60 protein-coding genes (2 of these 60 only partly in view) are annotated in these 54,986 nt (G+C 70.1%); 40 read left to right on the forward strand and 20 right to left on the reverse strand.

The window, feature by feature from the left end; all coding sequences use genetic code 11:
- The 3 genes from A3Q40_RS02570 to A3Q40_RS02580 all read left to right on the forward strand — a co-directional run.
- A protein-coding gene (locus tag A3Q40_RS02570) for a signal peptidase I (protein WP_068099663.1) crosses the window boundary here: on the forward strand, window positions 1–340 show its end. 1,148 nt of this gene lie to the left of the window's left edge; 340 of the gene's 1,488 nt are visible here — the last part of the coding sequence; its start codon lies off the left edge, out of view; it ends in the stop codon at window positions 338–340.
- Between the two features lie 77 nt (window positions 341–417).
- Window positions 418–924, forward strand: coding sequence for a mycothiol transferase (locus tag A3Q40_RS02575; RefSeq protein ID WP_201132920.1), 507 nt, complete (start codon window positions 418–420; stop codon window positions 922–924).
- An 83-nt stretch (window positions 925–1,007) separates the two neighbouring features.
- Window positions 1,008–1,523 (forward strand): hypothetical protein, encoded by a 516-nt coding sequence (locus A3Q40_RS02580; RefSeq protein WP_068099665.1) that lies wholly within the window; start codon window positions 1,008–1,010, stop codon window positions 1,521–1,523.
- A gap of 41 nt (window positions 1,524–1,564) precedes the next feature.
- Here the strand turns inward: A3Q40_RS02580 and A3Q40_RS02585 are convergent, their stop codons facing one another.
- Together A3Q40_RS02585 and A3Q40_RS02590 are read right to left on the reverse strand one after the other, a co-directional pair.
- Entirely contained in the window at window positions 1,565–2,593 is a 1,029-nt protein-coding gene (locus A3Q40_RS02585; protein WP_068104966.1) for an NADPH:quinone reductase, read from the reverse strand.
- A gap of 48 nt (window positions 2,594–2,641) precedes the next feature.
- On the reverse strand, window positions 2,642–3,265 hold the full coding sequence (locus A3Q40_RS02590) for a hypothetical protein (protein WP_069973003.1): 624 nt from the start codon (window positions 3,263–3,265) through the stop codon (window positions 2,642–2,644).
- Between the two features lie 174 nt (window positions 3,266–3,439).
- Between A3Q40_RS02590 and A3Q40_RS02595 the strand changes: the two genes are divergently transcribed.
- From A3Q40_RS02595 to A3Q40_RS02605, 3 genes are read left to right on the forward strand one after another with little or no spacing between them, the layout of a single operon-like run.
- The gene (locus A3Q40_RS02595; RefSeq protein ID WP_068099667.1) at window positions 3,440–5,074 is read left to right on the forward strand and encodes an alkaline phosphatase D family protein; all 1,635 of its coding nucleotides are present in this window, start codon (window positions 3,440–3,442) and stop codon (window positions 5,072–5,074) included.
- Window positions 5,075–5,100: 26 nt separating this feature from the next.
- A complete protein-coding gene (gene trhO, locus A3Q40_RS02600) occupies window positions 5,101–5,949 on the forward strand; it encodes an oxygen-dependent tRNA uridine(34) hydroxylase TrhO (RefSeq protein WP_068099668.1) in 849 nt (282 codons plus the stop codon).
- Window positions 5,934–6,836, forward strand: a complete 903-nt coding sequence (locus A3Q40_RS02605; RefSeq protein WP_068099669.1) for a pseudouridine synthase — start codon at window positions 5,934–5,936, stop codon at window positions 6,834–6,836. Before trhO ends, A3Q40_RS02605 begins: the two co-directional genes overlap by 16 nt.
- Here the strand turns inward: A3Q40_RS02605 and glsA are convergent.
- On the reverse strand, window positions 6,805–8,004 hold the full coding sequence (gene glsA / locus A3Q40_RS02610; protein ID WP_068099670.1) for a glutaminase A: 1,200 nt from the start codon (window positions 8,002–8,004) through the stop codon (window positions 6,805–6,807). The two genes, A3Q40_RS02605 and glsA, sit on opposite strands and share 32 nt — an antisense overlap.
- The gene (thiM, locus tag A3Q40_RS02615; RefSeq protein WP_068099671.1) at window positions 8,001–8,828 is read right to left on the reverse strand and encodes a hydroxyethylthiazole kinase; all 828 of its coding nucleotides are present in this window, start codon (window positions 8,826–8,828) and stop codon (window positions 8,001–8,003) included. The genes glsA and thiM overlap by 4 nt, the downstream gene beginning before the upstream one ends.
- A 267-nt stretch (window positions 8,829–9,095) precedes the next feature.
- On the opposite strand from thiM, the gene A3Q40_RS02620 reads away from it, so the two are divergent.
- From A3Q40_RS02620 to A3Q40_RS02645, 6 genes are all read left to right on the forward strand, one after another.
- Window positions 9,096–9,296 carry a cold-shock protein gene (locus tag A3Q40_RS02620; RefSeq protein ID WP_068099672.1) on the forward strand — a complete coding sequence of 67 codons (201 nt, stop codon included), beginning with the start codon at window positions 9,096–9,098 and terminating at the stop codon, window positions 9,294–9,296.
- 170 nt (window positions 9,297–9,466) lie between these two features.
- Window positions 9,467–10,561, forward strand: a complete 1,095-nt coding sequence (locus A3Q40_RS02625) for a BMP family lipoprotein (protein ID WP_201132923.1) — start codon at window positions 9,467–9,469, stop codon at window positions 10,559–10,561.
- A gap of 11 nt (window positions 10,562–10,572) precedes the next feature.
- Window positions 10,573–12,141, forward strand: coding sequence for an ABC transporter ATP-binding protein (locus A3Q40_RS02630; RefSeq protein WP_068099673.1), 1,569 nt, complete (start codon window positions 10,573–10,575; stop codon window positions 12,139–12,141).
- Window positions 12,138–13,358, forward strand: a complete 1,221-nt coding sequence (locus A3Q40_RS02635) for an ABC transporter permease (protein WP_235606405.1) — start codon at window positions 12,138–12,140, stop codon at window positions 13,356–13,358. Before A3Q40_RS02630 ends, A3Q40_RS02635 begins: the two co-directional genes overlap by 4 nt.
- Window positions 13,355–14,617: an ABC transporter permease gene (locus A3Q40_RS02640; protein ID WP_068099674.1), complete on the forward strand. Its 1,263-nt coding sequence runs from the start codon at window positions 13,355–13,357 to the stop codon at window positions 14,615–14,617. The genes A3Q40_RS02635 and A3Q40_RS02640 overlap by 4 nt, the downstream gene beginning before the upstream one ends.
- A 145-nt stretch (window positions 14,618–14,762) precedes the next feature.
- Window positions 14,763–15,410: an SDR family oxidoreductase gene (locus tag A3Q40_RS02645; protein WP_068099675.1), complete on the forward strand. Its 648-nt coding sequence runs from the start codon at window positions 14,763–14,765 to the stop codon at window positions 15,408–15,410.
- 46 nt (window positions 15,411–15,456) lie between these two features.
- Here A3Q40_RS02645 and A3Q40_RS02650 read toward each other — a convergent pair whose 3' ends face one another.
- Complete coding sequence (locus A3Q40_RS02650) at window positions 15,457–16,332, reverse strand: aldo/keto reductase (RefSeq protein ID WP_068099676.1); 876 nt, start codon at window positions 16,330–16,332, stop codon at window positions 15,457–15,459.
- A gap of 25 nt (window positions 16,333–16,357) precedes the next feature.
- Here A3Q40_RS02650 and A3Q40_RS02655 point away from each other — a divergent pair, with 25 nt between their 5' ends.
- Together A3Q40_RS02655 and A3Q40_RS02660 are read left to right on the forward strand one after the other, a co-directional pair.
- Window positions 16,358–17,182 carry an HAD family hydrolase gene (locus A3Q40_RS02655; protein WP_068099677.1) on the forward strand — a complete coding sequence of 275 codons (825 nt, stop codon included), beginning with the start codon at window positions 16,358–16,360 and terminating at the stop codon, window positions 17,180–17,182.
- A 16-nt stretch (window positions 17,183–17,198) separates the two neighbouring features.
- Window positions 17,199–17,927, forward strand: a complete 729-nt coding sequence (locus A3Q40_RS02660) for a siderophore-interacting protein (protein WP_068363894.1) — start codon at window positions 17,199–17,201, stop codon at window positions 17,925–17,927.
- Between the two features lie 21 nt (window positions 17,928–17,948).
- Here the strand turns inward: A3Q40_RS02660 and A3Q40_RS02665 are convergent, their stop codons facing one another.
- The 4 genes from A3Q40_RS02665 to A3Q40_RS02680 form a co-directional block, all read right to left on the reverse strand.
- On the reverse strand, window positions 17,949–18,482 hold the full coding sequence (locus A3Q40_RS02665; protein WP_068099678.1) for a hypothetical protein: 534 nt from the start codon (window positions 18,480–18,482) through the stop codon (window positions 17,949–17,951).
- Window positions 18,483–18,520: 38 nt separating this feature from the next.
- A complete protein-coding gene (locus A3Q40_RS02670; RefSeq protein ID WP_082833718.1) occupies window positions 18,521–19,267 on the reverse strand; it encodes an ESX secretion-associated protein EspG in 747 nt (248 codons plus the stop codon).
- Window positions 19,264–20,700 carry a hypothetical protein gene (locus A3Q40_RS02675; protein ID WP_068099680.1) on the reverse strand — a complete coding sequence of 479 codons (1,437 nt, stop codon included), beginning with the start codon at window positions 20,698–20,700 and terminating at the stop codon, window positions 19,264–19,266. The genes A3Q40_RS02670 and A3Q40_RS02675 overlap by 4 nt, the downstream gene beginning before the upstream one ends.
- An 88-nt stretch (window positions 20,701–20,788) precedes the next feature.
- The gene (locus A3Q40_RS02680) at window positions 20,789–22,084 is read right to left on the reverse strand and encodes a helix-turn-helix domain-containing protein (protein ID WP_157889476.1); all 1,296 of its coding nucleotides are present in this window, start codon (window positions 22,082–22,084) and stop codon (window positions 20,789–20,791) included.
- A 150-nt stretch (window positions 22,085–22,234) separates the two neighbouring features.
- On the opposite strand from A3Q40_RS02680, the gene A3Q40_RS02685 reads away from it, so the two are divergent.
- The 5 genes from A3Q40_RS02685 to A3Q40_RS02705 all read left to right on the forward strand — a co-directional run bounded on the left by A3Q40_RS02685 (window position 22,235) and on the right by A3Q40_RS02705 (window position 27,237).
- On the forward strand, window positions 22,235–23,038 hold the full coding sequence (locus tag A3Q40_RS02685; protein WP_068099681.1) for an ABC transporter ATP-binding protein: 804 nt from the start codon (window positions 22,235–22,237) through the stop codon (window positions 23,036–23,038).
- Between the two features lie 121 nt (window positions 23,039–23,159).
- Entirely contained in the window at window positions 23,160–23,801 is a 642-nt protein-coding gene (locus A3Q40_RS02690) for an ABC transporter ATP-binding protein (protein ID WP_082834054.1), read from the forward strand.
- A gap of 64 nt (window positions 23,802–23,865) precedes the next feature.
- Window positions 23,866–24,744, forward strand: coding sequence for a branched-chain amino acid ABC transporter permease (locus tag A3Q40_RS02695; RefSeq protein WP_068099682.1), 879 nt, complete (start codon window positions 23,866–23,868; stop codon window positions 24,742–24,744).
- Window position 24,745: 1 nt separating this feature from the next.
- Complete coding sequence (locus A3Q40_RS02700) at window positions 24,746–25,882, forward strand: branched-chain amino acid ABC transporter permease (RefSeq protein WP_068099683.1); 1,137 nt, start codon at window positions 24,746–24,748, stop codon at window positions 25,880–25,882.
- Window positions 25,879–27,237: an ABC transporter substrate-binding protein gene (locus tag A3Q40_RS02705; protein WP_068099684.1), complete on the forward strand. Its 1,359-nt coding sequence runs from the start codon at window positions 25,879–25,881 to the stop codon at window positions 27,235–27,237. Before A3Q40_RS02700 ends, A3Q40_RS02705 begins: the two co-directional genes overlap by 4 nt.
- Before the next feature lie 61 nt (window positions 27,238–27,298).
- Here A3Q40_RS02705 and A3Q40_RS02710 read toward each other — a convergent pair whose 3' ends face one another.
- Entirely contained in the window at window positions 27,299–28,438 is a 1,140-nt protein-coding gene (locus A3Q40_RS02710) for a hypothetical protein (RefSeq protein ID WP_068099685.1), read from the reverse strand.
- A gap of 174 nt (window positions 28,439–28,612) precedes the next feature.
- Here A3Q40_RS02710 and A3Q40_RS02715 point away from each other — a divergent pair, with 174 nt between their 5' ends.
- The 5 genes from A3Q40_RS02715 (at window position 28,613) to A3Q40_RS02735 (ending at window position 31,627) form a co-directional block, all read left to right on the forward strand.
- Window positions 28,613–29,323, forward strand: a complete 711-nt coding sequence (locus tag A3Q40_RS02715; RefSeq protein ID WP_068099686.1) for a CsbD family protein — start codon at window positions 28,613–28,615, stop codon at window positions 29,321–29,323.
- A 219-nt stretch (window positions 29,324–29,542) separates the two neighbouring features.
- Window positions 29,543–29,836 carry a WXG100 family type VII secretion target gene (locus A3Q40_RS02720; RefSeq protein WP_068099687.1) on the forward strand — a complete coding sequence of 98 codons (294 nt, stop codon included), beginning with the start codon at window positions 29,543–29,545 and terminating at the stop codon, window positions 29,834–29,836.
- Complete coding sequence (locus A3Q40_RS02725; protein WP_068099688.1) at window positions 29,833–30,126, forward strand: WXG100 family type VII secretion target; 294 nt, start codon at window positions 29,833–29,835, stop codon at window positions 30,124–30,126. The genes A3Q40_RS02720 and A3Q40_RS02725 overlap by 4 nt, the downstream gene beginning before the upstream one ends.
- Window positions 30,126–31,391 (forward strand): WXG100-like domain-containing protein, encoded by a 1,266-nt coding sequence (locus A3Q40_RS02730; RefSeq protein WP_068099689.1) that lies wholly within the window; start codon window positions 30,126–30,128, stop codon window positions 31,389–31,391. Before A3Q40_RS02725 ends, A3Q40_RS02730 begins: the two co-directional genes overlap by 1 nt.
- Entirely contained in the window at window positions 31,388–31,627 is a 240-nt protein-coding gene (locus A3Q40_RS02735) for a hypothetical protein (RefSeq protein WP_068099690.1), read from the forward strand. Before A3Q40_RS02730 ends, A3Q40_RS02735 begins: the two co-directional genes overlap by 4 nt.
- 4 nt (window positions 31,628–31,631) lie before the next feature.
- Here A3Q40_RS02735 and A3Q40_RS02740 read toward each other — a convergent pair whose 3' ends face one another.
- Complete coding sequence (locus A3Q40_RS02740) at window positions 31,632–32,123, reverse strand: hypothetical protein (RefSeq protein WP_068099691.1); 492 nt, start codon at window positions 32,121–32,123, stop codon at window positions 31,632–31,634.
- A 95-nt stretch (window positions 32,124–32,218) separates the two neighbouring features.
- Here A3Q40_RS02740 and A3Q40_RS02745 point away from each other — a divergent pair, with 95 nt between their 5' ends.
- Window positions 32,219–32,674 carry an EVE domain-containing protein gene (locus tag A3Q40_RS02745; RefSeq protein WP_068099692.1) on the forward strand — a complete coding sequence of 152 codons (456 nt, stop codon included), beginning with the start codon at window positions 32,219–32,221 and terminating at the stop codon, window positions 32,672–32,674.
- 108 nt (window positions 32,675–32,782) lie between these two features.
- Window positions 32,783–33,895, forward strand: coding sequence for a hypothetical protein (locus A3Q40_RS02750; protein WP_139203955.1), 1,113 nt, complete (start codon window positions 32,783–32,785; stop codon window positions 33,893–33,895).
- An 87-nt stretch (window positions 33,896–33,982) separates the two neighbouring features.
- On the opposite strand, the gene A3Q40_RS20710 is transcribed toward A3Q40_RS02750, so the two are convergent.
- On the reverse strand, window positions 33,983–34,555 hold the full coding sequence (locus tag A3Q40_RS20710) for an excalibur calcium-binding domain-containing protein (protein WP_068099694.1): 573 nt from the start codon (window positions 34,553–34,555) through the stop codon (window positions 33,983–33,985).
- Window positions 34,556–34,759: 204 nt separating this feature from the next.
- A complete protein-coding gene (locus tag A3Q40_RS02760; protein WP_068099695.1) occupies window positions 34,760–36,073 on the reverse strand; it encodes an MmgE/PrpD family protein in 1,314 nt (437 codons plus the stop codon).
- A 181-nt stretch (window positions 36,074–36,254) separates the two neighbouring features.
- On the opposite strand from A3Q40_RS02760, the gene A3Q40_RS02765 reads away from it, so the two are divergent.
- Window positions 36,255–37,067, forward strand: coding sequence for a cyclase family protein (locus A3Q40_RS02765; RefSeq protein ID WP_068099696.1), 813 nt, complete (start codon window positions 36,255–36,257; stop codon window positions 37,065–37,067).
- Window positions 37,064–38,479 carry an MmgE/PrpD family protein gene (locus tag A3Q40_RS02770; protein WP_068099697.1) on the forward strand — a complete coding sequence of 472 codons (1,416 nt, stop codon included), beginning with the start codon at window positions 37,064–37,066 and terminating at the stop codon, window positions 38,477–38,479. The genes A3Q40_RS02765 and A3Q40_RS02770 overlap by 4 nt, the downstream gene beginning before the upstream one ends.
- Before the next feature lie 35 nt (window positions 38,480–38,514).
- On the opposite strand, the gene A3Q40_RS02775 is transcribed toward A3Q40_RS02770, so the two are convergent.
- Window positions 38,515–39,345, reverse strand: coding sequence for an HpcH/HpaI aldolase/citrate lyase family protein (locus A3Q40_RS02775; RefSeq protein ID WP_068099698.1), 831 nt, complete (start codon window positions 39,343–39,345; stop codon window positions 38,515–38,517).
- Window positions 39,342–40,133 carry an IclR family transcriptional regulator gene (locus A3Q40_RS02780; RefSeq protein ID WP_068104999.1) on the reverse strand — a complete coding sequence of 264 codons (792 nt, stop codon included), beginning with the start codon at window positions 40,131–40,133 and terminating at the stop codon, window positions 39,342–39,344. The genes A3Q40_RS02775 and A3Q40_RS02780 overlap by 4 nt, the downstream gene beginning before the upstream one ends.
- Window positions 40,134–40,388: 255 nt before the next feature.
- On the opposite strand from A3Q40_RS02780, the gene A3Q40_RS02785 reads away from it, so the two are divergent.
- The 11 genes from A3Q40_RS02785 (at window position 40,389) to A3Q40_RS02835 (ending at window position 51,641) form a co-directional block, all read left to right on the forward strand.
- Window positions 40,389–41,609 carry an ABC transporter substrate-binding protein gene (locus tag A3Q40_RS02785; RefSeq protein ID WP_068099699.1) on the forward strand — a complete coding sequence of 407 codons (1,221 nt, stop codon included), beginning with the start codon at window positions 40,389–40,391 and terminating at the stop codon, window positions 41,607–41,609.
- Window positions 41,606–42,595, forward strand: a complete 990-nt coding sequence (locus A3Q40_RS02790; RefSeq protein WP_068099700.1) for a branched-chain amino acid ABC transporter permease — start codon at window positions 41,606–41,608, stop codon at window positions 42,593–42,595. Before A3Q40_RS02785 ends, A3Q40_RS02790 begins: the two co-directional genes overlap by 4 nt.
- The gene (locus tag A3Q40_RS02795; RefSeq protein WP_068099701.1) at window positions 42,592–43,638 is read left to right on the forward strand and encodes a branched-chain amino acid ABC transporter permease; all 1,047 of its coding nucleotides are present in this window, start codon (window positions 42,592–42,594) and stop codon (window positions 43,636–43,638) included. The genes A3Q40_RS02790 and A3Q40_RS02795 overlap by 4 nt, the downstream gene beginning before the upstream one ends.
- A complete protein-coding gene (locus A3Q40_RS02800) occupies window positions 43,635–44,354 on the forward strand; it encodes an ABC transporter ATP-binding protein (RefSeq protein ID WP_201132926.1) in 720 nt (239 codons plus the stop codon). The genes A3Q40_RS02795 and A3Q40_RS02800 overlap by 4 nt, the downstream gene beginning before the upstream one ends.
- Window positions 44,351–45,055, forward strand: coding sequence for an ABC transporter ATP-binding protein (locus A3Q40_RS02805; RefSeq protein WP_201132928.1), 705 nt, complete (start codon window positions 44,351–44,353; stop codon window positions 45,053–45,055). The genes A3Q40_RS02800 and A3Q40_RS02805 overlap by 4 nt, the downstream gene beginning before the upstream one ends.
- Window positions 45,056–45,070: 15 nt before the next feature.
- A complete protein-coding gene (locus A3Q40_RS02810) occupies window positions 45,071–45,703 on the forward strand; it encodes a hypothetical protein (RefSeq protein WP_069972890.1) in 633 nt (210 codons plus the stop codon).
- On the forward strand, window positions 45,700–47,085 hold the full coding sequence (locus A3Q40_RS02815) for an FAD-dependent oxidoreductase (RefSeq protein WP_068099704.1): 1,386 nt from the start codon (window positions 45,700–45,702) through the stop codon (window positions 47,083–47,085). Before A3Q40_RS02810 ends, A3Q40_RS02815 begins: the two co-directional genes overlap by 4 nt.
- Entirely contained in the window at window positions 47,082–48,548 is a 1,467-nt protein-coding gene (locus A3Q40_RS02820) for a dihydroorotase (protein WP_068099705.1), read from the forward strand. Before A3Q40_RS02815 ends, A3Q40_RS02820 begins: the two co-directional genes overlap by 4 nt.
- Complete coding sequence (locus A3Q40_RS02825) at window positions 48,545–49,732, forward strand: CaiB/BaiF CoA transferase family protein (RefSeq protein ID WP_068099706.1); 1,188 nt, start codon at window positions 48,545–48,547, stop codon at window positions 49,730–49,732. The genes A3Q40_RS02820 and A3Q40_RS02825 overlap by 4 nt, the downstream gene beginning before the upstream one ends.
- Before the next feature lie 156 nt (window positions 49,733–49,888).
- Window positions 49,889–50,296: a DUF6992 family protein gene (locus tag A3Q40_RS02830; protein WP_068099707.1), complete on the forward strand. Its 408-nt coding sequence runs from the start codon at window positions 49,889–49,891 to the stop codon at window positions 50,294–50,296.
- A gap of 100 nt (window positions 50,297–50,396) precedes the next feature.
- Window positions 50,397–51,641 carry a DUF4185 domain-containing protein gene (locus A3Q40_RS02835; RefSeq protein WP_068099708.1) on the forward strand — a complete coding sequence of 415 codons (1,245 nt, stop codon included), beginning with the start codon at window positions 50,397–50,399 and terminating at the stop codon, window positions 51,639–51,641.
- On the opposite strand, the gene A3Q40_RS02840 is transcribed toward A3Q40_RS02835, so the two are convergent.
- From A3Q40_RS02840 to A3Q40_RS20715, 4 genes are all read right to left on the reverse strand, one after another.
- Window positions 51,642–51,824: a hypothetical protein gene (locus tag A3Q40_RS02840; RefSeq protein ID WP_068099709.1), complete on the reverse strand. Its 183-nt coding sequence runs from the start codon at window positions 51,822–51,824 to the stop codon at window positions 51,642–51,644. It abuts the gene before it with no gap.
- A 155-nt stretch (window positions 51,825–51,979) separates the two neighbouring features.
- Entirely contained in the window at window positions 51,980–52,474 is a 495-nt protein-coding gene (locus A3Q40_RS20045) for a hypothetical protein (protein ID WP_157889477.1), read from the reverse strand.
- Between the two features lie 11 nt (window positions 52,475–52,485).
- Window positions 52,486–52,797, reverse strand: a complete 312-nt coding sequence (locus A3Q40_RS20050; protein ID WP_139203958.1) for a hypothetical protein — start codon at window positions 52,795–52,797, stop codon at window positions 52,486–52,488.
- Between the two features lie 24 nt (window positions 52,798–52,821).
- A complete protein-coding gene (locus tag A3Q40_RS20715) occupies window positions 52,822–53,247 on the reverse strand; it encodes a hypothetical protein (protein WP_157889478.1) in 426 nt (141 codons plus the stop codon).
- A 176-nt stretch (window positions 53,248–53,423) separates the two neighbouring features.
- Here A3Q40_RS20715 and A3Q40_RS02855 point away from each other — a divergent pair, with 176 nt between their 5' ends.
- Complete coding sequence (locus A3Q40_RS02855) at window positions 53,424–54,809, forward strand: acyl-CoA dehydrogenase family protein (protein WP_068099712.1); 1,386 nt, start codon at window positions 53,424–53,426, stop codon at window positions 54,807–54,809.
- 2 nt (window positions 54,810–54,811) lie between these two features.
- Here the strand turns inward: A3Q40_RS02855 and A3Q40_RS02860 are convergent, their stop codons facing one another.
- Window positions 54,812–54,986 carry the 3' end of an alpha/beta hydrolase gene (locus tag A3Q40_RS02860; protein WP_069972891.1) on the reverse strand. 824 nt of this gene lie beyond the right edge of the window, so the window shows 175 of its 999 coding nt (coding positions 825–999); its start codon lies beyond the right edge, outside the window; it ends in the stop codon at window positions 54,812–54,814.

Genomic DNA, 54,986 nt, shown 5'->3' on the forward strand with positions numbered 1-54,986 from the left:
GACCCAGCCCACCACCACGACCCAGCCCACCACGACGACTCCACCCCCGCCGCCGGCGAGCGCCTTCGTCGCCGAGGGTGGTTCGTCGTCCAGCGGGGGCAGCACGGCCTCGGTCTCCGGCGGCACGCTGACCGTCACCGACGCGACGGGGGCGACTCTGCTCACGCGGCCCGTCACCACCAGCGCCCGCTACGGCACCGGCGTCGTGTGGTCGTCGACGGGCGATCTGTACGTGCTCGCCGACTCCGGCGTCACCCGCATCGTGGTGGGGAACGGCACGGCGAGTGCGAGCGCGGCGTCCACCGATTCGCTACCGGCCGACATTCGCGCGCTGCTGTAGCGGCGTGTGAGGCGGTGGCTCCTCGGGCACCCCGGACGGAGAACATGCGCGACCGCGCATGCGGGACGGAGGCAGCAGTGGACCACAGAGGTGTTCTGATCGACGGATTCGAGCGAGTGAAGGAGACGGTGCACGCCACGCTCGACGGACTGAGCGACGACGCCCTCACCGCGCGGCTCGACCCGGAGGCCAACACCATCGCCTGGCTGATCTGGCATCTGGCGCGCGTGCAGGACGACCACGTCGCCGGGGTCGCGGGATCCGAGCAGGTCTACACCTCCGCCGGCTTCGCCGCCCGGTTCGACCTGCCGTTCGACGACGGCGACATCGGCTACGGACAGTCGAGCGACGACGTCGCCGCAGTCACCCCGCCTGCTGATCTGTTGCTCGAGTACGTCGACGCGGTCCACGACCGCACGGTCGAGTATCTGGGCGGTGTGTCCGCCGAGGACCTCGACCGCGTCGTCGACGAGAACTGGGACCCGCCCGTGACCCTCGCGGTGCGCCTGGTCAGCGTTCTGTCCGACGATCTGCAGCACGTCGGACAGGCGGCCTACGTGCGTGGAGTGCTCGACCGCCGGTGATCCGGCCGGTGTCGGTGGGCCGTGCAAGGGTGTGGCCCTCGCGGCCCGGGTGGGCCGTCCGTCCCACCACGAAAGGACCCCTCATGACTTCCTGGCCCGCGACCTGGCCGCCCGCCGCCCACGACCTCGCCGATGCCGTGCTGCGCCTGACCGAGGCGACGGCCCGCGACGCCGAGGACGTCGAGCCCGCGATCGCGGCGTTGGTGGTGCTGCCCGTGCGGGTCGAGGACGTGGTCGCCGGGATGCTGCGGCTCCTGCTCGAGGCGGCGTTCGCGGACGGGGTGGATTCCGACGACGTCTCGGCACTGGTCCGGCAGGTGGTGCACCGCAGTCCGTCGCTCGACCCGACGGACGTCGTTGCCGTGGTGCTCGGGACGCTCGGCGTGCACCCGGAGCCGGAACGCCGGGAGAGTGACAACCAGGATCCCGACGACGTCCCCGTCGCCCTCACGGTCGAGCGGATGGCGCCGGAGGTCGCGCTGCGCGTCGGATCCGCGGTGGCGGTCGTGCTGGCCGAGCGGGTGGGCACTCCGCTCGCACCGGTGATCTCTGCCGTACTGAGCGACGTCGCGGCCGCCGAGTCCGTCGAGTGGGCCTGACCGGATCACTCGGGGTCGCTCGGCGCCGCGCCGACCTCGCCTCAGGCCGGCGAGACGTCGATGAGTACCTTGCCGGTGGCGCCGTTCTCGACGGCGGCGTGGGCGTCGGCGGTGCGGTCCAGCGGGTAACGGTGGAGCGGTAGACCGTGCTCCTCGCCGACCGGAAGTGCGCCCGCCCCAACGGCGTTCGCGACGTCGTGCTTCGCCGCCTCGAGCGCCGCGGTGCCGACGGTGTAGAGCAGCACGAACTGGTAGCGCAGGTTGCCGACCATGCTGGGGCGGATGTCGAGGGTGACCGCGTCGCCGCCGTTGTTGGCGTAGATCGCGATCGATGCCCGCGGTGCGGCGACGGCGACGTTCAGGTCGGCGTTCTGGGCGGGTGCGACCTCGACGATCAGGTCGACCCCGTCGGGGGCGATCTCGCGGATACGGCCGGCAGCGTCGTCGGTGCGGTAGTTCACCACGTGGTGGGCGCCGGCGGCGGTGGCCAGCGCACCCTTCTCGGGTCCGCTGACGGTGGTGATCACGGTGGCGCCGGACCAGCGGGCCAGCTGGATCGCGGCGTGGCCGACGGCTCCGGCGCCACCGGCGACCAAGACGGTCCTTCCGGACAGGGCGCCGGGGTGCAGCCGATCGGGGCCGTCCTCGGCGACGGTCAGCGCGCGGTGGGCGGTGACGGCCGGAACGCCGAGCGAGGCGCCGAGGTCGAAGGAGGCGTCGTCGGGAAGCCGGACCACTCGGTCGGAGGGGACCACGGTGTACTCGGCGGCGGTTCCGGTGGGGCGTTCGTGCTGGGCGAGGAGGAGCCAGACGCGGTCGCCGACGCCGAGGCCGGCCACCTCGGGGCCCACGGCGTCGACGACGCCGGCGCCGTCCTGACCGGGAACCACCTCGTCGAACGCGGGTTTCTGCCCGGGGCCGGCGCCGGTGCGGGACTTCCAGTCCGTCGGGTTGACCCCGGCGACGACGAGGCGCACGCGCACCTCGCCGGCACCGGGGTCGGTAACCGGGCGGTCGACGGTGGTCAGGACGGACGGGTCACCGGTCTCGGTGTAGACAATTGCCTTCATGTCCGGTCCCAACCACCGCACCCCGGGCCTGTGTTCCTGGCGACCCGATCAGCGGGTCGGTCGGACCGTCTCGTGGCGGGCGAGGAGAAGGCCCAGCACGGCGTACCCGGAGATCAGCTGGGCGGAGGCGACCCACAGGCCGGCGTCGCGCACGATCAGGACCACCGGAATGGAGGTGACGAACCAGGACTGCGCCCACAGGGTCGTCCACCGGATGCTGCCGGTCCAGCGGTTCGCGATCGCCACGCGGACGCCGATGCCGACCATCGTCGCCATGGACAGCGGCCAGCACAGATCGAATGCCATCCACACGGGTGTGCCGTGCAGCAGCCAGAACGTGTCGAGCACGGTCGAGACCACCGCGCCGGCGAGGAACACGCCTTGCAGGCGGTAGACGCCGCGGGCGAGGGGCCCGTCGCCCATGGCCGCGGTGCGGTACTGCAGCAGCAGGAGCCGGGCGATGCCGGCCTGGAAGAGCAGGGCGGTGGCGCCGCCGAGCAGCGACTGCCATCCGAACCCCTCGTGGTCGCCGGCGATCGCCATACCGACGGCCCAGGCGACGGTGCCGACGGCCAGCAGGGCGCCGGTGGTGCGAACGGTCGTCGCGGGTGCGGTGTCCGGACGCGTCGCGACGAGACGGGTGGAGCCGGCGGTGCGGGACGGAGCGGTCATGATCGTGTCCTTCGAGTCGGGTGAGCGTCGGGTGAGCATCGGGTGGAACCGGTCGGGGAGATCCGGTGCTGGACGTACCGTGCCGCGGCGCCCCGGGAAACCACTGGGAACCGGCTGGCAGCGAATCCACGAGTTCACTTGACCGCGAGGCGTCCGTGCCCTGAACTTGCTTGCGTGCCCGTGACCCGTCGCCGCTTCCTCGAGTCCACCGCCGTCGCCGCCGGAGTGGGAGCCGCGTCCGTGCTCACCGCGCGCGCCGCGTCGGCCGATCCCGCCGCGGTCTTCCGGCACGGAGTGGCCTCCGGCGATCCGCTTCCCGACGCCGTGATCCTCTGGACCCGCGTCACGCCGACGCCGGACGCGGTGCCGGGCTCCGGTCGCGGGCCGGCCGTCGTCGTCTCCTGGGTCGTCGCGCGCGACGCTGCCCTCACGGACGTGGTGCGGTCGGGAACCGTCACGACCTCCGCAGACGCCGACCACACCGTCAAGGTGGATGTCTCTGGTCTGTCGCCCGCGACGTCGTACCACTACGGATTCACGGCCGCGGGGCAGTCGTCGCCGACGGGGACGACGCGCACGGCGCCGGCCACGTCCGCCGAGGTGGACCGGTTGCGGTTCGGTGTGGTGTCGTGCTCGAACTGGGAATCGGGGTACTTCGGTGCCTACCGACATCTCGCGGCCCGCTCCGACCTCGACGCCATCGTGCATCTCGGCGACTACATCTACGAGTACGAGACCGGCGGCTTCGAGGGCAAGAACGGGGTGGTGCGGGTCCACGACCCGGTGCACGAGATCGTCACCCTCGCCGATTACCGAATCCGCCACGGCCAGTACAAGACCGACCCCGATCTGCAGGCCGCGCATCGCGGCGTTCCGTGGATCTGCACGTGGGACGACCACGAGTCGGCCAACGACGCCTACGATACGGGCGCGCAGAACCACCAGCCGGCCACGGAGGGCGACTGGGCCACCCGCAAGGCGAATTCCGTTCGGGCGTACTACGAATGGATGCCCGTCCGTGCGGCCGGGACTCCGGACAACCGACACCTGTACCGGCGTCTGCGGTTCGGCACCCTCATGGAACTGTCGATGCTGGATCTGCGCACCTACCGGTCGCAGCAGGTGCTGCCGTTCCAGGGCGCCGCGGTGGACTCGCCGGACCGCACGATCACCGGTGCCGGGCAGATGGCCTGGCTCACCGACTCCCTCGTGACGTCCCCGACGCGCTGGCGCGTCATCGGCAACCCGGTGATGATCACCCCCACGCTGATCCCGCCGCTCGAGCCGGAGACCACCCGCGCGGTCACGCAGCTGCTCGGCCTCCCGGCCGGTGGAGTGTCCTACAACGCCGATCCGTGGGACGGCTACACCGCCGACCGGGCGCGGCTGCTCGACGCGCTGCGCACGAACGGCGTCGACAACACCGTCTTCGTCACCGGCGACATTCACTCGTCCTGGGCGTGCGACATCCCGGTCGACGCCGCGAACTACCCCGCGGCCGGCACGGTCGCGACGGAGCTGGTGGTCACCTCGGTGACGTCGGCCAACATCGACGACTTCCTGCGGGTGCCGGAACACACCGTCGGCCGCGTCGCCGAGGGCGCGTTCCGGGGACTGAACCACCACGTGAAGTACGTCGACCTCGACACCCACGGGTTCGGTGTCCTCGAGGTCACGCCCGCGGCGGTCCAGATGGACCACTGGTACCTGGTGGACAAGGAGGATCCGAATACCGCCGCGTACGTCGGCGCGGGCTACCGGGTGTCCAGTGGAACGCAGGCCGTCACCCCGGCGGCGCCGCTCACCTGACCCCCGGGCCGGTATTCTGGCCTTCCGTGTCGACCCCCAAGATCGTGCTGTTCTACGTGTTCGCGCCGCTGCCGGACCCGGAGGCGATCCGTCTGTGGCAGTTCGCGCTGGCGTCGTCGAACGGTCTGACGGGACGCATCGTCGTCTCCCCGCACGGCATCAACGCGACCGTCGGGGGAGACGTGCGGGCGGTCAAGCGGTACGTGCGCGGCACCCGTGAGTACGCCCCGTTCGCCGGGGCCGACGTCAAGTGGTCGGACGGGCGCGGCGACGACTTTCCCAAGCTCAGCGTCAAGGTCCGCCCGGAGATCGTCACGTTCGGCGTGCCCGATCGCGTGCGGGTCACCGCGGACGGGGTGGTCGGCGGCGGTACGCCGCTCTCGCCGGACGAGGTCCACGCGTTGGTCGCCGAGCGCGGTGACGACGTCGTGTTCTTCGACGGTCGCAACGCCTTCGAGGCGGCCGTCGGCCGGTTCGACGGTGCGGTGGTGCCGGACGTGGAGACGACGCGCGACTTCGTCACCCAGCTCGACGCCGGGGTCTACGACCATCTCCGGTCGACACCCGTCGTCACGTACTGCACGGGTGGGGTGCGGTGCGAGGTGCTCTCCGCCCTCATGCGCGAGCGCGGGTTCGAGGAGGTCTACCAACTCGACGGTGGCATCGTGCGCTACGGGGAGAGATTCGGTGACGACGGGCTGTGGCAGGGATCGTTGTTCGTGTTCGACGAGCGGCGGACGGTCGCGTTCTCGCCGGACCCGGCGGTCATCGGAACCTGTTCGGGCTGTGGACATCCGACGTCGCGGTACGTCGACCTCGACGACGGTGACGGTCGCTCGCTGACGCTGCGCTGCCCCGAGTGCGCGCCGGCGTGACGCCGCTGCCGTTCCGCGACGGTCTGCCGCCGCTGCGGGTGCGGTTGCCGCACGGGGCGCACCCGCCCACCACGCTCGACTTCCTCGCTGCCCTCCAGCCGCCCGAACCCTGGGCGGATCGCATGGCGGCCGGCGAGGTGGTCGACGAGCGCGGCCGCCCCTGGGCGCCCGAGAGTGCCTATCGCCCCGGCGCCTTCGTCTGGTTCCACCGCACCCCGGCGCCCGAGGTGCCGGTGCCGTTCGAGCTCGAGATCCTCCACCGCGACGAGGCGATCGTCGTCGTCGACAAGCCGCACTTCCTCGCGACCATCCCGCGCGGGCGGCACGTCACCGAGACGGCGACGGTGCGACTGCGGCGGTTGCTGGACGATCCCGATCTCACGCCCGCGCATCGACTGGACCGGGCGACGGCCGGGGTGCTGCTCTTCACCACCGCACCGCGATTCCGGCGCGCCTACCAGGACCTCTTCGTCCCCGGCGGCGGCGCCGTCAAGGAGTACGAGGCGCTGGCGGGCTACGATCCCGCGCTCGAGTTCCCCCGCACCGTGCGGTCGCGCATCCTCAAGGAGCACGGGGTGATGACGGCCGTCGAAGTGCCGGGCGAGCCCAACAGCGAGACTCGAATGGACCTGATCGAGCGGCGGGGCGGTCACGCACTCTACCGGTTGCGTCCACGGACAGGGCGAACCCACCAACTGCGAATCCATCTGTCGTCGTTGGGCATTCCCATCGTGGGCGACCCCTACTACCCCGAGTTCGTCTCCGTGCCGGCGGACGATTTCTCCACGCCGTTGCAGCTCGTGGCCCGTCGACTGGCGTTCGACGATCCGCTCACCGGCGTCCGGCGGGAGTTCGTCAGCCGGCGTCGGCCGACCGATGCTCCATGAGCCCGTTCGGATCGTCGACGTGGACGTCGCGCCCGTCGCCCCGGAGTCGCTCGATCAGCTCGTCCAGCAGCCGGATCGCCGCCCCGTTGATCGCGCGGGCCGGTTCCAGGTCGAAGGTGACGGGGTCGCCGCCGTCCGCTGCCGATTCGGCGTCGTGCGGTTCCGTGTCGTCCAGCACCCGGTTCATGATGTTCTCGGCGCCCGCGAACCGGATGTCACCCTGCAACTCGTAGGTGGTGCCGGCGCCGTCCGTGCGTACGGCTCGCACGGCGGAGTGCCCGGACGGGGCGATGTCCATCATGTGCAGATCCATGTCGCGCGAGAGTCGTTCGAAGACCTGCACGCCCCGCACGCTGTTGCCGCGGTCGTCGAGACCCGGTGAGTGCACGGCGATGCCGAGTTGTCCGGGCAGGACCCCGATGACGGCTCCGGACACGCCGCTCTTGGCCGGGATCCCGACGGTGGCGATCCAGTCGCCCGTGCCGTCGTACATCCCGCACGTGGTCATCGTCGAGAGGACCTGGCGCATCACCGCACTCGACGCCACCCGCTCTCCGCTGTCGGGGTGCACCCCGCCGTTGGCCATCGTGGCGGCGAGCACCGCGAGGTCGACGCTGGTGACGTCGATGCTGCACTGGCGGGCGTAGCCCTCGACCACCTCGTGCGGGTCGCACGCCAGCACACCCACGGACGCGAGCATGTGCGCCAACGCGAGATTGCGGTCCGCTCCGGCCATCTCGTCGTCGACCACGCTCTCGTCGACAGCGAGCTCCCGCCCGACGAAGGACGCGTGCAACGCGAGGATTCGATCGGCGCGCTCGGTCGCGTCGGACCCGTGCACCAGCGAATGGGCCGCGATGGCACCGGCATTGATCATCGCGTTGCGCGGTCGGCCAGTCTCGGCTTCGAGCGAGATCTCGTTGAACGCATCGCCGGACGGTTCGACGTCGATCTTCTCGTGCACCGCGTCCAGCCCGTGGTCACTCAGCGCCAGCGCGTACGTCAGCGCCTTCGAGATGGACTGGATGGGGAAGGACACCTCGGTGTCACCCGCGCTGTACCGCGTGCCCTCGACGGTGACGACGGCGACCGACAGCGGCGACTCGTCGTCTTCCTCGGTGCACGCGCTCACGACGTCGCGGAGGTAGTCGGTGATCGGACTCCTCACGCGTCGTGCTCCACCCGCGCCCGGCGGCGGACGTCGTCCGGCGAGACCTCGTGCAGCGCATCGAGATACGCGACGGCGAAACTCCCGGGTGACGACGCGCGATCGGCGGCGACGTCGGCCGCCACCGTCACGTGGGTGTGGGCCGCGGCGACGGCGAGTCCGACGTCGGGCACCGCGGCGCAGTAGGCGGCCACCAGCGCCCCGAGCGAGCACCCGGTGCCGGTGACCCGCGTCAGCAGGACGGAACCGCCGGTGACGCGGGTGGTTCCGGCCGGGGACACGACGTGGTCCACGGCGCCGGAGGCGGACACGGCACCCGCCCACTCCAGGAGCCCGCGGGCGGCGGGGACGGCGTCGGCGGGGTCGTCGGAGGAGTCCACGCCGCGTCCTCCCCCGCCCTCCGCCCCGCCGGCCGTGAGGCCGTACAGCCCGATGATCTCCGACGCGTTGCCGCGCACGGCTGTCGGACGGTACTCGAGCAGGTCGCGAGCGAGGGCGCCGCGCCAGGGGAGTCCGCCGGCGCCGATCGGATCGAGCACCCACGGGGTGCCCGCGTCCTGCGCACCCCGCGCCGTCGCGTGATAGACGTCGGCGGTGTCGTGCGGGGTGCCGAGGTTGATCAGGACGGCGTCGGCGACACCGGCGAAAAGTGTTGCCTCGTCCCGGTTGTCGACCATCGCGGCGCTCGCCCCGGCGGCCAGCAGCACGTTGGCGGTGAACCCGGCGGTGACGTAGTTGGTGACGGCATGCACCAGGGGAGCGCGGTCGCGCAGCGCGGCGAGAGCGTCGGCCAGGGCGTCGGCGGTGATCGGAGCGGAACTCATGACCCCGGTGTACCCGACGCCGGGTGGCTCACGCGAGGTGGCCGAATGGCCACCACCGGCCGCGGTGCGGTAGCCTCGTCGGTAGCTGAATGGTCGTAGTTTTTGTGTGTTCGTGTATCCGCACGCTCGCTGGGAACTTGTCGTTGCGAGCGTGGTCGTCGTCCTGGAGCCTCACCCGAGGTTCTCGGAGTCTCGCCCCGCTTGAAGAGCCGGCCCGGGCATCGCACAGTGCGGTACCCGATGTACGTCAGCTGTAGGGAGCTCGTCATGACTCAGGGAACCGTCAAGTGGTTCAACGCCGAAAAGGGCTTCGGCTTCATCGCTCAGGAAGACGGCCCGGACGTCTTCGTTCACTTCTCCGAGATCCAGGGCACCGGATTCAAGAGCCTCGACGAGAACCAGCGCGTCGAGTTCGAGGTCACCACCGGACCCAAGGGCCCGCAGGCCAGCAGCGTTCGCGCTCTCTGATCTCGCATCACCCCGACGGGGCCGTCCACCGCACTGCGGTGGCCGGCCCCGTCGGTCTTTTTCGGGCAGGTGCGCGGCGGACGTCGGTGGCTCGGGTTAATGTTCCTTCACAGCCTCCCGGCGCGGGCACCATCCCGGCGCCGGCTCCCCGTCCGAAACGGAGTACTCCCGTGCCGAAGACCCTGTCCACTCTCTCCGCCCGGTCGCGGGTGCCCGCCCTGGCCGGAGTGTCCGCACTCTCGCTGCTCGCCGCCGCCTGTGGCGCGGCGCCGGAGGAGAGCGGCAACGGCGGATCCGCCTCGGGCGACTTCAAGCCCTGCATGGTGTCGGACTCCGGCGGCTTCGACGACCGGTCGTTCAACCAGCTGAGCTTCGAGGGCCTGCAGAAGGCGAGCGAGGACGCCGGCCTCGAGCCGATCACGGTGCAGTCCAACTCGCCCACCGACTACACCCCCAACCTCAACAACCTCGTCGACCAGGGCTGCGGCCTGATCGTCACGGTCGGATTCGCGCTCGCCGACGCCACCAAGCAGGCCGCGGAGCAGAACCCGGACGTGAACTTCGCCATCGTCGACGACAACTCGATCGAGCTCGACAACGTCAAGCCCCTGACGTACGACATGGCGCAGTCCGCGTTTCTCGCCGGCTACGCCGCGGCCAGCTTCAGCACCACGGGTGTCGTCGGGACCTTCGGTGGCTCGCAGTTCCCCACGGTCACCATCTTCATGGACGGCTTCGCCGACGGTGTGCAGTACTTCAACGAGCAGAAGAACCGCGACGTGCGGGTCATCGGCTGGGACGTCGCCGCGCAGAACGGCTCGTTCACCGGCGGATTCGAGGCCAACGAGGTCGCCAAGAACACCGCGCAGGGTCTCATCGACCAGAACGCCGACGTGATCTTCCCCGTCGGCGGTCCGATCTATCAGTCGGCGGCGCAGGCCATCCGCGACACCAACCGGCCCGTCGCCCTCATCGGTGCGGACGCCGACGTCTACGTCTCCGATCCGACGGTCGCCGACCTGGTGCTGACGTCGGTCACTAAGGGACTGGCCACCAGTACCGAGGAGGTCGTCACCACCGCGGCCGACGGCTCGTTCGACAACACCCCGTACGTGGGCACCCTCGAGAACGAGGGCGTGGGCATCGCGCCCTTCCACGACTTCGAGTCGCGGGTCGATCCGGCTCTGCAGGGTGAGTTGGACGCCATCCGCGCGGGCATCGTCGACGGGTCCATCGAGGTCGTCTCGCCCTCGTCGCCCAACTGACCCACCGGTCCATGACGTCTCAGCAGCCGCCCAAGCTCGAACTGCGCGGCATCACCAAGCGGTTCGGGTCGCTGGTGGCCAACGACTCCATCGATCTCACCGTGGAGGCAGGTCAGATCCACTGCCTCCTCGGAGAGAACGGTGCCGGTAAGTCGACCCTGATGAACGTCCTCTCCGGCCTGTACCGGGCGGAGGAGGGCGAGATTCTCCTCGACGGTGTTCCGCAGGCCTTCGCCGGACCGGGTGCCGCGATGACGGCCGGCATCGGCATGGTGCACCAGCACTTCATGCTGATCCCGGTGTTCAGCGTCGCCGAGAACATCGTGCTGGGCAACGAGAAGACGTCCTTCGGTGGGCGGCTCGACCTCGACGCCGCGCGCGCCCTGGTGCGTGAGGTGTCCGGTCGGTTCGGCTTCGACGTCGATCCGGACGCGATCGTGGGCGAACTGCCGGTCGGGGTGCAGCAGCGCGTCGAGATCATCAAGGCGCTCTCCCGCGACGCGGACATCCTCGTCTTCGACGAGCCCACGGCCGTCCTCACGCCGCAGGAGACCGACGAGCTGATGGTCATCATGCGTCAGCTCGCGGACGCCGGCACCGCCATCGTGTTCATCACCCACAAGCTGCGCGAGGTGCGCGCGGTCGCGGACCGCATCACGGTCATCCGGCTCGGCTCGGTGGTCGGCGAAGCGCAGCCCACCGCCACCGACGGCGAGTTGGCGTCGCTGATGGTCGGCCGCGACGTCCAGTTGCGAGTCGGCAAGCAGGACGGGCAGTTCGGTGATCCGGCGCTGGTGGTGCGCGACCTCACCGTGCTCGGATCCACTGGTCCGGTCGTCGACGCGGTGTCCTTCGAGGTCCGCTCCGGCGAGATCCTCGCCATCGCGGGCGTGCAGGGCAACGGTCAGACCGAGCTCACCGAGGCGCTGCTGGGCCTGCGACCCCCGGTCGCCGGCAGTGTCGAACTCGACGGGCGCGAGCTGGTCGGGCGATCGGTGCGCGAGGTGCTCGACGCCGGGGTCGGGTTCGTCCCCGAGGACCGCTCGCACGACGGTCTGGTCGCCGAGTTCTCCGTGGCGGAGAACCTCATGCTCGACCGGTCCCACGGGGAACCGTTCACCCGGCGGGGCGGCGTCGTGCGGTCGTTCCTGCGCCGGTTCGCCACCGAGAAGGTGACGGAGTTCGACGTCCGGACGCCCGACGTCGACACGCCGGTCGGTCGCCTGTCCGGTGGTAACCAGCAGAAGGTGGTGCTCGCGCGCGAACTCGGCCGCGAGTTGCGCCTGCTCATCGCCTCGCAGCCGACGCGCGGCATCGACGTCGGCTCCATCGAGTTCGTGCACAAGCGCATCGTCGCGACGCGCGACGCGGGCACACCCGTCGTCGTGGTGTCGTCGGAACTCGACGAGGTCGCGGCGCTCGCCGACCGCATCGCCGTGATGTATCGAGGGAGGATCGTGGGCATCGTGCCCGGCGACGCCTCCCGTGAGGAGTTGGGAATTCTCATGGCCGGTGGACCCGCCGATGCCGCCGACGGACCCGCCGATGTCGCTGCACGTCGACGGGAGACGTCGGCGTGACCACCACCGACACCGCGCCCACCGGATCGACGCCGCCCGCGGCCACCGAGACCGAATCGGTGCTCCGGCGCATCGCGACCGGCAGTGTGCTGCTCTCGTTCCTGTCCGTCGTCATGGCGTTGGTGGTCGGGGCGGTGCTCATCGCCGTCACCGATCCCGAGGTCCGCACCGCGTCGGGCTACTTCTTCTCCCGGCCGACCGACACGCTGTCGGCGGTCTGGGACGCGGTGTTCGGCGCCTACTCCTCGCTGTTCCAGGGCAGCGTCTACAACTTCCGCCGTCCGCGGTTCGTCGACGGCATCCGTCCGCTGACCGAGACCCTCACCTTCGCGACGCCGCTCATCGCGGCGGGTCTCGGTGTGGCCCTGGCCTTCCGGGTCGGCATGTTCAACATCGGCGGCCGCGGTCAGATGCTGATCGCCGCCGCGTGCGCCGGGTACGTCGGATTCACCTACGACCTGCCGCCGGTGGTCCACCTGATCGCCGCGATCGTCGCGGGTGTGGTGGGCGGCGCGCTGTGGGGCGGGATCGCCGGTCTGCTGCGCGCCCGCACCGGCGCGCACGAGGTGATCGTCACGATCATGCTCAACTACGTCGCGTTCTACCTCATCTCCTACCTGCTGCGGACTCCCGGAGCCCTGCAGGCGCCGGGGTCGAACAACCCCAAGACCCCCGCCATGGCCGACACCGCGGTCCTGCCCTCGCTGTTCGGGACGCGGTACTCGTTGCACTGGGGCTTCGTGCTGGTCGTCCTCGTCACGGCGGCCGTCTGGTGGCTCATGGAACGCTCCGCCGTCGGGTACCGGTTCCGGGTGGTCGGCGAGAACGCCGCGGCCGCGCGGGTCGCCGGAATCCGGGTCGAGCGCACCTACGTCTGGGCCATGGTGCTGTCCGGTGCTCTCGTCGGACTCGCCGGCGTCGCGCAGGTGCTCGGCACCGTGACCACCGGCTTCACCGCGGACATCGACGCCGGCATCGGCTTCGACGCGATCACCGTGGCGTTGCTGGGCCGCTCCCGGCCGTGGGGCGTGTTCGCCGCGGGCATCCTGTTCGGCGCGTTCAAGGCGGGTGGCTTCGCCATGCAGGCCGCGGAGTCCATCCCCGTCGACATCGTCCTGGTGGTGCAGTCGGTGATCGTGCTGTTCATCGCCGCCCCGCCCTTGGTGAGGGCCGTGTTCCGAGTACCCGAATCCCGATCGAAGGCGGCAGCCCGATGAGCACGGTCGTCGCCGAGCGCGCCCCCGAGGTGCGGCCGGGCGTGTCCTGGAAGCTGCCGATCGTCTTCGGCGTCGTCTCCGTGCTCGCCCTGGTGTTGTTCGGCCTGCGGGGAGAGAGCGGCACCAGCACCTTCCGCCTCGCGTCCGACGGTGACGTCGTGGCGCTGCCCGACGTCGGACTGCCCGCGCGGGCCACGTGCATCGTTCTCGTCGTGGTCCTGTTCGCGCTGACGGCCTTCGCCGCGGCGCTGAGGCGAGCGGGTCGTCACACGCCACTCGCGGTGACGGTGGTGTTCGCCGTCGCGTTCGTGCTCACCTTCCTCACGTGGTCCGCGGCAGGCGAGACCATCCCTGTGCCGGGCCTGCTCCTCGGCACCGTCGCTCTCAGCACACCGCTGATCTTCGGCGCCCTCGGCGGCGTGATCTCCGAGCGCGTCGGTGTCGTCAACATCGCGATCGAGGGTCAGCTGCTCGGCGGCGCGTTCGTCAGTGCCGTCGTCGCGTCGGTCACCGGATCGGCCTACGTCGGACTGGCGGCGGCTCTGATCGCGGGCGCCCTGGTGGGCAGCGTGCTGGCGGTGTTCGCCATCCGGTACTTCGTCGACCAGATCATCGTGGGCGTGGTGCTCAACGTGCTCGTCGTCGGCCTCACCAGCTTCCTGTACTCGAAGGTCCTGGTGCCCAGCGGAGCCACCCTGAACTCGCCGCCGCGATTCCCTCGGCTCGAGATCCCGGTGCTGTCCCAGATCCCCGTGCTGGGGCCGCTGCTGTTCCGACAGACCGTGATCGAGTACGTCATGTTCGTCGCCGTGATCGCGGTCTTTATCGGCCTGTTCAAGACCCGCTGGGGTCTGCGGCTGCGCGCCGTGGGCGAACATCCGCGGGCCGCGGACTCGGTGGGCATCGACGTGCGCCGCACCCGGTTCTGGAACGTGTGCCTCGCCGGTGCCATCGCGGGCCTGGGCGGGGCGTACTTCACGCTCGGGTCGGTCGGGGCCTTCGGCAAGGAGATGACCGCCGGTGCCGGCTACATCGCCCTCGCCGCCGTCATCTTCGGCCGGTGGGATCCGGTGCGCGCCACCCTCGCGGCCCTGCTCTTCGGCTTCGCGTCCAACCTGCAGAACGTGCTCGGCATCATCGGCTCGCCCGTACCCAGCGAATTCATGCTGATGCTGCCGTACGTGGTCACCATCCTGGCCGTCGCCGGACTGGTGGGGAAGGTGCGCGGCCCCGCCGCCGCCGGCAAGCCGTACCGCTGACGAGTGCAGATGTTTGTGGTCGCTCCCGCTCGATGTTTGTGGTCGCGCCCGCTCGATGTTTGTGGTCGCTCCCGCTCCGGGCATCCCGAGCGCTGGTAGGAGTAGGGCCCCGCGCCCCGCTCGACACGCACTCGAAGGGAACACCATGTCTCGCATCGCCATCGTCGGTGGTCACGGAAAGATCGCACTGAAGCTCGCGAAGCTCCTCACCGAGAGCGGTCACGAGGTGTCTTCCCTCATCCGCAACCCCGACCAGACGCCGGACATCGAACAGGCCGGTGCCACCGCCGTCGTCGCGGACGTCGAGAACCAGACCACGGAGCAGATCGCCGGCACCATCGCCGAGCACGACGCCGTCGTCTTCGCGGCCGGCGCGGGTGGCGGCAACCCCGACCGCACGTACGCCGTCGACCGCGACGCTGCCATCCGCACCGTCGACGCCGCCCAGTCGGCCGGGGTGTCCCGCTTTCTGCTGGTGTCGTACTTCGGCGCGGGCCCCGATCACGGTGTCGCGCCGGACAATTCGTTCTACGCGTACGCCGAGGCGAAGGCGGAGGCCGACCAGCACCTGAAGAACAGCGACCTCGACTGGACCATCGTCGCCCCGTCGAGCCTGACCGACGACGCGGGCACCGGCTCCATCCGGACGAAGGAGCAGGGCGCGACCGGGGAGAGCGTCAGCCGGGACGATGTGGCCGCCGTCCTCGCCGCAGCGCTCGACACCCCCTCGACGTCACGTCGCATGATCGAGTTCGACCAGGGCGACACCCCGATCGCCGACGCCCTGGCCTGACGCCGGGCGTGCGCCGCAGGCCTGACCCTGCGGCGCACGGGGGCCGTCAGTCGGGGGCGCCGATGTTCAGATCGTTCGGATGCGCCCCCACCCGCTCGCCGGTGTCGAGGGCGTCGATGCGCTGCAGGTCATCGTCGGACAGTTCGAAGTCGAACACGTCGATGTTCTGCGCGATCCGTTCCTCGTGCACGGACTTGGGGATGACCACCAAGCCGTTCTGCAGGTGCCACCGGATCATCACCTGCGCGGCCGACTTGCCGTAGGCGGCGCCGATGTCGGTCAGCGTCTCGTCCGTCAGCAGGGTGTTCGGCTTCGAGTCGCGCCCCCACCCCGAGTTGCTGGTGCCGCCGAGCGGGCTCCACGACTCGACGGTGATGCCGTGGTCGCCGGCGACGTGCCGAATCTCCTTCTGCGCCAACCGCGGGTGCAGCTCGACCTGGTCCACGGCGGGCAACATTCCACCGCGGTCGACCAGCAACCCCAGGTGGCGCGGCTCGAAGTTGCAGACACCCACGGCCTTCGCCCGGCCGGACTCGGAGATCTTCTCGAACGCATCCCACGTCCGCAGCAGCCGCTCGTCGTTCTGCAGCGGCCAGTGGATCAGGTACAGGTCCACGTAGTCGGTACCGAGCTTGCGCAGGCTCTCGTCGAACGCGGTTAGCGCGGAGTCGTATCCCTGGTCCGAGTTCCACAGCTTCGTCGTCACGAAGAGGTCCTCACGCGGCACCGACGACGCCGCCAGTGCCCGCCCCACCCCTTCCTCGTTGCCGTACGCCGCGGCGGTGTCGACGTGCCGGTAACCGGCCTCGTCGATCGCGTAGCGCACGGCTTTCTCGGTCTCGTCGTTCGTGGCCTGCCAGACGCCCAGTCCCAGTGCGGGGATCGACGTTCCGGAGTTCAAGGTGATCGTCGGAGTGGTCATACCCCCACGGTAGCCACCTGGAAGAGTGGTCGGTGTGAAGCTGTTCGCAACGGACCTCGACGGCACCCTCCTGCGCTCGGATCGCACCGTCTCCCCGCGCACCGCGGCCGCACTCCGGGCCGCCGGCCACGCGGGGATCGAGGTGGTGTGGGCGACGGCGCGGGCGCGGCACTCCGTGCACGAGTTCGCCGCGGCCTGCGGTTTTCGCGGAATCGCGTTGTGCGCCAACGGCGCTGTGGTGATCGACCTCGCGGACGGAACGCCGATGATTCGCAGCACCGTCGGACTGGACCCGGCGGCGGGTGCCGCTGCCGTCGACGCGGTACGACGGGCCGTGCCGGGCACGGTCTTCGCCGCCGTGGGCCCGACGACGTTCGTCGCGGAGTCCGGTTACGCCGCCCTGTGCGTGTTCTCCGACCATCATCGCGAGCCCGAGTCGATGGTCCTGGCCGACGAGCGTTTCCCGACGCTGACGGAGGACGTCGTCAAGATCGTCGCCCGGCATCCGGAGATGGCGAGCGTCGATCTCTACCGGGCGGCGGCGGACGCCGGGCTCGATCTGGCCGTGACGCATTCGGGTGCGCCCTACGTCGAGATGGCGGCTCGCGGGGTCTCCAAGGCCGCCGCTCTCGCCGCGCTCTGTCGGGAGCGGGGGATCGACGCGGTCGACGTGGCGGCCGCGGGCGATGCGCGCAACGATCTGGAGATGCTCGCGTGGGCCGGGACCGCGGTGGTTCCGAAGAACGCCATCGCCGAGGTGCGGGCCGTGGCGGATCGGCTCGTGCCCGCCAACGACGACGACGGGGTAGCCGTGTACCTGGAGGAGCTCACCCGCGCCGAGTCGACTTAGGTTACCCTCACCTCTCGTGAGCACTCAGACCAAGGGCTGGCAGGGCACCGTTCTCAAGTTGATGGGCGGCGCCGACGTCCGGTTGACCGTTCTGCACACGGACGACGTCACGCCGCACTATCGGCGCGTGCGGATGAACGCGGGTGGGCTGTTCGTCCGCAAGGCCTACCACCCGACGATGTGGCTGCGGTGCTGGTTCCCCACCGACGACGGCTCGTCGACGCTGCACCACCGCGCCTACACGGTCGTCGACCCCGATCCCGAGGCCGACGAGTTCACGGTCGAGTTCGCCCTCCACGCCGGCGCGGCATCGGACTGGGCGCGACGCGCCCGTCCCGGCGACACTCTGGACGCGACCTTCCAGGGATCGAAGTACGCCGTACCCGACCCGCTGCCCGCCGGATACCTGATCGCCGGGGACTCGGCGTCGGTGCCCGCGATCAGGTCTCTGCTCGGCGCGCTGCCGGACACGCTTCCGGTCACCCTGTGGCTCGAGACGGTCCACGAGTCGGACCACGACCTGCCGATCGCGGCCACCCCCGCGACCACCGTCCACCGCATTCCGCGACGCGACGGTGGTGCGGCCCTGGTGGAGGCCGTCCAGGCCGGGGTGTTCGACGCCCCCGATCACGCCGCCTGGATCGCGTGCGACACCGTGACCACGCGCGCTCTCGGGTCGATCTTCAAGTCCCGGTACGGGGTCGCGCGCGGGGCGCTCAAGGCCCAGGGGTACTGGATCGCCTGACGCGCGGCGCCGTGGCCGGGGCTAGGGCCGACCGTGGTACGTCTTGGCTGCGGTGGTCGACAGGAGGGCGACGATCACGAAGCCCATCAGACCGTTGACGATGGCCGCACCGATCGCTGCCGTGATCGCCCCGGCCGCGAGGAACGGGAGCACGATCACCGCCACCACGATCAGTCCCGCGATCCAGGAGAAGAACGTGTTCGGGGACGGCACGGCCTGGAACAGCAGGAGCATGAACGCGCCCGCGAGGACCGCGGCGAGCGCGCCGTAGATGCCCGCGATCCACGGGTCCGACAGCCCGTACATCCAGAAGACGCGGGTGTCGGTGCGGTTGTAGACGGCCTGCACGATCGCGGTGGCGACCCAGCCCGCGAGGAACGTCGTGATCGCGGTGGCGACCACCCCGCCCACGAAGGGGCCGACGTCGAACTTCAGGCCGGAATTCGGCTTCTGCGGCGGCGCCGAGTAGGGCTCCTGACGGCCGTAGGCGCGCGTCCGATCGTCGTACCCGCCCTGGTAGCCGCCCTGGTACTCGTCGCGGTAACGATCGCTCATCCGCTCCGTCCTCTCCTCGGTCGTGTGCCGGCCCAACCCTAGCCGCGTACCCCGCCGGGCGCGGGCGACACGGCGTCGTCCTCGCGGTCGGGGCCGGTGAGCAGGTGTCGAACCAGGGCGACCGTGGCAGCGGGGGAGGCGGGCTGCACCGTCAGGGTCGTCGCCGTCGAGGTCAGGAGGTAGCGGCCGCGTGCGGTGTCGATCCATCGGACGCTGCGGTCGGCCGCGAGGGGACCGTCCGGATCGTCACCGAGGCGGCCGACGACGACGTCCCCGATGCCGGTGCGCGGGAGGGCGAGCACCGACCGCACCCGGGTCGCAGCGTCGTCCCGATCGCGGACGGCGGAGCTGGACGCCTCGATCGCGACACGGTCGGCCGTCGCCGCGGGCAGGTCGCCCGCACGTCCACCGATCGCGCCGACGACGGCACTCGGCAGCGCGGTCGCGGACAGCTCGTCGACGGTGACGACGCCGTCCGGCTGCTGCACGACGAGTACGGCGCCGGCGCCGGTGTCGCGCACCGCGGCGCGGAGGCGGAGCCGCGTTCCGTCGACGTGGACGCCGCACACGGTGAGGTGGCGGGCAGTGGAATCCATCGTGGCCGCGGCGGTCACGACGTCCGCGGCGGCCAGAGTGCGGAGTGCGTCGCGACGACGGTCGGCCAGCGCCGCCGTGTCGGTGACGGTGTCGTCCGCGGCGGTCACGATCGGGAACGGTGGCCGCAACCGACCCACCACCCGGCTCAGGACCTCGAAGGCGAGCGGCGAGAACACTCGTGCCGTCATCCGATGACCGGCGGTGCCACCAGCGGGAGGTCGCCCACCAGCGCGTCGCCGTTGTCCGCCGTCACGAGGTAACTCGCTGGACGATGCTCGCTGTCGTCGGCGCCGCCTCGACCGGGCATCATCGCCGCCGGCCCGTACATCCCGCCCCGGCCGACTGCGGCGGCGCCGGAGGACCCCGGTGCCGGGGATGCTGCGGCACCGGTCCCGGCCGGTCCCACCACGCGCTCGCCGAGGATGCGCGAGCCGGGCCCGTCGGGGTGGGCCGCTCCGCCGCCCGAACCGACTCCGCCCCCGCCGACTCCACCCCGGCCGACTCCGGGTCCGCCGATGCCGGGACGGTCACGAGGTGCACCGGCCGAGGAGGACGATGCCGCGCGGACCGGGGCGGACTCGCTCGCTCCGAGCCGCCCCGGAAGGACGCCGCCGGGACCGCCGCCGGCTGTCGAGGTGGGTCCCGTCGACGCGCCCGCGCGATCGGCCACCCCGGGAGTCCCCGCACCGGTCCCGTCGACGGCCGCCGGGCCCGCGGACTGTCCCGCGCCGGCGGCGGCGACGGTGTCGGCGGGCCCCGACGTCGTCGATCCGACGACGCCGCCCGTTCCCGAGAGGGTCGACGTTCCGTGTTCGACACTGCCGAGGCCGACACTCTCGAGGCCGACACCGCCGAGGCCGACGCCGGCCCCGGACCCGCCGGGGGCAGGGTCGACCGGGGGCGGCAGAACGGGCGCGGCCCCGTCGGCCCGCAGCACCGTCGGCACGTACACGGTGTTCATGACCGCGACGGCGGCGGCGCGACGTTCCTCCTCCTCGGCGAACAGGGAGGTCACGCTCTGGACGGAGGCGAAGGGGTTCAGGGCCGCGGACGCCAGGGCGACCCGCGCGAAGTCCGACGGGGTGAAGGACTGCGGCGGGGGCACGTTCTCGCGGGTGGCGGCCAGCCCGTGACGAGCCACGTCCAGTTCCGCCGACACGGCGCCCATGAGATCCACCGACGCCGTCGACCGGTCGCGGTAGGTCGCCACCGCGGCCAGGGCGGCGTCGGCCGCCATGCCCTGCCAGTCGGTTCCGAGTACGGCCTCGAGGTCGTGCCAGAGCGTGGTCACGGCCGCGGCGAGGCGCTCGTGCGCCATACGCCAGGTCTCCGCCCCGGCGTCGAGCATCGCCGGTGTCAGCTCCACGGCATGGCCCCAGATCGCGGGGTGCGACATCGCCTCGAACGCCTCGGGCACCACTCCGCCGGGGGCACCCGTCGGCCCGGCGACGGTGCCGTCGAGGTCCCGGTACCGCGCGAGCGCCCGCTCCCCGGCGGCGAGGCGCTCGCTGTCGTCGCCGGTCAGCAGATCGCGCAACGCGACCCCCGCCCGGTCGATCACGTGCGCTCCGACGTCGCGGGCCGACTCCACCCATGCCCCGAGCGTGTCCATGCCGCTCATTCCGATCCCCTCCGGCCGTCCTCGGTGACGAGTCACCGATCCCCTGCGGAGGTTCGACGCAGCGAGGACCCGAACGGTTCCCCGCGGGTCAGGCCCGCGAGTCGGCGGCGCCCACCGCATCCGACCAGTGGCCCGACCGCACCAGGGCGAGGGTGAGGATCAGGCGGTCGTCGGGGTCGGCCGTACTGCGGCCGGTCAGGTCCTCCACCTGCCGCATCCGGTAGATGACGGTGTTGCGATGGCAGTAGAGCAGTTTGGCCGCGTTGGTGGGGGAACCGTCGGCCACGAGCACGTGCGCGAGCGTGCGCAGCAGCGTGTCCCGGGTGGCCGCGGGTTGGTGCACCAGGTCGCCGAAGGCGTGCCCTTCGATCAGATCGCCGATCTCGTCGTCGGCGGAGACGACGATGGCGGGTAGTCGGTCGGTGGCGACGACGGCGAGGCGGTCGCCGGTCGCGACGGTCGCGGCGGCGCGGGCCGCGGTGCGATACGCGGAGGCGAACGACGCCAACCCGTCGGCGGACGACGCGATGCCCACCGGTCCTGTCGCCCGCGGTGCGACGGCGTCGGCCACGGCGGACGTGCCACCGGGTCCGAGCCCGAGAAGACCGAACTGCACGCCGTCGCGCACGTGCCAGTACGACGACGTGGTCACGTGGTCGACCGTGTCCTCGGGTGCGGCGAGCGGCGGCTCGCCCAGGTCGGACACCGCGCCGACGGCGCAGGCGATCGCCTGAGATGTCGCGAGCCCCAGCGTCGCTCGGGCGTCGGCGGCGAACTGCGGGTCCGCGCCGCGCCCGTCGCGCAGGCCGTCGAGCACCGAGAGGATCTTCGACAGGTCGCGTTGCTGCATGCGTGCGGTCTCGCGACGGTACGCGTCCACCAGGATGGTGTTCTGGGTGTCGAGTGCTTGCCAGAGTCGTTGTCCCGCAACCAGAAGAAGACGCGCCTCGAGCAACGACGGTTTCTCGGCGACGGCCGCGGCCAGTTCCTCCCACAGCGTTCGGGACCCGAGGGTGTAGGCCTTGAGCACCAGCTCCATCGGGATGCCCTGGCGTGCGCGCTCGCGCCCCGTGCGCCGCCACACGTCCGTCGTCGCCTCGGGTGAGTCCGGCATGCCGCTCAGGCGACGGAGCCCGAGCCGGATGTGTTCGCGCGTGCTGGAGCGAACGATGGACGGGATGTCCGAGCCGGCCGCCATGTATTCCGGATCCTGCTCGAAGAGCGCCAGGGTGATCGAGTCCGCGAGGGCGTCGGACTCGGGAAGCAGGGTCGCCCAGGCACGTCGCACCGCGTCGCGTTCGTCCGGCGACAGTCGCGCGAGCACACCCGTGGCGCGGGCACGGGCGCGGCCGACGTCACCTCGTCCGTGCGTCGGCGAGCCCATGGGCAGAGCTTTGCGCACCGCGCCCGGAGAACGGGGCGAAATGACCGAAAACAGTGCCCGCGAACCCATCAGATTTGTGCGCTCCGCCCATATCCACACCTGTGCGCAGCGTCCATAGTGAGTGCCACCCGAACTGTGAGGTGGACCACTGTGCCGCTGACCGATCCATCACCCACCACGACCGATTCCGTCTTCGCCCTGACCGACGTCACCGTCGAATTCGGCGGTATCACCGCCCTGTCCGGTGTCGGACTGACGGTCGGCTCCGGCGAGATCCTCGGGGTGATCGGGCCCAACGGCGCCGGCAAGACCACGCTGTTCAACGTGGCGTGCGGGCTGGTGCGGCCGCAGGCGGGCTCGGTGGTCCGCAGCGGTGAGCCGATCGCCCGCCTTCGGCCGAAGGACCTGCCCCAACTGGGCATGAGCCGGACCCTGCAGGGCCTCGGGCTGTTCGACCGGATGTCCGTCCTGGACAACGTGATGGTCGGCGCGGACCACCTCTCCACCACGGGGGTCGTGGGTGCCCTCCTGGGCCTGCGATCGGCGGGGCGGGACACCGCGGGGCTCCGGGACCGCGCACTGGGTGTGCTCGTCGAACTCGGCATCGATCGCCATGCGTCGCGATATCCACCCAGCCTGCCGTACGCGGTCCGCAAGAAGGTCGCACTCGCTCGCGCTCTCGTGTCGGAGCCGACCCTGCTGTTGCTCGACGAACCCGCGTCGGGATTGTCCGACGCGGAGATGGACGACCTCGCCGCGACGATGCGGTCGTTGACGACGCGCATGTCGATCCTGCTGGTCGAGCACCACATGGATCTGGTCATGAGCGTCTGCGACCACCTGGTGGTGCTCGACTTCGGCAAGGTCATCGCCCGCGGAACCCCCGACCTGGTCCGTCGGGACCCCGCGGTGCTCGCCGCGTACCTGGGAGACGAGGTGGAACGTGAAGGCTGACAGGGGCAGTACTGGTGCGGGCGGGGCCGGGAGGGGCGCCGCTGCGACGGATACGGCGGCGCTGACGATCCACGATCTTACCGTTCGGTACGGCGCGGTCACGGCGTTGGACTCGGTGTCGATGACCGTGCCCGCCGGCGCCGTGACGGCGGTGCTCGGGGCCAACGGAGCCGGCAAGACCACGTTGCTGCGCACCGTGTCCGCCGTGCAGAGCCCGGTGTCCGGGAGCATCACGATGGGCGATCACGACCTGATCGGTGCCGGGGCCGAGAGCATGTCCCGCCGTGGACTGTCCCACGTCCCGGAGGGGCGCGGGGTGATCGTCGAACTCACGGTCGAGGAGAATCTCAGGCTGGGTCTGTTGGGCCGCAACACCTCTCGCCCTCGCATGGACATCGGCCGCGTCTGGGACATGTTCCCGCCGCTCGCCCAACGGCGGCAGGCAACGGCGCACACGCTCTCCGGCGGTGAGCGCCAGATGCTCGTGATCGCACGAGCGCTCCTGGCCACCCCCTCGGTCCTACTGCTGGACGAGCCGTCCCTGGGCTTGGCTCCCCGCGTGGTCGCGCAGATCTTCCGGCAACTCCGTGATGCAGTGGACACCGACGGACTCACGGTCGTGCTGGTCGAACAGAACGCCCGCAGTGCGCTGTCCATCGCCGAGCACGCGGTGGTGCTCTCGCTCGGCCGCGTCGTGCGCGAGGGCCCGGCCGCGGACCTGCAGGGCGACACGGAGCTGCGCCACGCCTATCTCGGCTTCTGATCCGCGGGAACGCATTCCGGACCTCCCGGCCACGACGGCCCTCCCGATCTCGAAAGGCCATGCGGTGCAGCAACTTCTCACCATCGTCATCAACGGCATCACCAACGGGATGATCTACGCCGCGTTCGCCCTGGCGTTGGTGCTCATCTGGCGGTCCACCCGCATCGTCAACTTCGCGCAAGCGCCGATGGCGATGATCACCACGTACGTCGCCCTGACCGTCATCGACGCCGGCTACTCGTACTGGATCGGGTTCGGCGTGGCGCTCCTGTCGGGCCTTCTCCTGGGCGCCCTGGTCGAACGGCTGATCATCCGGTACGTCGACAGTGCGTCGCACATCAATCCGGTGATTCTCACCCTCGGGTTGTTCATCGTGATCCACGCCGTCGCGGCGCTGGTGTTCGGCAACCAGTTCCGCTCGTTCCCGGCACCGTTCGGACTCGACGGGCAACGCATCGGGTCCGTCGACGTCGCGCTCACGGGGAACGACGTCTACACCGTCGTCGCGGTGCTGGTCGTGCTCGCCGCGCTGGTGGCCCTGTTCCGCTTCACCGACCTGGGCCTCACGATGCGCGCCAGCGCGTTCTCCCAGGAGGTCTCGCGCCTGTTGGGGGTGCGGGTCGGTCGCATGCTGACCCTCGGATGGGCTCTGGCCGCGGCCGTGGGATCGGTGGCGGGCCTGCTCATCGCGGGCGGGTCGCTGGTCCACCCCGGCTACATGGATTCGGTGGTGGTGTTCGGTTTCGTCGCCGCGGTGCTCGGCGGTCTCGACAGTCCCGTCGGAGCGGTCGTGGGGGGACTGCTCATGGGGGTCGGACTGTCCGCGGTGAGCGGATACGTCGGCCAGGACCTGGTGTCGTTCGCCGCCCTGGTGATCCTGATCGTCGTTCTGCTGTTGCGCCCCAACGGATTGTTCGCCGCCGCCTCGGCCAGGAGGGTCTGACATGAGCGCACCCACCCGATCCCGCCCGTCGTCGTCGCCGACGCAGACCTCGCGGTTCGGCCGCCTCGTCGCCACCCCGGTGCGGCGGCGTCTGCTCGGTGCTCTGGTGGCCGTCGTGGTGATCGTCCTCGTCCTCGAGAGCGTGAGTACCTTCCGCCAGAGTCAACTCACCTCGGTCGCGTATCTGGCGGTCGCGGCCGGGGGCCTGACCGTGCTCACCGGCCTCAACGGACAGTTGTCGCTCGGGCACGGGGCGTTCATGGCCATCGGGGCCTACACCGCCGCACTGCTGTTGCGCGCGAACGCATCCGGATGGTCCGTACCGCTGGTGCTGCTGGCGGCGACCGTCACGGCCGGCGTCGTCGGAATCGTCGTCGGTCTGGCCGCGGCGCGACTGCACGGGCCGTATCTCGCCGGCGCGACTCTCGCCCTGGCGGTGGCCGTACCCGGTCTGGCGCTGTACTTCTCGGAGTACCTGGGCGGCGAACAGGGACTGATCGTGCCCTCCCCGGACGTGCCGCGTGCGCTGGACGACATCGCGTACTTCGTCACCGGGAACGAACTCACCTCCACCAAGTTCGTCGCCTACGTGGCCTGGTTCCTCCTCGTCCTGGTGTTCTTCTTCCTCGCCAACCTCTCGGTCGGCCGCGTCGGTCGGCAGTGGCGCGCGGTGCGTGACGACGACGTCGCGGCGGAGATCGCGGGAATCGACCTCGCGCGCAGCAGGATTCTGGCGTTCGTCGTCAGCGCCGCGTGCGCCGGTGCGGCCGGGGCGGTGATGGCGATGGCGTCGAGGATCGCCGCGCCCAGTGGGTTCACGCTGGTGCTGTCGCTGACGTTGCTCTCGGCGGTGGTCATCGGTGGGTTGGGCACCCTCAGCGGTGCGTTGCTCGGCGCGGCGTTGCTGACGTACATCCCGCCCGTGGTCACCAACCTCGGCCTCGACGGCGGACTGACCAGCCTGCAGGCGGCCGAACTGGCGCCGCTGGTGACGGGCGTCTTCACCGTCCTGGTGATCCTCTTCGCTCCGCTCGGGCTGGTCGGCACCGTGCGGATGCGCTACCTGCGGTACCGGTCGACCACCGCTGCTCGGGACCTGAACGACTCGAACGATCCGGAGAAGGAAGGGACGCGATGACATACCAGACGCACTCGAGGAGAACGGGTCCGCGGCGCTTGGCTCTGCGGTCCACGGCACTCGCGGCGGCCGCGCTGCTGGCGGTGTCCTGCGGGGCCGGCGGCCGCGAGGAGGGCGAGACCTCGTCGGAGGGATCCACCGTCGGTATCACCGACACGACGGTCAAGATCGGCGCCCACTATCCGCTGACCGGTGTGGCCGCGCCGGGGTACAGCGAGATCCCCACCGGCGCCAAGGCCTACTTCGATTTCGTCAACGCCGCCGGCGGGGTGAACGGTCGACAGATCGAGTACGTGGTGCGCGACGATTCCTACGACCCCACCACGACGACGCAGGTGGTCAACGAGCTCGTTCTCCAGGACGAGGTGTTCGCGATGGTCGGCGGATTGGGCACGGCGACGCACAGCGCGGTGATCGACTTCCTCAACGAGGAGGGCGTGCCGGACCTCTTCGTCTCCTCGGGCGCGATCATGTGGGGCAACGATCCCGAGAAGTACCCCAATACCTTCGGATGGCAGCCGGATTACCAGGTGGAGGGGAAGATCATCGGGGACTGGGTCCTCGAGAATCGGCCCGACGCGAAGGTCGGCCTGTTCCTCCAGGACGACGATCTGGGCCGCGACAGCGAGGAGGCGGTTCGCCAGTACCTCGGCGATCGGATCGTCGGCGTCGCGCGCTACACGTCCGGCAACACCGACGTCGCACCGCAGATCGCGCAGTTGCAGGCGTCCGGTGCGGACCTGGTGCTCGGGTTCAACGTTCCGTCGTACACGGCCCTGAGTCAGTTGGTCTCGCGTCGACTGAACTACACGCCCGAGTGGTTCTACTCGTCGATCGGGTCCGACGTCGATCTCGTCGGCTCCCTGCTGGGCCGGTTCTCGCAGGGCGCGGTGACCGACGGCGCGTCGTCGTTGGAGAACATCCTGTCGCTGCAGTACATCGACGGCACGGACGACCAGGAGAGTCCCTGGACCCAGCTCTGGCAGCGCGTGTGGGAGCAGAACGGAACCGGGGAGCCGTTGACGAACTACCGCATCTACGGCATGAGTCACGCCTACGCGTTCGTTCAGGCGCTGCAGGCCGCCGGGGAGAACCCGACCCGCGAATCGATCGTCAGCGCCCTGCAGTCGGAGGGCAAGTCCTTCCAGGGGCCGCAGCTGGCGCCCTTCCGCTACTCGCCCGAGAGTCATCTCGGCATCTCCGGAGCCAACGTCTACCGCATCCGAGGAGGCGTGCCGGAGAACCTGACGCCGGTGCTCGTGACCGACATCGGTGACGCACCCGTCGAGGAGTACACCGGCGAGCGGGCGACGCCGCCGGAGAACGGAATTCCCGACACACCGCCGGCAGGCTGAGGCGGCGGCGGCCCGGTGACCCGACACCGGGCCGCCGCTCTCGACCAGCGGTTCGTCCAGGTTACCGGGCGGACGGGGTGTCGGTGTCGGCATCGGTGTGGGTGGCGCTGTCGCCGTTGCCGAACAGGTCCGCGTCGGCCAGACCGTCCCGGACCGCGTGGCACAGTTGCGGCGGCACCAGCACCACCTCGCCGTCGACCAGCAGCCCGTCGTCGACGAGGGATTTCAGTCGTGCCGTCACCAGTTCGGCGGTCCGCCGATCCTCGCCCTCGAGGCTCTCGTAGTCCTCGTCGAGGTTGCCTTCCGGCGGATCCGGCGTCATGGCCGCCAGCACGGTCTGGGCCACGAACGACGCGGCGACGGACGCCGAGACGTCGACCTCCGGCCCTGCGGAGAGTTGCGTGCTCACGTACCCCGCCACGGCGGCCCGCAACGCCAGGACGTCGCGCGCGGTGAAGGGGCCGGCCTGCGGTCCGGGTGCGGCCACGCCGTTCGAGGTCGTGATCAGTCCGCCGAGGAGAGCCCCGAACCAGAGATCGGCGATCTCGGGGACGTCCGCGGGTGCCTGGAACGTCGACGTCGGCACGGACACCCGCAGGGCGTTGGCGACTGTCGCCGCGTCGACCGTCTCGCCGGCGGCGGACCACGCGATCAGGGCGTCCCACCGCGCGATCATGGGCAGGTCGGCCAGGGCCGCCGCTTCCTCGTCGGCGGGTACGTCCGGCAGGGTCACGTCGTCCACCGTGAGGGTGTCCGGCATGGAGTCGACGAAGGACGTCAGGTCCTCCATGCAGTGCTCGAAATCGGCGTCGGTGCCGCTCCAGAGATCGGTCTCGTCGAGGAACGCGAGATACGTGAGGGAGGAGAACACCAGGTGCAGCGCCGCGTCGTCGGCCTCGTCCGTGTCCTGTGCCAGCACGGATTCGGCGGCGTCGAGGACGAGATGCGCGTCGTCCGGCTCCCAGCCGGTGGCGGTGAACTGCGGCCGGACGCGCGTGAGTTCGCGGAGGAGGGATTCGACGACCCGCACCGTCGCCTGCGGGTCGGTCTCGGGATCGTCGAGGCCCTCGAGCCAGTCGGAGAATCGGCCGAGCGTCTTGTCGACGGTCGACGGTGTCGGCGCGCCGGCCCGTCGGCGACGGCGAGCGGCGGACTTGGCGGCGCGCTTCTGCCCGCGGGACGACGGTCGCTGGGAACCCATGGCATCCGACCTTACGGTCCGGGGCAGGCGCGGACGACCACGCCGGGGCCCCCTGTGGAGCGTCTCCACTGTGACGTAGATCATGTGACGGCGGCGTGCGCTTCCTCGTTCTCCGTACGACTGACCTCAGACACCGAGCGCGCCCGGACCGGGCGGCGCCGAAAGGAGCGGATCATGGCCGATTTCGTCGACAAGGCACAGAGCAAGGCCGAAGAGGCCGCAGGCGCTGCGAAGAAGAAGGTCGGCGAGGCGACCGGCGACGACAGCCTGCGCACCGAGGGCGCGGCTCAGCAGAGCAAGGCCGACGGCAAGCAGGCCGCCCAGAAGGCCGGCGACGCGGCGAAGGACGCGGCCGGTGCCGCGCAGGACAAGGCCGAGGACGTTGCCGAGAAGGCCGGTGACGTCGCGAACAAGGCCGAGAAGAAGGCCGATCAGGCCGCCGGCGCGGCGCAGGACAAGGCGTCCGACGTCGCCGACAAGGCCGAGGGCGCTGCCTCCGACGCGGCCGACAAGGCCGAGGACGCCGTGTCGAATGCCGCGGACAAGGTCAAGCAGTCCGACGCTCCCGACGCCGTCAAGAAGGCCGCGGACACCGCCCAGGACGCTGCGTCGCAGGTGGCGGGCAAGGCCAAGCATGCTGCCGACGAACTCGCCGGCGCGGTGAAGAACTACGACGCCGACGCCAAGGACGTCGCCAAGGCCGGCGCGGTCAGCGCCCCGGTGATCGCCGCCGTCGTGGGTGCGGTCGTCGCGCTCGTCGTGGTCCGTCGCCGTCGCAACGATCCCCGACGCGTCGCCGAGCGTCGCCTGAAGAAGGCGCGCAAGAACGCGCAGAGCTTCGGCCACGATCTGGCCGAGACGGTGAAGCAGGCGCGCACGCGCTGATCCCGTCACCTGTCGACGCGACCGCCGACGCGGGAACCGAGAGGGCGAGGGGGCTGCGTCGGGTCGCGGAGGGAGGACAGTACGACGAGCGGGGCGGGCACATCCAACCGATGTGCCCGCCCCGCTTCGTCGTGGTCGTTCCCCTCGAGGCTGCACGGAACCGATCGCTCCCCGGCGTCGTCCAATCCCCCGACGAGCCGCAACGATCGGGGGAGCGACATGGACCACGTCGACGTCGGGGTGGAGGAACTCCGCGCCGCGAGCAGAGCGATCGCGGAGACCGCGGGCGCATGGGGGTCGGAACTGGCCGACGCAGCGGCCACCGTGCGGTCCGGGACCGTGGGGTGGCAGGGCGCCGCGGCCGCGGCCTTCGCCGCCGGGTGGGAGCAGGTGGACACCGGCGCCCGGCGGGTCGTGGTCGCTCTCGGTGAGCAGGCCCGACTGCTCGAGACCGCCGCCGGCGGCTACGAGCACGAGGACAACACGGCCGCGACGCGTCTGGCCCTGACGTGAGCGCGTTCCGGGTCGAGTTGGACCCGCTGATGGAGGTCGTGTCCCGGCTGCAGGCCGTGGCCGAGAGTGCCGACCGCCGCCTCGCCGAGGTCGACGCTCGGGTGGCCCACCTCGGCTCCGCGTGGACGGGTGAGGCCGCGGCGGCGCATCGACGAGCCCACGACGCCGCCGTAGCCGGCGCCCGCGAGATGGCCGAGGGGCTCGCCGTCATGGCGGAGGCGGCGCGGTCCGCTCATGCGGCGTACTCGGCCGCGGTCACCGCGAATCTGCGCATGTTCGGGGCTCGCTGATGGCTCCGATCGTCGTCGACCTCGCGCCGGAGGCGCTCACTGCTGCTGCCCGCGCCCTGTACGACGAGGCGCACACCGTCTCGACCGCCGTGCGTCGTCAGTGGGTCCGCTCGTCGGACTGGGCCGGGATGGCGGGCAGCGACGAGGCCGGCGAGCGCTGGGGCACGGCGTACGACGAGGACGTCGACGCCTTCTCCCGCGCCGTGCGCACGGTGGTGTCGGCGCTGTCGTCGCTCGGCCTGCTGATCGAACAGTCGGCCGTCAACCATGCGACGGCGGACTCGATCGCGGCGTCCGCGACGCCGCCGGATCCGACATCCGGTCCGCCCGCCACCCTGGAAGACCTGGCCTTTTCCAGCGCGGTCGGGGACGCCGGGCCCGGCCTGCAGGGAGCGGTCGAGATCGCCGACGCCGTGGGCGTGCCGTGCCCCAACGGCGACACCGATCGGTTGCGCGCGGCGTCGGAGGCCTGGATCACCGTCGGCCGCGAGTTGCTCGACGTCCGCACCCGACTGCTCGGGGTGGCCGACGGCCTGCGTGAGTCCACGAGCCCCGAGATCGACGCCATGCAGGACGACGTGCGCCGTGTGCTGAATGCGGTCGAAGCGGCGGCCGGGGCCTGTTCGGGTCTCGCGGCCCTGTGCCGGGACTTCGCCGATCAGCTCGCCGACACGCGGTCGCAGATCCGCGATCTGATCGAGCAGTTCGCGCTCGAGGAAGCGGCGGCCGTCGCCGTCGGAATCGGGTTGGCGTTCGTCTCGGCCGGACTGTCCGCAGCCGCGGGTGCGGCGGTGGCGGCCGGACGATTCGCCCGCACCGCGTCCCGGGTCCGCGCCGTCGTGGCCGCACTCGGGGCCTTCGCGCGGATGCGCCGGAACGAGACCGCGATGGCCACCCTCGATCGCGTCGTCGACGACGTCGAGGAGGTGACCACCCGCATCCCGGTGCGCTGGGACGACGTCGTTCCTCGGGAGACGCCGCCCGTGGCGCCGGGATGGTCGTCGTCGCGGGCGCTCGACGACCACTTCGCCCGGCACGGCGCCGACGTCGGCGCCCGGACGGCTCGGGAGTACGCCGAGCTGGCGGCCCGATTCCGCGACGACCCGTCGCATCTGGTGAAGATCGGACCCGACGGCACGGTGCGGATGTACGACCCGGCGACGAACACCTTCGCCGCCTACACTCCCGACGGCATCACCAAGACCTTCTTCCGACCGGGGTCCGGTGCCGCCTACTGGGACCGTCAACCAGGAGTTCCTCGATGAGCGCGCATCTCTGCCCGGTCTGCCGCTACCCCGAGCTCGCGGAGCCGCCCCGAACGGACGCGGGTCCGTCGTACGAGGTGTGCCCGTCGTGTGGTTTCGAGTTCGGTGTGACCGACGACGATCTCGGCATCCCCGAGAGCGAGTGGCGACGGCGGTGGCTCGCGGAGGGCGCGCGCTGGCAGTCGTCGTCCCCGGCCCCGCCGGGATGGGACGGTGCGGCGCAAGCCCTCGGGTGAGCCGTCAGGGAAGCAGGTGCGAGTAGGCCGAGCATTCGGCCGCCACACCGATGTAGACCAGGCCGTCGGACTGCGCGTCGCTCCATCCGAGGGGTGCGGTGCGTCCCGACACGTCCTCGAGCACGTCGATGCCGGCGCGCCCGACGGCGAGGTCACGGCAGATGTCGGCGGCCGTGCGATCGATGAACCCGAGAGTCGCGGGGTCGGCGGGGTAGCCGACCGAGGTAAGGACCTGCGTCAGGGTGGTGTCCGGATCCGACACCGACGCAGCCGCGGGTGCGGCGATGTCGATCGCCGACGCCGTGATCGCCGAGGGTGCGGTGGGGGTCTCGACCGGGGCGGGCCGGTCGGCGGGCGCGACGTCGCTCGCCGCCACGGCAGACTGGGTGTCGACCACCGTGGGGAGGACGGCAGCGGGCAACGCGACCGCGGTGATGCCCGCAGCGGCCCACAGAACGCGTCGACGGGTGCTGGTCGGGCGGCGGTGAGCAGGCATGTCGAGTCTTCCGTGCGAGGGTCGGACGCTGACTTATACCCAAGATCCAGTGAAATGTTACGTCGATCTCACATCATGGAACGGAGGGCGCGCCGATGGCGGCGGTATCGCGCGCGAACCTGGGCGCCTGGCTGATCACGGTGAATCCGCGCCTGACGGACGTCGTCTCGATGATCGCGGCGGGGGACCTCGGCGGCGAGTGGTGCGTGGCGCCGAACTACCGGACGGCCCTGATGCAGCCCGGTGATCCGATCGTCGTGTGGGTGTCGGCCGGTGGTGGAGTCGGTCCGGGGCGTGGGGTCTGGGGTGTGGGGGAGGTGACGGGACGGCCCGGCGAGGGCACCGATCCCGCCGATCGGCGGCTGCACGTGCCCACGCGGATCACCGCGTTGCCCCGCCCGGTCACCGCGGACGAGTGCCGCGCGTCGGCGGACCTGGCCGGCCTCGAGGTGCTGCGGTCGCCGCAACAGTCCAACCCGTTGTTCCTGACCCGGCAGGAGTGGGCAGCGCTCGCTCCGAGGACGCCGAGAATGCCCGGATTGCCGTGGTAGCCAGTACCGTTCGGTTGGTACTCTTGTTTCTGAAGTGACTCGTGTTACGGATGTGACTCCAATGTTGGTCGGGTGCCGTCGTCGCACCCGTATCGGGTGGGAGTCACCATGGTCCGTACGGTCGTCACACGAATCCTTCTTCTGCTGGCGGTGATGCTCATGACGCTGACGGTCACGCCGGCGTCCGCCGCCAGTTCCTACGTCGGGCGGCAGGGAATCGGCCTCAACGGCATCGATTTCCGAGCCTCGTCGACGGTGCAACGTGCCCAAGCAGCCCGCATCGCCGGCACCGGCGCTGCCTGGGTGCGCATCGAGATCGACTGGTGGTGGGTGCAGGACGGCGGCCCGTCGTCGTACAACTGGGCGGGGCCCGACGGCGCCGTCGCCGCGGCGCGCGCCCGCGGCCTGAAAATTCTGCTGTTGATCCAGAAGACACCGCCCTGGGCGCGTACCACCGCCGACGGCAGCACACCCCCGACGGATCCCGCCGCCTACGCGCGCTTCGCCGCCACCACCGTCGCGCGCTACGCGCCGCAGGGAATCCGGGCGTTCGAGGTCTGGAACGAGCCGAACCTCTGGATGTTCTGGGCCGATCCCGTCACCGGCAAACCCAACGTCCAGGGGTACGTCGACCTGCTCCGCGCGGCCTATCCGGCCATGAAGGCGGCCACGCCGTACGCCATCACCGTCGTCGCCGCGGGCCTGTCGCCGTGGGGCACCACCGGTCAGTCACCCGAGGGGCACGCGATCGCGCCGCTCACCTATCTCGATCAGATGTACGACCTCGGGGCGGGTGGATCCTTCGACGCCCTGGGCTGGCATCCCTACACCGCACCCGCTCTGCCGAACGACGTCGCCGACTGGAACGCGTGGTCGCAGATGAGCATCGACTTCCGGAACCCCGACGGCTCGATCTACCAGAAGAGCGCGCGCACGATCATGACCGAGAACGGTGACGCCGGGAAGCTGATCGTGATGACCGAGGCCGGTGCCGCCACCGCGGGCGACCCCAGCCTCACCGAGCAGGCGCAGGCCACCGCCTACCGCCAAGCGGTCGACCTCCGCCTCTCCTACACCTGGGCCGGCCCGATCTTCTTCTACGAGACCACCGACCGCGCCCCCCTCACCACCGTGAACCCCGACAAGGAGAACTACTTCGGGGTCTACCGCAACGACGGGTCCGCCAAGCCCGCCGTCGCGGTGCTGCAGTCCGTCCGCTGACCCCCTGCCCGGTGCGCAGCGCACCTCACCGCGCGCATGCTGGAACCTGCGCGGATCCTGGTGCGCTGCGCACCGGAGCGGCGGGGATCAGCTCTCGCAGCCCACCCCGTCGCCGTCGCGGTCGAGGTGGGAGCCGTATCCGGGATCGCCGGCGTAGACGGGCGCTGCGCCCGCGGCTCGGGCCGCCGAGCAGTTCTTGTAGTAGGCCGACTTCTCCGCCGAGGCCTGAGCGGGCGCGACGTACGGCGCGGGTGCGGGTGCCGGCGCCACGAACGGCACCGGGGCAGGCACCGGCGCGGGAACGTAGGCGCGGTCGACGTCCGGATCCACGTACGGGGTCTGCACGGTCGGCGGCGGGGCGTAGACGGTGACGGTCTCGGTGGTGGGCGGGACGGTGGTGGTCGGCGTCGTGGTGGTCGCCCGCGTGGTGGTCGGTGTCGTGGTGCGGGTGGTGGTCGGCGCGGCGGTGGTCGGCGCGACCGTGGTGGTGATGGGTGCCTCGGTGCTCGCGGACACGGGCTCGGTCTCACCGCCCATGGCCATTCCGATCGCGGACAGGCCTACCAGGACGCCCGCGGCGATCCCGATCCGACCCTTCCGGCTCTTCTTCTTCGTGTCGACGACGGGCGGCTGAAACGGGGGCGGGTACGAACTGGGCATGACAACTCCGACTACAGGCGTGACAGGTCACAGCACACGTCGCCGGAAACGTGACGAGTGTTACGGACCGCCCGGTGCGGTGCGCAGCGCGCCTCACTGCGCGCATGCTGCAACGTGCGCAAGTCCGGGTGCGCTGCGCACCGCGGCCCGCGGCGGCCCGCTGCGCACCGCGGCTCGCTGCGGCACGAGACCCGAGCGCAAGCCTCACGGCAACCCCTGCAGCACCTCCACGACGTCCGCCGCCCCGGCCAGCCCGCCCACTACCCCGACGACCCGCCTCGCATCGGAGGCGCCGACCAGCCCGACGATCTTGGCGACGACGGCATCCCGGTCGAGCGGGAAGTGGTCGCTGTCGCCGACGGGGTTGGGTGCGCCCGCGGCGACCACCTCCCCGGAGCGCACCGTGAGCTCCACCTCGACGGCGCGACGGTCGGGGAGCAGCGCGGTCAGGTGGTCGGCCACCTCGACGTGAACCCGGTCCACCACCGACGTCGCGCGGACGAATGTGGCGCCGTCGGGGTCGAGGGTGTCGACGCCGATCTCGTCGGCGACCAGCGCCGCGGCGACGACGACGGGAAGCGAGAACATCGCCTGCAGACGATTCGTCGGGGTGCGCCCGAACAGTGGCTCGGCGAGCCCGTGAATGCGCACCCGCACGTCGGTGACGTCGTCGGCGGACAGGCCGCCGGTGCGGCGCAGGTGCTGAATCACGTCCACGGCGGCGTGGGTGTACGAGCAGCTGGCGTGGCGTTTGGCGTAGCCCCGGTCGATCGACAACACACCCGGCTCCACTGCGAGCCGGTCCGCGTGCAAGGTCCCGACCACCCCACCGAGCGTGGCCGACGCGATCCCGACGTTGTCCACCAGTCCGGCCTCGGCCAGCCGTGCGGCGTCGAGCCCGGCGCGAACGGCGTTGCCCATCCACAGGTTTCGGCCGAACTGCCCCTGCAGCACCACCTCCCACGGAGCGATCGAGACGAGGGACGTCGAGGCGTCCACCGCGGCGGCCGCGCGGTCGACACTCAGGCCCCACACGACGGCGGCGGCCATGGCCGCACCGGTCGCGCCCCAGTGGCCGTGGGTGTGCCAGCGCGGGTCGCGGTCGAGGGCGTGGCCGAACCGGGTGGCCACCTCGTAGCCGGCGACGACGGCGGTGAGAAACGTGGTCCCCGGGACCGGTTCGTCCGCGAGGCGTGCGGCGGCGACGGCGGCGGGAACGACGTGCGCTGCGGGGTGGCCCGCGGCGTACTTGTTGCCCTCGTCGAGTTCGAGGCAGCACGACGCCACCGCGTCGAGGAGGGCGACGGCCTCGGCGGAGCCAGTGGCCCCACCGCCGAGGGTGATCCAGCGCCCCGGTTCGCGACGGCGGGAGGCCACCAGGGCAGCGACCTCGGGCGTGCGCGCGCCGGCGAGGCCGACACCCCACAGGTCGATCAGCACGGTGTCGACCCGCGATGGCCCGCGGGTCTCGGCGGCGGCCAGGGCGTCGATCACCAGGGTGTGCACGGCGCCGCGCATTTGTTCCGCTGAGCGAAACGACGAACCAAGGGGCATGAATGCAGTGAACGCGACCGGACGAAGGTGGTCAACCCGCAAGCGCTGCCGCAATACGCCTGCTAGCGTCATCGTCACCAGGCGCGCACCGGTTCGGCATCATCGAGCTGGGTTCGCTCAGCGGAACGACACACAGGAGACGGGTATGGCGGACAGGCTTCTCGAGGCGGTCACGGCGGGGGTGCGGCACGTCGACCTCGGGCGTCAGCTGCGTGTCGGTATGCCGCAGTCGCCGAACCACCCGCAGTTCTGGCACACGCTGCCGCGCCGACACGGGGACATGGTGCGGGCGGACGGCGGCAGCGCCGCGAACGACATGATCACCACCGGAACGCACGTGGGTACCCACATCGACGCGCTCGCGCACGTCTCTCAGGACGGACGGCTTCACGGTGACGCCGACGCGACCGACTCCTGCATCGGCGGCAAGTACGTCGAGCACGGTGTGCACACGATCGCCCCGATGGTGTGTCGCGGTGTGCTGCTGGACGTTCCGGCCACCCTCGGGGTCGAGCGCCTCGACGGCGGATACGAGATCACGGTCGCCGATCTCGACGCGACGGTGGAACGTCAGGGTGCCGCCGTCGAACCGGGCGACGTCGTCCTGATCCGCAGTGGCTGGTCGCAGTTGTTCGAGCAGGGCCAGCCCTACGTGGGCGGTCCGTCGGGAGTGCCCGGGGTGAGCGAGGCGGGCGCACAGTGGTTGGCGGAGCGCCGCATTCACGCCGCAGGCGCCGACACCATCGCGTTCGAGCGGCTCGCGCCCGGCAAGGGGCACGGCCTGCTCCCGGCTCACCGCGTGCTGTTGGTCGAGAGCGGGATCTACATCATCGAGGCACTGGACCTCGAGCAGCTGGCCGCGGAGGCGATCCACGAGTTCACCTTCGTTCTGGTGCCGCTCAACATCTTCGGCGCCACCGGCTCACCGGTGCGTCCGCTCGCGGTGGTGTCTGCATGACCGACACCCTCGCCTACGCTCTCGCCCGGTTCGCCGACCGCACGACGTACGACGATCTGCCGACCGACGTCGTCGACAGCGTGGGGGTTCGTGTTCTCGACACCCTCGGCATCGCTGTCGCCGCAACGCAACTCGACACCAGCGCGGCGGCGGTCGCCTGGGCGCGTGAGGAGGGCGGGACGCCGGTGGCGTCCGCCGTCGGCGTGTCCGAGAACCTGTCGCCGGCGTTGGCGGCGTTCGTCAACGGCGTGCTCGCGCACTCCCTCGATTTCGACGACACCCATCTGCCCTCCGTGCTCCACCCGAGCGCGAGCGTGATCCCGGCGGCGCTCGCTGCCGCGCAGCAGCACGGCGCGAGCGGCCGAGACCTGGTGCGTGGCATCGCGCTCGGCCTCGAGGTGTGTGTGCGGCTGGGGATGGCCGGGTTCGATCCCGCGACCCGCAACTCCGTGTTCTTCGAGCACGGCCAGCACGCGACGTCGATCTGCGGAGCCATGGGCGGCGCCGTCGCCGCGGCCGTGATCGCGGGCGCCGACGCCGATCGGATCGTCGACACGCTCGGTATCGCGGCGTCGATGGCCGCCGGCATCATCGAGGCCAATCGCACGGGTGGCACGGTCAAGCGACTGCACTGCGGGTGGGCCGCGCACGCCGCGGTGTCGGCCGCGGGCCTCGCCCGCCACGGTCTGACCGGACCCCCGACCGTGCTGGAGGGCCGCTTCGGGTTCTTCCAGGCGTGGCTGCACGACGGCCCGCGAGCCGACGAGATCACCGAGGGTCTCGGCGAGAGCTGGGCCGCGCCGTCGTTGTTCGTCAAGCCCTACCCGGCCAACCACTTCACCCACGCGGCGGTCGACGCTGCGGCGGCGCTGCGTGCGCGGGGGATCGGGCCCGACGACGTCACTCGGCTCGAACTCGGCGTCCCGGCCGCCAATCTGCGCACCATCGGGGAACCCATCGAGGTCAAGCGCGCGCCCGAGACGGGCTACATGGCGCAGTTCTCCGGGCCGTACGCGGTGGCCGTCGGTCTGCTCGGCGGTGGGGGACTGGGCGCGTCGTTCGACGACTACTCGGACGAGAAGGCGACCTCCCCGGAGCGTCGGGCCATCATGGCGAAGGTCGACGTCGTCCCGAACAGCACGTGCGACAGCATCTTTCCGTACCAGTTCCCGGCGATTCTCACCGCTGAGTTGCAGGACGGCTCCACCGTCGTCGACGAGGTGCTCACCACGCGTGGCGGCCCCGAGCGTCCGCTGTCCTTCGAGGAGGTGACCGCGAAGTTCACCGCCAACGTGGGGTCGTTGCTCGACGCCGACACGGCGACGCAGTTCGCGGAGCGCTGCCGTGCCCTGGGCGATCTGGACAGTGCCGACACGCTGCTCGCGCCCCTGCGCGCCGTCGGGAAACGCTGAGGCCCGCCCTCGCGCGCCGTCGGGAGACGCTGACGTCAGGCCGGACGGTGCGCGCGGGCGAGGAGTTCTCTCGCCCCGCGCACCACGGCCTCGTCGACGAAGCGGCCGTCGTCGTCCACGGTCGGGCCACCCGCCGCGCGGTCGAAGAGGTCCACCAGCCGGCGGGCGACGTCGAGTTGGTCGTCGGACGGGGTGAGGGCGTCGTTGATGACCGGCACCTGTCCCGGGTGCACCGCGGTCCGCGCGCGAAAGCCGAGCTCGACGAAGGCCGCTGTCGTGCGGGCGAACTCGTCGAGATCGCGGAAGTTCGTCGACGTGGGGGCGATCGGGGCCGCGAGTCCCGCGGCGGCACAGCCGATCACGACGTCGAGACGTAGCGCGTCGACGACGTGCTGTGTGCCGGTACTCCGCGTGATGCGCAGATCCGCGAGCAGATCCACCTCGCCGATGCCGAAGGTCGCCACCCCGGGCACGGCTGCCAACCGGTCCAGGTGTCGCAGGGCGTAAGCGGTTTCGATCAGGCCCACCACCAGGGTGGCCGTCCCGCGGTCGGAGATCTCGTCGGCCGTGCGCTCGAGGCCGTCCTGCGAACACTTCGCGACGACGATGCCGGTGACGGACGGATGCACCGCGACGTCGAGATCGGCGTCGAGGAAATCGGGGCTGACGCGGACCCAGACCTGCGCCGTTCCGCCGGTGCGATCGTCGAGCCATGCCGCCACGTCGCGTCGGGCGGTCTCCTTGTGCTGCAGTGGAACCGCGTCCTCGAGGTCGAGGATGATCGCGTCGGCGGGACCGCTCGCGGCCTTGTCGAACAGTGCCGGTTTGACGGCGGGGACGTAAAGGAACGACCGTGCGTCGATCATGCCGGGCCCGCCAGTCCGCGCGTGATGTCCTCGGCCGCCGAGACCACCTGCGCCGCATGAGCGACGTGATCGTCGTCGGCGGTCGAGGAGTACCGGAACGCCGGTCCGGACGAGCTCACCGACCCGATCACGTGTCCTGCCGAGTCGAAGAAGGGGGCCGCGATGGACGCGGCGCCGGTGTTGCGTTCGTTGTTCGAGGTGCCGTAACCCAGCTCGCGGATACGATCCAGGGAGGTCAGGAACGCGTCGAGGTCGGCCTCGGGCCGGGTGACGCGCAGTTCCTGCGTCGCCTCGACGACGAAGTGTTCGGGCAGGAACGCGAGGATGGCCCGGCTCGAGGCACCGGAATGCAGCGGGTACTGCGGGCCGATCTCGACCACCATCTTCACTTCCTGCGGGCTCTCGTACTGGTCGAGGTAGACGCGTCGGTGACCGACCAGCACGGACAGGGTGGCAGTCTCCCTGGTCCGATCACGCAGGCGTCGCAGCACGGGGGCGGCGACGGTGCGCACGTCCAACTGGCTCCACGCCTTGGTGCCCAGGCCGATGGCGGCGGGGCCGAGGGAGTAGGTGGTGTCGCCGTGGACCGGTTGGACCAGAGCCCGGGACGCGAGCGACTGCAGGATCCGGTGCACCACAGCCTTGCTCAGCGACAGACGACGGGCCAGCTCGGACACACCGAGCGGCTTGTCGGACTGCGCGAAGGCGATCAACACGTCGGCGACTCGATCAGCCGATTCGGTACCGGCGGACTGCTCGGTGGTCGCGATCGGGGGAGAGACGGGCATGTACTCAACCTTCCACAGTCGGGCGGTGCAGGCCATGCAATCGGCAATCACCTGCGTTCCGCTGAGCGAACCATAGTCGTAACAAGAAAGTCATGGAAAGTCCTGTTCTCGGCCCAAACTGCGTGCAATACTCGACCGCAGTGCAACTCAATCACCGTCGAGTGGTGCGCTGAGCGGAACACCGATCGTGTCGTCACGGCCTGTCGGTCACCTCGGACTCGACGCCCCCATCGGGCGCGGAAGGCAGATCCCATCATGAAGAAAGTCGTAGGCGTCGTCGCAGCGGTCGCTCTCGTGGGCACCGCGGCGTGCGGATCGTCGTCCGGGTCGGACGGATCGGGGCCGATCAAGATCGGCTCCGTGCACCCCACGACCGGCGCGCTCGCCGGCGTGGGTGGTCTGATGAACGACGGCGCCGCGATGGCCGTCGAGGACATCAACGCCGCGGGCGGTATCTCCTCGCTCGACGGCCGCACCCTCGAGCTGGTCTCGGGTGACAGCCAGGGCAAAGCCGAAGTGGGACAGAGCGAAGCGCAGCGGTTGATCGACGACGGCGCGGTCGCCTTGGTCGGCACCTACCAGTCCGACGTCACGCAGAACGTCGCCTCGGTGGCCGAACGCTCCCGCGTGCCGCTGGTCATCGACGTCGCAGTCGACGACAAGATCCTCGACCAGGGCTACCAGTACACGTTCCGCATCCAGCCCAACGCGTCGTCGATGGGAACCGATGGCGCGAAGGCGCTGGCCGCCATCGAGGAGCAGACCGGTCAGGCCATCGACCGCGTCTCCTACCTCCACATCGAAGGATCGTTCGGCGACAGCGTCTTCGACGCCTTCGAGAAGGAGGCCGTGAACCAGGGCATCTCCTCGGTGCAGGAGATCACCTACCCGGCCACGAACTTCTCCGACGCCACCACCCAGGTGCGCGAGGCAGCCGTCTCCAACCCCGACGTCATCGTCGCCACGGGCTACTACCCGGACGGCCTGCTCATCGCCAACGCCGTGCAGCAGTTGAATGTGAACGTCAAGGGGCTCTACGGCATTGCCAACGGCGCCTTCGACGACAGCTCGTTCCCCGGCGCGGCCGGTCCCGCCGGCGAGGGTGTGTTGTCGGCCAACTACCACTTCGATGCCACCGACGATCGGGTCACCGACATCCGTACGCGCTTCCAGGAGAAGTTCGGCCGCCCGATGGAGACCGCGGCGATGCTGTCCTACCAGGCCGTCGAGGTGATCGCCGCCGGGCTCGAGGACGGCGCCGACGCCGATCCGGAAGCGTTGCGGGAGGCCATCTCCGGTGTCTCCATCGAGGATCCGCTGCTGGCCTTCTCCGGCCCCATCACGTTCGACGAGACCGGCCAGAACAGCAACGCCACCGTCATCGTCATGCAGGTGCGCGACGGCGCGGTCACTCAGGTGTTCCCGGAGGAGTTCGCGCAGGAGCAGATCCAGTTCCCGACGGGCGGCGGGCGGTGACGGTCGCCGCGGCGGACACCGAGGCCACGACGACGACGTCCCGCCGCAAGCTCGACCCCGGTATCCCGGTGGCCGGCGCCGTCGTGGTGATCCTCGCCATCGTGTTCTTCGTCGGCGGCAAGGACCAGGGCCTGGTCGGCCAGGCCATCGTCTCCGGTCTGCTGCTCGGCGGCGTCTACGCGCTGATCTCGGTCGGGTTGACGCTGATCTTCGGTGTGCTCGGCATCGTGAACTTCGCGCAGGGCGCCATGCTGACGCTGGCGATGTACATCGTCTACGCGTTGTCGACGGCCGGTCTACCGGTCTACCTGGCCACGATCCTGGCCGTGCCGGTGATGTTCCTGTTCGGGATGGTCGTGCAGGCGACGTTGCTGACCAAGCTCACCATCGGTGGCAGCCACGAGGGGCCGCTGCTGGTCACCCTCGGGTTGTCCCTGCTCATCATCAACGTGCTGCTCATGGTGTTCGGCGGTCGACCGAAAGCCGTGGCGGCCCCGGTCGACGGCTCGCTCTCCATCCTCGGCACCGTGGCATCCTGGCCGCGCGTCATCGCGTTCCTCGGCGCCGCGGTCGTGGCCGTCGCGCTCAAGGCGGTGCTCGATCGCACCAAGCTGGGACTGTCGATCCGCGCCGTGGCGTCGAACTCGGAGGGCGCCAAGCTCGTCGGGGTCGACATCGGCCGCGTCTACGCCCTCACGTTCGGCATCGGCGCAGCCTGCGTCGCCGTGGCCGGCGGGCTCATGACCCCCTTCACCTCGCTGACCCCCTCGGTCGGTGAGCAGTTCACCATCCTCGCGTTCGTCATCGTCGTGCTCGGCGGTCTCGGCAGCATCGTCGGCGCCATGGTCGGCGGGTTGGTCATCGGCCTGGTGCAGACCGTCGGTGCGCTCTACCTGCCGGGCACGGGCTCGCTCATCCTGGTGTTCGCCGTGTTCGTGATGGTGCTGTTCCTCAAGCCCGAAGGTCTGTACGGAGGACGTCGATGACCACCACCGCACCCACCGCGGCGTCGGCCACCACGGCGGACCCGCGACTGAAGGACACCTGGCTGACCCGCCAGTTGCTCACGCTCGTCATCGGTTTCGTGGTCGTCGCGATGCTGCCGTTCCTGCTCGGCGAGCAGGCGCAGACCGTCGCCGTCCGCACGCTGATCTTCGCGATCATGGCCGTCGGCTGGAACATCATGAGCGGCTTCGGCGGCATGTTCAGCTTCGGTCACGCCGCGTTCTTCGGCATCGGCGCCTACACGGGGGCCTATCTGCTGGTCGACCACGGAATCTCGCCCTGGCTGTCGATGATCGTCGCCGCCGTCGTCTCCGCGGCCGTCGGGACCACCATCGCGTACCTGTGCCTGCGGTACCGCCTGGCCGGGTCGTACTTCGCCCTCGCCACGTTCGCGTTCGCGCAGATGTTCCTGCTCCTCGTGCAGAACCTCGAGGTCTTCAACAAGACCGAGGGCTTCAACGTGCCGATCCTGCCGCGGGATTCGTGGTGGATGTTGCAGTTCGAGAAAGGCAGCGCCAACTACCTCTGGATCCCGTTGGTGATCCTCGCGCTGGCCGTCCTCGGGACCATCTTCTACGTACGGTCCCGTGCGGGCCAGTACGTGCAGGCGATTCGCGACGACGCCACGGCCGCAGCGTCGTTGGGCATCGACACCATGAAGTACCGGCTGATCGCCGTCGCCGCCAGCTGCGCCCTCACCGCCGTGGCGGGCGTGTACTACGTGCAGTACTACTTCTTCGTCGGACCGGAGCAGGCATTCGGGTCGGCGGTCTCGGTCGAGGCCATCGTGCCCGCCGTCATCGGCGGCATCGGCACCATCTGGGGCCCGGTGCTCGGCGCGGCCGTCATCGGTCCGCTGTCCGAGGTGATCAACGAGATCCTCCGTCGTCCGCCGGCGTTCCTCGAATTCCTGCAGGGCTCCATCGGTCTCGACGTCGCGGTGTACTCCGTGATCCTGATCCTCATCGTCATCTTCCTGCCGAAGGGCATCTTCGGCACCGTGCGAGAGAGGTGGCGCAAGTGAGCGTCCTCAGCGTCGAAGGGCTCGGGAAGTCCTTCTCCGGGCTGCACGCGGTCCGTGACGTCGACCTCGACGTGGCCGATCAGGAGTTTCTCGGCATCATCGGCCCCAACGGCGCCGGGAAGACCACCCTGTTCTCGCTGCTGTCCGGTGAGCAGCCGCCCACGTCGGGACGAGTGATCTTCGACGGCACGGACATCACGGGCTGGTCGGCGGATCGCACCGCGCGTGCCGGTCTGGTCCGCACGTTCCAGCTGATGCGTCCCTTCGAGTCGATGACCGTGCTCGAGAACGTCACCATCGCCGCCCTGTCGGTGCGGAAGTCCCGCAAGGACGCCCGTCGGCATGCATTGGAGGTGCTCGATCGGGTGCAGCTGTCCGATCAGGTGGGCGGCGTCGTCTCGACTATGTCGACGGCCGGCCTGAAGCGACTCGAACTCGCACGAGCACTCGCGATGGAGCCGCGCGTCGTGCTGCTCGACGAGGTTCTCGCGGGACTCGTTCCCGCCGAACGTGCTCCGATGATCGACCTGCTCCGCTCCCTGCACACCGCGGGACAGACCGTGCTCTTCGTCGAGCACATCATGGCGGCCGTGATGGCGCTGTCCGAGCGACTCGTCGTCATGCACGAGGGTGCCGTGCTCACCTCCGGTGACCCGCGCACCGTCGTCGAGGACCCGCGCGTCGTCGAGGCCTACCTGGGTGAGGAGACCGCATGATGCTCGAGATCGACGATCTGCACGCCGGGTACCGGCGGCTCGAGATTCTGCACGGGGTCACCATGCACCTCGAGAAGAACGAAATCGTCTCCCTCATCGGGGCCAACGGTGCCGGGAAGACGACGACGTTGCGCGCCCTCTCGGGTCTCGTTGCGCCGCATCGTGGTCGGGTTCTGCTCGACGGCGAGGACATCTGTGGCCGCCGGGCGGATCGCATCGTGCGGTCGGGTCTCGTGCACGTCGCGCAGGACCGCGCGCTGTTCGGCAGCCTGCCCGTCTCCGAGAACCTCGAGATGGGCGCGTACACCCGCAAGCGCGGCGCCACCGCGGAGTCGCTCGAGCGCGTCTACGAGCTCTTCCCGATTCTCGCGGAGCGGCGGAACCAGCGGGCGGACACCATGTCCGGCGGTCAGCAGCAGATGCTCGCCATCGGCCGGGCCATGATGGCGGAACCTCGCGTGCTCACGCTCGACGAGCCGTCGGTGGGCCTCGCCCCCAAGCTCGCCGCCGAGGTGCTCGAGGCCATCGTGCGGATTCGTGACGACGGGGTCACCGTCCTCATCGTCGAGCAGAACGCCGCCCAGGCCCTGGCCATCTCCGACCGCGCGTACGTCATCGAGAGCGGGTCGATCGTCCTCACGGGCACCGGCACCGAGCTCGCTCACGACGATCGCGTCAAGTCCGCGTATCTCGGCATCTGACCTCAGGAGCTCCACTTGCGTTTGCTCGCTTTCACTCCCGTCCACGTCGACGACGCCGAACTGGCGCGCCGACAGGCGCGGTACGACGCACTGAGTCCCACCGGGCTCGTCGTCGTGTTGCGTGACCTCGGTCCCGACGCCCCGCGTGCCCTCGACACCGAGAGCGACGTTCGCGCGTCGGAGGACGCCGTCGCGGCCGCGTTCGCCGCGGCCGACCCCACCGGGTACGACGGCTTCCTCCCGGACTGCGTCCTCGACCCCTGCGCCGAGCAGGCCGGGCAGTTCGCGCGTCCGCTGTACGGACTGACGCGGCTGACGGCGTCGTACTACGCCTCGCAGGGACATCGTGTCGGGGCGTTGGCGCGCAACGCCGCCATCGCCGCCGAGCTCGATCGTCGCCTGGCCGGGTACGGCATCCCGGCGGAACCGACGACGGTCATGAACCTGTCGTTCGACGACATCGCCGACTCGCGCGCGTGGACCGCGGCGGTGGCACGGTACGCGCCGTCCCTGGAGTCGGCCGTCGCCATCAACGCGTGCTCGGCGGTCGATCTCGCCGAGCGCCGTACCGATCCCGTCGTGGTCGATCCCACGGCCACGGCTCTGCGCCTGCTGGCGCTGCGGGCCGATCTCGAGGTGGCGGCGTGAGCGAGCACGGTCCGGATCTGGTGGTCGCCGGCGCGGGCGGTGGCCTCGTCGGGGCGCTGCGTGCGGCGGAGCTCGGTCTCGACGTCGTCGTGGTCGAGGCCAGCGAGCATGCCAAGCGTGGCAACAACACCGCGATGTCGACGGCGATGATTCCGGGTGCGGGGTCGCGGTGGCAGCGCGAGCAAGGCGTCGACGACTTCCCGTCGCGGTTCGTCGACGACGTCGTGCGCAAGACCAAGGGCACCGCCGACGTCGGGCTGGCGACGGCGCTCGCCGAGGTCAGTGCGCCCCTGGTGGAATGGATGGCCGATCACCTCGAGATCCCGCTGTCCCTGGTCACCGACTTCGCCTATCCGGGGCACTCGGCGCTGCGCTGTCACACCGTCGAGGGTCGCCACGGCAGCGTGCTGCTCGATCACCTGACGCGCGCCGTCGCCGAGCACCCGAACATCGACGTCTACGCGCCCGCCCGGGTGACGGACGTGCGGACCGAGGACGGACGCGTGAGTGCCGTCGTCGTGACGCTGCCCGACGGCACCACCGACGAGATCCCGACGCCGGCAGTTCTGTTGGCCACCAACGGATACGGAGCGGACCACGCGGCCGTCGCCCAGCATGCCCCCGAGATCGCGTCGGCGGTCTATCACGGCAGCGAGTACTCGACGGGCGACGCGCTCGCCATCGGCACGCGCCTCGGTGCCGAGGCCAGGTTCCTCGACGCCTATCAGGGCCACGCGGCCCTGTCGAAGAAGGCGGCGACGCTGGTCGGTTGGGCGACGGTGATGCACGGGGGCGTCGTCCTCGATTCCACGGGCAGACGCTTCGGCGACGAGACCACCGGTTACTCGGAGTACGCGGCGCAGCTCGCGGCGCGCCCGGGGTCGGAGGGCTGGCTGGTCATCGACCGCGAGATCCACGATCGGTGCCTGGCGTTCACGGACTTCCGGCAGACCGTCGAGTCCGGCGCCGCGGTGTGGGCGGACGACGCCGCGGGTCTCGCCGCCGCCACCGGATTGCCGGTGGACGCGGTCGTCGACGAGATCGCCGCCGTCGGCCGCTACGCTCGCGGTGAGGACTCGGATCCGTTCGGACGCAACTCGTTCGAGCACGAGATGGCCGGTCCGTACGCGGCAGTCGCCATCGTCCCGGCGCTGTTCCACACCCAGGGCGGTCTCGTGGTCGACGGACACGCGCGTGTCCTGCGCACGGACGGCTCGCCCATCGACGGGCTGTTCGCCGCCGGCGGCGCCGCCATGGGCATCTCCGGTCACGGCGCCTCGGGTTACCTCGCGGGCAACGGTCTGTTGCCCGCCCTCGGATTGTCCTTCCTGGCCGCGGACGCTGCGGCCGCTTCTCTCGATATGCAAAGGACCTCGTCATGACGACACTGCTCATCACCAACGCCCGCGTCGTACGTCCCGGTGCGGACCACCCCGAGGAGGGGGAGTTCCTCGATCTCCTGATCGAGGACGGCAAGTTCACGCAGATCGCTGCCGGTATCGATCCGTCGGGGGCCGACACCGTCATCGATGCTGCGGGCAAGGTCGCCTTCCCGGGAGTGGTGGACGCGCACCAGCACTGGGGCATCTACAACCCGCTGGGTGAGGACGCCGAGACCGAGTCGCGGGCCTGCGTGCAGGGCGGCGTCACCACCTCGTTGTCGTACATGCGCACCGGCCAGTACTACATGAACACCGGTGGGTCCTACGCGGACGTCTTCCCCACGGTCCTCGAGGCCACCGAGGGACGCCCGTACGTCGACTACGCGTACCACCTCGCGCCGATGTCGAAGGAACACATCGGCGAGATCCCCTCGCTCATCACCGATCACGGTGTGACGTCGTTCAAGATCTTCATGTTCTACGGCAGCCACGGTCTGCACGGTCGGTCCACCGACCAGAGCGAGTTCCTCATGACTCCCGAGGGCGAGCGGTACGACCTGGCGCACTTCGAGTTCGTCATGCGCGGCATTCAGGCTGCGCGCGAGCAGCTTCCGGCGATGGCCGATCACATCTCGCTGTCGCTGCACTGCGAGACCGCCGAGATCATGAGCGCCTACACCAAGATGGTCGAGGAGGAGGGCACGCTGACCGGCCTCGCCGCCTACAGCGCGTCGCGTCCGCCGCACTCCGAGGGCCTCGCGGTCACCATCGCGTCGTTCCTCGCCGACGAGACGCAGCTGCCGAACATCAACCTCCTGCACCTGTCCTCGCGCAAGGCGCTCACGGCGGCCATGCGCATGGCGAAGGCGTTCCCGCACGTCAACTTTCGACGTGAGGTCACCATCGGGCACCTGCTCGCCGACATCGACACGGCCTACGGACTCGGCGGCAAGGTCAATCCGCCGCTGCGCCCGCGCGAGGACGTCGAGGCCCTGTGGGAGCACCTCATCGCCGGCGACGTGGACTGGGTCGTCAGCGACCACGCGTGCTGCAAGGACGAGAAGAAGTTCGCCGAGGATCGCGGCGACATCTTCGCGGCCAAGTCCGGCTTCGGCGGCGCCGAGTACTTGCTGCCCGGCCTGGTCAGCGAGGGCCGCAAGCGTGGGCTCAGCTGGCGTCGCATCGCCGAGCTGACCTCGCTGAATCCGGCCGAGCGCTACGGACTTCCGGGCAAGGGCTCGATCGCCGTGGGCATGGACGCCGACCTCGCGCTCGTCGATCCGGACCACACCTGGACCGTACGGCCCGAGGATTCCGAGTCCACCCAGGAGTACACGCCGTTCGAGGGCTTCGAGCTCGGCGCCAAGGTGACCGACACGTTCGTCCGCGGACAGCGAGTCCTGGCCGACGGCGCCGTTTCCGGCGCACCGGCCGGCCGCTACCTGCACCGGCCCTACAAGTGACGGGTCCGCTCGACGGCATCCGCGTTCTCGACGTTTCGACCATCCTGGCCGGCCCGCTGGTCGCACAGATTCTCGGGGACTTCGGGGCGGACGTCGTCAAGATCGAGCACCCCAGCAAACCGGACGGGATGCGCGGTCACGGGTTGGACAAGGACGGGCATCCGCTGTGGTGGACCATGGTCAGCCGCAACAAGCGGGGGCTGACCCTGAACCTCGGCAACCCGGACGGCGCCGAGGTGTTCAAACGGCTCGTCGCCGACGTCGATGTGGTGGTCGAGAACTTCCGCCCGGGCACGTTCGAGCGGTGGGGATTGGGTTACGACGTGCTGTCGGCGATCAATCCGGGTCTGATCCTGTTGCGGGTGACCGGGTTCGGTCAGACGGGGCCGTATGCGACGCGGCCGGCGTTCGGCACCCTCGTTGAGTCGATGAGCGGGTTCGCCCACCTCACCGGTGAAGCCGACGGTCCGCCGACCCTGCCCGCGTTCGGTCTGGCCGATTCGCTCGCGGGGATCGCCGGGTCGTCGGCGGTGTCGATGGCGTTGCTGCACCGGCACAAGACCGGCCGCGGTCAGGAGATCGACCTGGATCTGCTGAGCCCCATCATGACCGCCGTGGGGCCGGGCGTGATCTACGCCGATCAGCTCGGTATCGATCAGGAGCGCACCGGGAACAGGTCGACCAACAACGCGCCCCGCAATCTCTACCGCACCAAGGACGGTCACTGGCTGGCCATCTCGACCAGTGCCAACTCCATCGCGGAGCGGGTGCTGCGCCTCGTCGGGCACCCGGAAGTCCTCGACGAGCCGTGGTTCGCCACCGGCCGCCAACGGGCCGCGCACGCCGACCTGCTCGACGACTACGTCGGTGGGTGGATCGGGGAGCGCACTCGGGACGAGGTGATCGCGGCGTTCGAGGACGCGGGCGCCGCGGTCGCCCCGGTCTACAAGCCGTCGGAACTGCTCGACGACCCCCAGGTCACCGCCATCGAGATGGTCACCACCGTCGACGACGAGGATCTGGGACCCGTGCGCATGCAGAACGTCATGTGGCGCATGGGGGAGAGCCCCGGCAGCATCCGGCACACCGGACGCGCGCACGGGGCGGACACGGACGAGATCCTCGCCGAATCCGGTTACTCCGCCGAGGAGATCGTCCGGCTCCGGGAGGTCGGGGCGGTCTGAGTTCCGTCCCCGGCCGCGGTGCGCAGCGCACGGTGGCCCCGGTGCGTGGTGCGCAGCGCCCGCCGGTACGCGCAGGTGCAACGTGCGCGGATCGAGGTGCGCTGCGCACCGTTGCCGTCGGACCGCCGTGGACCATCCACCCGGCACACTGGTCACATGACCTCCGCCCAGAGCATCGCTGACACACTCGGACGTCGCCTCGCCTGGTGGGGAGGGGGCAGCGTCGTCGGCGGGCTGGCGCTGGCCGCGTCGTCGTCCGAACGCGTTCGGGCATTCGGCCTGCAGAGCGCGGGCTGGGGAGCGATCGACCTGGCCATCGCCGGCATCGGTGCCGTTCGGTCCAAGCCCGTGACCAGCCCGTCTCTGCGCCGCACGCTCTGGATCAACACCGCTCTCGACGTCGGCTACGTCGCGGGCGGTGCCCACCTGATGTACCACCGGCCGTCGTTCGGCGGACGACTGACCCGCGATCAGTCGTGGGGTCACGGTGCAGCAGTCGTGGTGCAGGGTGCAGCCCTGCTCGTTCTCGACGCCGCCCACGCGCGGCAGCTCGAATCACACTGATGTAGTTCACGTTTCGCGACGGCATTCGGTTGCGCGCCCCCGTCCCCTCGGTAACACTCGTCACATCATTCACTTGAGTAACACCGCGACGGGTGGGGTTATGCGCGCAATCGGTCGATCTGCCGTTCACGGGGCGATCCTGGCTCTGACCATCAGCGGGCTCGGCGTGGCGACGTCGTCCGTTGCCTCCGCCGAGCCCTGCGGTGGCCGCATGGGTCCGGGGTCGTCGATGTTCGGCAGTTCGGGCGGCGGAGGAACCAATCCCCGCGGTCCCCAGGGCCCGTTGGCGCCCATCCGCTCGTCGAACACCCAATCCGTCGGTTGGGTGACGGGCCCCGCCAGCGCGAACAGCACCTATGACCGCTTCGGCATCTCCGGTACCGATCTCGGCATTGCCTGGGACAACGGCGCCGGCCAGGTGCTCTACGCCTTCGGTGACACGTTCGGCAACTGCTCCGTAAGCGGCGGGCAATGGCGCAACAACGTACTGCTGCGATCCGGTGACACCGCGCTCGGCGACGGCATCTCCATTCCGGACGCCGCGCCGGGCAACACCGCGTCGGGGTCGGTGGTGACCGCCGACGCGCCTCGGTTCGCACGCCAGATCGTCCCGACGCTCGGTCTACCCGAGATCGAGGCGACCACCATTCCGACGGCGGCCATCGCCATCGACGGGGTCCAGTACCTGAACTACATGTCGGTGCAGTCGTGGGGCGCACCCGGCCGGTGGGTCACCAATTTCTCGGCCATCGCCACCTCGCGGGACAACGGTCAGACCTGGACCACCGATCCGCTGACCATCAGGGTCAACAAGGGGGTCACCATCCCCGGCGTTGCACAGGTCAACGAGGCCAACGGCCGATTCCAGATGAATGCGTACGCGAAGGGGAACGACGGCTGGCTCTACCAGTTCGGCACGCCGAACGGCCGATTCGGTGCGGCATTCCTGGCGCGTGTCCGTCCGGCCGACATTCTGGACCTCACCAAGTACGAGTACTCGACGGGGAAGCCGGAGGCGCCCTGGTCGCCACGGGTCGAGGACTCGATCAAGGTGGTCCAGGAGCCCGTGTCGGAGATGAGCGTCGCGTGGAACGAGTACCTGCAGAAGTACGTGATGCTCTACGGGGACGAGACGCAGGGCTCCATCGTGGCTCGAACGGCCACCGAACCGCAGGGGCCGTGGAGTGCGCCGCGCACGTTGCTCGGCCGGGCCGAGACGATAGGCGGGGTGTACGCGCCGTACATTCACCCGAGTTCGTCGGGCCGCGACCTGTACTTCACCGCGTCCCGCTGGTCGGACTACAACGTCATGCTGCTCCGCACGAATCTCGACGCCCTGCGCTGATCACCGGGGTTCGGTCGGACGCAGCGATGCGGCGACGGCCTCGTCGGTCTCGACGTACTGCTCGCCCATCCGGCGGAACGTGTCGGCCAACTTCGTGGCGACCTCGATGTGGCCTTGCAGCATCGCCGTGAGCGAGCCCGATGCACCCGACGTGAGATCCGTGTACTTCGCATTCAGCGCCATGCCGGAGGGGAGGGTGCCGAAGCCGGAAATCTCTCCTCGCGATTCGACTTCGGCGTGGGCCTGTTGAACGCCTAGTGCGAATCGCGCGCACGCCTGGGCGCATTGCTCTGCGGCTCCCGGCGACAGTCTTATTTCATTCATGAGGTGCTTCTCTTTCAGAACGGCACAGTCGGGAGGAGAAGGAGAACGATCCGATCGAGGGAGACGCACATATCGTCGGTTGGCTCCCGCCCCGGACCGGCGCGAACCTCGAATTCTGCCGAGCCGTCCCAGGCGTCCAACGCGATTGCGCACGTCGGCAGACCGGCTGGCGAAGAGGCGCGGTAGCGAACCGCGGCGCGATCAACAACGAGCACGCGATCGCCCAGACTCGAACTGGGTACCCTCGCTTCGACGGGCTGAGCGAAGCTGTACGCCGTGAAATCGAAGTTCTGGTGGACGTAAGTACAGAATGCGGCCACCCGGCGGCTGCCTTCAACCCGTTCGCCGGGAATCGCTGCGTTCGGGTCGAGACCGGCCTCGGTGAGTGCCTCAAAAGGAATGCTGCACGGATCCCATAGCTCCGCGACCGGTGTCCCCGCGACGCTTCCGCCGCATCCGCCAATGAGGACCGCGGCGACGCCGGCAACTCCGACCATTCGTGACCGCATGTCTGGCACTATCAACCGACCGTGTCCGACGGCCGCAGCGACGCGGCCACGGCGTCGTCCGTCGCGACGTAGTGCTCACCCATGCGGCGGAAGGTGTCGGCAAGTTTTGTGACGACATCGATGTGGCCCTGCAGCGTCGAGGTGAGTGACCCGGCCCCTCCCGACGTCAGCTCCGTGTACTTCTCGTTCAATGCGATGCCGGAGGGAAGAGTGCCGAAACCGGAAATTCGCCCCTGTGCAGCAACGTCATTGAGAAGTCCTTTTATCTCTGCGCCAAGACGCTCGCACGCCATAGCGCATTGCAGGGCGTCCTCACGCGACACTTTCACATGGTTTGTCATGCGCACCTAACGCGGCAGTTGGGGAAGTAGCGATTTTGCGAGCTCCGTGGCGACCGAACAGGAGTTCTCGCCCGACGGTGCAATGACGTCGGGTCGGGCTTCTAGTTCGACCGACGAGCTACGGGCGTCGAAGCCGATAATGCACGACACCCACGTCGGCGTGATGGACCTGGTGAACCGGATCGCCCTGCGGTCACCGACGCCAATCTCGTCGCGTACTTCCGCGGGGGACGATCGCGATTCCAGCGGTGAACGAAAGCTATACACGGTCAATTCGAAGCTGTCAGTTGCGTAAGAGCAGAAGGACGCGTCGGCAACCCCATCAGCGGGGTTTGTTTCGGAACCAAGAGGCGCCGGATCGATACCGGCGTCGACCAACGCCTCGGTCGAGATGCTGCACGGATCCCACAACTCAGCGACGGGCGTCCCCACGACACCCCCACCGCACCCCGCGACGAGCGCGCACGCCAACCCCACCCCGACGGTCCTCACGACCCTTTGGACGCCCCCGACCCCCGGGCGGTTCCCCCCACACCCCATGTGATGTGTGTAACAGACGGTCGCAGGGGGTACCACCCGAGCAAACCGACGTCTCATGGGGGGACACCATGGCTTTCGATCTGACGCTCACGCAGGCCCAGCACGATCTGGTGGCGCGGACGCACGACTTCGCGGAGAACGTGGTCCGCCCGGTCGCGCAGCACTACGACCAGCAGCAGGAGTTTCCGTGGCCGGTCCTGCAAGAGGCGGCACGGGCCGGGTTTTATTCGCCGCTGTTCTACCGCGACCTGATCGGTGATCCGACGGGGCTGTCGCTGCCGGTGTTCATGGAGGAACTCTTCTGGGGTTGCGCCGGCATCGGCCTCGCGGTGGTCATGCCGGCCCTCGCTCTGTCGGCCATCGGCCAGGCGGCCACCCCGGAACAGATGCTCGAGTGGGCGCCGCAATGTTTCGGCACGCCCGACGACATCAAGTTGGCCGCCCTTGCCATCTCCGAACCGGAGGGCGGCAGCGACGTGCGGAACCTGCGCACGACGGCCCGCCAGGACGGCGACGACTGGGTCATCGACGGCCACAAGATGTGGATCGGCAACGGCGGCATCGCCGACGTGCACGTCGTCAACGCCAACGTCGACCCCGAGCTCGGCCACAAGGGTCAGGCGCTGTTCATCGTCCCCGGTGGCACCAAGGGGCTCGAACTCGTCCGGAAGCTGGACAAGCTCGGATGCCGGGCGTCGCACACCGCGGAGCTGAAGTTCGACGGCGTCCGGGTTCCCAAGGCCAACCTGTTGGGCGGCTGGGACAAGCTCGAGCACAAGCTGGCCAAGGCGCGGGAAGCGGAGAAGACGGGCATCCGCGGCCGGTCGGCCACGCTGGGCGCCCTGGAACAGACCCGGCCGATGGTTGCGGCGCAGGCCCTGGGTATCGCGCGCGCATCGCTCGAATACGCCACGCAGTACGCCAACGAGCGTGAGGCGTTCGGCTCACCCATCATCGACAACCAGGGCATCGCGTTCCCGCTCGCCGATCTGGCGATGCGTATCGACGCCGCCCGCCTCCTGACCTGGCGAGCAAGCTGGATGGCCGCCAACAAGATTCACTTCGAACGCGGCGAAGGCTCGATGTCCAAGTTGGCCGCGACGGAGGTCGCCGTGGCGGCCACCGAACGCGCGATCCAGACGATGGGCGGATGGGGCTACATCACCGACCATCCCGTGGAGAAGTGGTACCGAGACGCCAAGCTGTACACCATCTTCGAGGGCACCAGCGAGATTCAGCGCGTCGTCATCAGCAACGCCATCGCGCAGAAGGACGGCGACGTCCCGCTGCACGCGGAGATGGATCCCGACGGCGGTCCGCTGAACAAGGCCTTCGGCCGCGGCACCGAGACGCGAACCAAGATGATGAACAAGGCGATGGAAGCGAAGGACAAGGTTCCCGAGCCCGTGCTGCGCGGCGCCATGAAGCTCCTGCAGCCGCCGAGTCGGAAGTAGTTCTACCGCAGCCGATCCTGCACCGATCGGACGACGTCCGCCCACACCTCGGAGCCGGGGTCGACCACCGCGAAGTGCCCACCGGGCCCCTCGACGTGGTCGACCTCGTCCCCGGCCCTTCGAGCGGCCTCGACGTACTCCCGGCCGATGTCGTTCAGGTTCGGATCGTCCTCCGTC

Source organism: Rhodococcus sp. PBTS 1 (assembly GCF_001620025.1).
Classification (GTDB): Bacteria; Actinomycetota; Actinomycetes; order Mycobacteriales; family Mycobacteriaceae; genus Rhodococcoides; species Rhodococcoides kroppenstedtii.

What these genes read in the sequence shown, in the direction of transcription:
- A3Q40_RS02580 (WP_068099665.1), top strand. Translation starts at nt 1,008, where the DNA reads ATGACTTCCTGGCCCGCGACCTGGCCGCCCGCCGCCCACGACCTCGCC.
- A3Q40_RS02585 (WP_068104966.1), bottom strand. Translation starts at nt 2,593, where the DNA reads ATGAAGGCAATTGTCTACACCGAGACCGGTGACCCGTCCGTCCTGACC.
- A3Q40_RS02590 (WP_069973003.1), bottom strand. Translation starts at nt 3,265, where the DNA reads ATGACCGCTCCGTCCCGCACCGCCGGCTCCACCCGTCTCGTCGCGACG.
- thiM (WP_068099671.1), bottom strand. Translation starts at nt 8,828, where the DNA reads ATGAGTTCCGCTCCGATCACCGCCGACGCCCTGGCCGACGCTCTCGCC.
- A3Q40_RS02620 (WP_068099672.1), top strand. Translation starts at nt 9,096, where the DNA reads ATGACTCAGGGAACCGTCAAGTGGTTCAACGCCGAAAAGGGCTTCGGC.
- A3Q40_RS02630 (WP_068099673.1), top strand. Translation starts at nt 10,573, where the DNA reads ATGACGTCTCAGCAGCCGCCCAAGCTCGAACTGCGCGGCATCACCAAG.
- A3Q40_RS02640 (WP_068099674.1), top strand. Translation starts at nt 13,355, where the DNA reads ATGAGCACGGTCGTCGCCGAGCGCGCCCCCGAGGTGCGGCCGGGCGTG.
- A3Q40_RS02645 (WP_068099675.1), top strand. Translation starts at nt 14,763, where the DNA reads ATGTCTCGCATCGCCATCGTCGGTGGTCACGGAAAGATCGCACTGAAG.
- A3Q40_RS02650 (WP_068099676.1), bottom strand. Translation starts at nt 16,332, where the DNA reads ATGACCACTCCGACGATCACCTTGAACTCCGGAACGTCGATCCCCGCA.
- A3Q40_RS02665 (WP_068099678.1), bottom strand. Translation starts at nt 18,482, where the DNA reads ATGAGCGATCGTTACCGCGACGAGTACCAGGGCGGCTACCAGGGCGGG.
- A3Q40_RS02670 (WP_082833718.1), bottom strand. Translation starts at nt 19,267, where the DNA reads ATGACGGCACGAGTGTTCTCGCCGCTCGCCTTCGAGGTCCTGAGCCGG.
- A3Q40_RS02675 (WP_068099680.1), bottom strand. Translation starts at nt 20,700, where the DNA reads ATGAGCGGCATGGACACGCTCGGGGCATGGGTGGAGTCGGCCCGCGAC.
- A3Q40_RS02680 (WP_157889476.1), bottom strand. Translation starts at nt 22,084, where the DNA reads ATGGGCTCGCCGACGCACGGACGAGGTGACGTCGGCCGCGCCCGTGCC.
- A3Q40_RS02690 (WP_082834054.1), top strand. Translation starts at nt 23,160, where the DNA reads ATGACCGTGCCCGCCGGCGCCGTGACGGCGGTGCTCGGGGCCAACGGA.
- A3Q40_RS02700 (WP_068099683.1), top strand. Translation starts at nt 24,746, where the DNA reads ATGAGCGCACCCACCCGATCCCGCCCGTCGTCGTCGCCGACGCAGACC.
- A3Q40_RS02705 (WP_068099684.1), top strand. Translation starts at nt 25,879, where the DNA reads ATGACATACCAGACGCACTCGAGGAGAACGGGTCCGCGGCGCTTGGCT.
- A3Q40_RS02710 (WP_068099685.1), bottom strand. Translation starts at nt 28,438, where the DNA reads ATGGGTTCCCAGCGACCGTCGTCCCGCGGGCAGAAGCGCGCCGCCAAG.
- A3Q40_RS02715 (WP_068099686.1), top strand. Translation starts at nt 28,613, where the DNA reads ATGGCCGATTTCGTCGACAAGGCACAGAGCAAGGCCGAAGAGGCCGCA.
- A3Q40_RS02720 (WP_068099687.1), top strand. Translation starts at nt 29,543, where the DNA reads ATGGACCACGTCGACGTCGGGGTGGAGGAACTCCGCGCCGCGAGCAGA.
- A3Q40_RS02730 (WP_068099689.1), top strand. Translation starts at nt 30,126, where the DNA reads ATGGCTCCGATCGTCGTCGACCTCGCGCCGGAGGCGCTCACTGCTGCT.
- A3Q40_RS02735 (WP_068099690.1), top strand. Translation starts at nt 31,388, where the DNA reads ATGAGCGCGCATCTCTGCCCGGTCTGCCGCTACCCCGAGCTCGCGGAG.
- A3Q40_RS02740 (WP_068099691.1), bottom strand. Translation starts at nt 32,123, where the DNA reads ATGCCTGCTCACCGCCGCCCGACCAGCACCCGTCGACGCGTTCTGTGG.
- A3Q40_RS02745 (WP_068099692.1), top strand. Translation starts at nt 32,219, where the DNA reads ATGGCGGCGGTATCGCGCGCGAACCTGGGCGCCTGGCTGATCACGGTG.
- A3Q40_RS02750 (WP_139203955.1), top strand. Translation starts at nt 32,783, where the DNA reads ATGGTCCGTACGGTCGTCACACGAATCCTTCTTCTGCTGGCGGTGATG.
- A3Q40_RS20710 (WP_068099694.1), bottom strand. Translation starts at nt 34,555, where the DNA reads ATGCCCAGTTCGTACCCGCCCCCGTTTCAGCCGCCCGTCGTCGACACG.
- A3Q40_RS02760 (WP_068099695.1), bottom strand. Translation starts at nt 36,073, where the DNA reads ATGCGCGGCGCCGTGCACACCCTGGTGATCGACGCCCTGGCCGCCGCC.
- A3Q40_RS02765 (WP_068099696.1), top strand. Translation starts at nt 36,255, where the DNA reads ATGGCGGACAGGCTTCTCGAGGCGGTCACGGCGGGGGTGCGGCACGTC.
- A3Q40_RS02770 (WP_068099697.1), top strand. Translation starts at nt 37,064, where the DNA reads ATGACCGACACCCTCGCCTACGCTCTCGCCCGGTTCGCCGACCGCACG.
- A3Q40_RS02775 (WP_068099698.1), bottom strand. Translation starts at nt 39,345, where the DNA reads ATGATCGACGCACGGTCGTTCCTTTACGTCCCCGCCGTCAAACCGGCA.
- A3Q40_RS02780 (WP_068104999.1), bottom strand. Translation starts at nt 40,133, where the DNA reads ATGCCCGTCTCTCCCCCGATCGCGACCACCGAGCAGTCCGCCGGTACC.
- A3Q40_RS02785 (WP_068099699.1), top strand. Translation starts at nt 40,389, where the DNA reads ATGAAGAAAGTCGTAGGCGTCGTCGCAGCGGTCGCTCTCGTGGGCACC.
- A3Q40_RS02795 (WP_068099701.1), top strand. Translation starts at nt 42,592, where the DNA reads ATGACCACCACCGCACCCACCGCGGCGTCGGCCACCACGGCGGACCCG.
- A3Q40_RS02805 (WP_201132928.1), top strand. Translation starts at nt 44,351, where the DNA reads ATGATGCTCGAGATCGACGATCTGCACGCCGGGTACCGGCGGCTCGAG.
- A3Q40_RS02820 (WP_068099705.1), top strand. Translation starts at nt 47,082, where the DNA reads ATGACGACACTGCTCATCACCAACGCCCGCGTCGTACGTCCCGGTGCG.
- A3Q40_RS02830 (WP_068099707.1), top strand. Translation starts at nt 49,889, where the DNA reads ATGACCTCCGCCCAGAGCATCGCTGACACACTCGGACGTCGCCTCGCC.
- A3Q40_RS02835 (WP_068099708.1), top strand. Translation starts at nt 50,397, where the DNA reads ATGCGCGCAATCGGTCGATCTGCCGTTCACGGGGCGATCCTGGCTCTG.
- A3Q40_RS02840 (WP_068099709.1), bottom strand. Translation starts at nt 51,824, where the DNA reads ATGGCGCTGAATGCGAAGTACACGGATCTCACGTCGGGTGCATCGGGC.
- A3Q40_RS20045 (WP_157889477.1), bottom strand. Translation starts at nt 52,474, where the DNA reads ATGCGGTCACGAATGGTCGGAGTTGCCGGCGTCGCCGCGGTCCTCATT.
- A3Q40_RS02855 (WP_068099712.1), top strand. Translation starts at nt 53,424, where the DNA reads ATGGCTTTCGATCTGACGCTCACGCAGGCCCAGCACGATCTGGTGGCG.